At 64.5% G+C, this 55,228-nt stretch carries 55 protein-coding genes and 2 pseudogenes (1 of these 57 cut by a window edge); 24 read left to right on the top strand and 33 right to left on the bottom strand.

From position 1 onward, the window contains the following. Window positions 1-1,016: the 3' portion of a cytosine deaminase gene (gene codA, locus ACGLHT_RS17590; protein WP_274120550.1), read on the top strand. Its footprint begins 226 nt before the window's first position; the window shows 1,016 of its 1,242 coding nt (coding positions 227-1,242); its start codon lies beyond the left edge, outside the window; its stop codon occupies window positions 1,014-1,016. A 227-nt stretch (window positions 1,017-1,243) separates the two neighbouring features. Continuing rightward, window positions 1,244-2,236, top strand: a complete 993-nt coding sequence (locus ACGLHT_RS17585) for a DNA-binding protein (RefSeq protein ID WP_137163896.1) — start codon at window positions 1,244-1,246, stop codon at window positions 2,234-2,236. 161 nt (window positions 2,237-2,397) lie between these two features. Here ACGLHT_RS17585 and ACGLHT_RS17580 read toward each other — a convergent pair whose 3' ends face one another. Then, window positions 2,398-2,649, bottom strand: coding sequence for a hypothetical protein (locus ACGLHT_RS17580; RefSeq protein WP_075045200.1), 252 nt, complete (start codon window positions 2,647-2,649; stop codon window positions 2,398-2,400). A gap of 8 nt (window positions 2,650-2,657) precedes the next feature. Further along, a complete protein-coding gene (locus ACGLHT_RS17575; protein ID WP_075045201.1) occupies window positions 2,658-3,158 on the bottom strand; it encodes a DUF4142 domain-containing protein in 501 nt (166 codons plus the stop codon). Between the two features lie 152 nt (window positions 3,159-3,310). Between ACGLHT_RS17575 and ACGLHT_RS17570 the strand changes: the two genes are divergently transcribed. Continuing rightward, window positions 3,311-4,879 (top strand): sensor domain-containing diguanylate cyclase, encoded by a 1,569-nt coding sequence (locus ACGLHT_RS17570; protein ID WP_137163897.1) that lies wholly within the window; start codon window positions 3,311-3,313, stop codon window positions 4,877-4,879. A gap of 332 nt (window positions 4,880-5,211) precedes the next feature. On the opposite strand, the gene ACGLHT_RS17565 is transcribed toward ACGLHT_RS17570, so the two are convergent. Both ACGLHT_RS17565 and ACGLHT_RS17560 read right to left on the bottom strand, forming a co-directional pair. After that, entirely contained in the window at window positions 5,212-5,721 is a 510-nt protein-coding gene (locus ACGLHT_RS17565) for a GNAT family N-acetyltransferase (RefSeq protein ID WP_025339069.1), read from the bottom strand. A gap of 17 nt (window positions 5,722-5,738) precedes the next feature. Further along, the gene (locus tag ACGLHT_RS17560; RefSeq protein WP_013972648.1) at window positions 5,739-6,452 is read right to left on the bottom strand and encodes an MgtC/SapB family protein; all 714 of its coding nucleotides are present in this window, start codon (window positions 6,450-6,452) and stop codon (window positions 5,739-5,741) included. A 398-nt stretch (window positions 6,453-6,850) separates the two neighbouring features. Here ACGLHT_RS17560 and ACGLHT_RS17555 point away from each other — a divergent pair, with 398 nt between their 5' ends. After that, window positions 6,851-7,318 carry a sterol desaturase family protein gene (locus ACGLHT_RS17555; protein ID WP_274120551.1) on the top strand — a complete coding sequence of 156 codons (468 nt, stop codon included), beginning with the start codon at window positions 6,851-6,853 and terminating at the stop codon, window positions 7,316-7,318. A 168-nt stretch (window positions 7,319-7,486) separates the two neighbouring features. Here the strand turns inward: ACGLHT_RS17555 and ACGLHT_RS17550 are convergent, their stop codons facing one another. Beyond that, complete coding sequence (locus ACGLHT_RS17550) at window positions 7,487-8,380, bottom strand: bile acid:sodium symporter family protein (RefSeq protein ID WP_274120552.1); 894 nt, start codon at window positions 8,378-8,380, stop codon at window positions 7,487-7,489. Between the two features lie 184 nt (window positions 8,381-8,564). On the opposite strand from ACGLHT_RS17550, the gene ACGLHT_RS17545 reads away from it, so the two are divergent. The 12 genes and pseudogenes from ACGLHT_RS17545 to ACGLHT_RS17490 all read left to right on the top strand — a co-directional run bounded on the left by ACGLHT_RS17545 (window position 8,565) and on the right by ACGLHT_RS17490 (window position 19,565). After that, entirely contained in the window at window positions 8,565-9,428 is an 864-nt protein-coding gene (locus tag ACGLHT_RS17545) for a Dyp-type peroxidase (RefSeq protein WP_274120553.1), read from the top strand. 89 nt (window positions 9,429-9,517) lie between these two features. Further along, window positions 9,518-10,426: an aldo/keto reductase gene (locus tag ACGLHT_RS17540; RefSeq protein ID WP_274120554.1), complete on the top strand. Its 909-nt coding sequence runs from the start codon at window positions 9,518-9,520 to the stop codon at window positions 10,424-10,426. A gap of 4 nt (window positions 10,427-10,430) precedes the next feature. Next, entirely contained in the window at window positions 10,431-11,714 is a 1,284-nt protein-coding gene (locus ACGLHT_RS17535) for an NTP/NDP exchange transporter (protein ID WP_274120556.1), read from the top strand. A gap of 205 nt (window positions 11,715-11,919) precedes the next feature. After that, window positions 11,920-12,039: pseudogene (locus ACGLHT_RS17530) on the top strand (general stress protein); the annotation flags it as partial. Between the two features lie 60 nt (window positions 12,040-12,099). Next, entirely contained in the window at window positions 12,100-12,297 is a 198-nt protein-coding gene (locus ACGLHT_RS17525) for a hypothetical protein (protein ID WP_003259932.1), read from the top strand. A gap of 21 nt (window positions 12,298-12,318) precedes the next feature. Then, window positions 12,319-13,653, top strand: coding sequence for an iron-containing redox enzyme family protein (locus ACGLHT_RS17520; protein ID WP_274120557.1), 1,335 nt, complete (start codon window positions 12,319-12,321; stop codon window positions 13,651-13,653). After that, window positions 13,653-14,606 (top strand): class I SAM-dependent methyltransferase, encoded by a 954-nt coding sequence (locus tag ACGLHT_RS17515; protein ID WP_274120558.1) that lies wholly within the window; start codon window positions 13,653-13,655, stop codon window positions 14,604-14,606. Before ACGLHT_RS17520 ends, ACGLHT_RS17515 begins: the two co-directional genes overlap by 1 nt. Before the next feature lie 6 nt (window positions 14,607-14,612). Beyond that, complete coding sequence (locus tag ACGLHT_RS17510) at window positions 14,613-15,719, top strand: carboxylate-amine ligase (RefSeq protein WP_274120559.1); 1,107 nt, start codon at window positions 14,613-14,615, stop codon at window positions 15,717-15,719. Between the two features lie 56 nt (window positions 15,720-15,775). Next, complete coding sequence (locus tag ACGLHT_RS17505; protein ID WP_085615705.1) at window positions 15,776-16,363, top strand: nucleosidase; 588 nt, start codon at window positions 15,776-15,778, stop codon at window positions 16,361-16,363. A 504-nt stretch (window positions 16,364-16,867) separates the two neighbouring features. After that, entirely contained in the window at window positions 16,868-17,314 is a 447-nt protein-coding gene (locus tag ACGLHT_RS17500; RefSeq protein ID WP_274120560.1) for a hypothetical protein, read from the top strand. Window positions 17,315-17,765: 451 nt separating this feature from the next. Next, a complete protein-coding gene (locus ACGLHT_RS17495; RefSeq protein WP_274120561.1) occupies window positions 17,766-18,671 on the top strand; it encodes an SDR family oxidoreductase in 906 nt (301 codons plus the stop codon). A gap of 72 nt (window positions 18,672-18,743) precedes the next feature. Further along, the gene (locus ACGLHT_RS17490; protein ID WP_274120562.1) at window positions 18,744-19,565 is read left to right on the top strand and encodes a Ku protein; all 822 of its coding nucleotides are present in this window, start codon (window positions 18,744-18,746) and stop codon (window positions 19,563-19,565) included. Window positions 19,566-19,632: 67 nt separating this feature from the next. Here the strand turns inward: ACGLHT_RS17490 and ACGLHT_RS17485 are convergent, their stop codons facing one another. The 5 genes from ACGLHT_RS17485 to ligD are packed head-to-tail and all read right to left on the bottom strand — an operon-like array spanning window position 19,633 to window position 25,242. Further along, a complete protein-coding gene (locus ACGLHT_RS17485) occupies window positions 19,633-20,292 on the bottom strand; it encodes a glycosyltransferase family 2 protein (RefSeq protein ID WP_137163908.1) in 660 nt (219 codons plus the stop codon). After that, entirely contained in the window at window positions 20,289-20,888 is a 600-nt protein-coding gene (locus tag ACGLHT_RS17480; RefSeq protein ID WP_137163909.1) for a bifunctional 2-polyprenyl-6-hydroxyphenol methylase/3-demethylubiquinol 3-O-methyltransferase UbiG, read from the bottom strand. The genes ACGLHT_RS17485 and ACGLHT_RS17480 overlap by 4 nt, the downstream gene beginning before the upstream one ends. Before the next feature lie 11 nt (window positions 20,889-20,899). Then, window positions 20,900-21,655: a PIG-L deacetylase family protein gene (locus ACGLHT_RS17475; protein WP_274120563.1), complete on the bottom strand. Its 756-nt coding sequence runs from the start codon at window positions 21,653-21,655 to the stop codon at window positions 20,900-20,902. After that, a complete protein-coding gene (locus ACGLHT_RS17470; protein WP_137163911.1) occupies window positions 21,652-22,695 on the bottom strand; it encodes an acyl-CoA dehydrogenase family protein in 1,044 nt (347 codons plus the stop codon). Before ACGLHT_RS17470 ends, ACGLHT_RS17475 begins: the two co-directional genes overlap by 4 nt. 54 nt (window positions 22,696-22,749) lie before the next feature. Continuing rightward, window positions 22,750-25,242, bottom strand: a complete 2,493-nt coding sequence (ligD, locus tag ACGLHT_RS17465) for a DNA ligase D (protein WP_137163912.1) — start codon at window positions 25,240-25,242, stop codon at window positions 22,750-22,752. A gap of 128 nt (window positions 25,243-25,370) precedes the next feature. Here ligD and ACGLHT_RS17460 point away from each other — a divergent pair, with 128 nt between their 5' ends. Further along, complete coding sequence (locus ACGLHT_RS17460; RefSeq protein ID WP_085589667.1) at window positions 25,371-25,835, top strand: phosphotransferase system, HPr-related protein; 465 nt, start codon at window positions 25,371-25,373, stop codon at window positions 25,833-25,835. After that, window positions 25,832-26,056 carry a metallothionein gene (locus tag ACGLHT_RS17455; RefSeq protein WP_025339091.1) on the top strand — a complete coding sequence of 75 codons (225 nt, stop codon included), beginning with the start codon at window positions 25,832-25,834 and terminating at the stop codon, window positions 26,054-26,056. The genes ACGLHT_RS17460 and ACGLHT_RS17455 overlap by 4 nt, the downstream gene beginning before the upstream one ends. A gap of 192 nt (window positions 26,057-26,248) precedes the next feature. Here the strand turns inward: ACGLHT_RS17455 and ACGLHT_RS17450 are convergent, their stop codons facing one another. From ACGLHT_RS17450 to ACGLHT_RS17430, 5 genes are read right to left on the bottom strand one after another with little or no spacing between them, the layout of a single operon-like run. Then, window positions 26,249-26,677, bottom strand: a complete 429-nt coding sequence (locus ACGLHT_RS17450; RefSeq protein WP_137163914.1) for a hypothetical protein — start codon at window positions 26,675-26,677, stop codon at window positions 26,249-26,251. Between the two features lie 34 nt (window positions 26,678-26,711). After that, a complete protein-coding gene (locus ACGLHT_RS17445; protein WP_137163915.1) occupies window positions 26,712-27,659 on the bottom strand; it encodes a lysylphosphatidylglycerol synthase domain-containing protein in 948 nt (315 codons plus the stop codon). Continuing rightward, on the bottom strand, window positions 27,659-28,861 hold the full coding sequence (gene clsB, locus ACGLHT_RS17440; RefSeq protein WP_085589671.1) for a cardiolipin synthase ClsB: 1,203 nt from the start codon (window positions 28,859-28,861) through the stop codon (window positions 27,659-27,661). Before clsB ends, ACGLHT_RS17445 begins: the two co-directional genes overlap by 1 nt. After that, window positions 28,858-29,643, bottom strand: coding sequence for an endonuclease/exonuclease/phosphatase family protein (locus tag ACGLHT_RS17435; RefSeq protein WP_274079790.1), 786 nt, complete (start codon window positions 29,641-29,643; stop codon window positions 28,858-28,860). Before ACGLHT_RS17435 ends, clsB begins: the two co-directional genes overlap by 4 nt. Next, window positions 29,640-30,557 carry a DUF72 domain-containing protein gene (locus tag ACGLHT_RS17430; protein ID WP_274079789.1) on the bottom strand — a complete coding sequence of 306 codons (918 nt, stop codon included), beginning with the start codon at window positions 30,555-30,557 and terminating at the stop codon, window positions 29,640-29,642. The genes ACGLHT_RS17435 and ACGLHT_RS17430 overlap by 4 nt, the downstream gene beginning before the upstream one ends. A gap of 166 nt (window positions 30,558-30,723) precedes the next feature. Between ACGLHT_RS17430 and ACGLHT_RS17425 the strand changes: the two genes are divergently transcribed. Together ACGLHT_RS17425 and ACGLHT_RS17420 are read left to right on the top strand one after the other, a co-directional pair. Beyond that, window positions 30,724-31,098 carry a low affinity iron permease family protein gene (locus ACGLHT_RS17425; RefSeq protein ID WP_025339097.1) on the top strand — a complete coding sequence of 125 codons (375 nt, stop codon included), beginning with the start codon at window positions 30,724-30,726 and terminating at the stop codon, window positions 31,096-31,098. Window positions 31,099-31,120: 22 nt separating this feature from the next. Beyond that, on the top strand, window positions 31,121-31,672 hold the full coding sequence (locus ACGLHT_RS17420) for an ATP-dependent Clp protease proteolytic subunit (RefSeq protein ID WP_025339098.1): 552 nt from the start codon (window positions 31,121-31,123) through the stop codon (window positions 31,670-31,672). 166 nt (window positions 31,673-31,838) lie between these two features. On the opposite strand, the gene ACGLHT_RS17415 is transcribed toward ACGLHT_RS17420, so the two are convergent. Beyond that, complete coding sequence (locus ACGLHT_RS17415; protein ID WP_196181506.1) at window positions 31,839-32,237, bottom strand: NUDIX hydrolase; 399 nt, start codon at window positions 32,235-32,237, stop codon at window positions 31,839-31,841. 81 nt (window positions 32,238-32,318) lie between these two features. After that, window positions 32,319-36,101 carry a CheR family methyltransferase gene (locus ACGLHT_RS17410; protein ID WP_274121143.1) on the bottom strand — a complete coding sequence of 1,261 codons (3,783 nt, stop codon included), beginning with the start codon at window positions 36,099-36,101 and terminating at the stop codon, window positions 32,319-32,321. 275 nt (window positions 36,102-36,376) lie between these two features. On the opposite strand from ACGLHT_RS17410, the gene ACGLHT_RS17405 reads away from it, so the two are divergent. Both ACGLHT_RS17405 and ACGLHT_RS17400 read left to right on the top strand, forming a co-directional pair. Next, window positions 36,377-36,586, top strand: coding sequence for a general stress protein (locus tag ACGLHT_RS17405; protein ID WP_003259459.1), 210 nt, complete (start codon window positions 36,377-36,379; stop codon window positions 36,584-36,586). Between the two features lie 169 nt (window positions 36,587-36,755). Further along, window positions 36,756-37,013, top strand: coding sequence for a DUF6555 family protein (locus ACGLHT_RS17400; RefSeq protein ID WP_025339101.1), 258 nt, complete (start codon window positions 36,756-36,758; stop codon window positions 37,011-37,013). Window positions 37,014-37,212: 199 nt separating this feature from the next. Here the strand turns inward: ACGLHT_RS17400 and ACGLHT_RS17395 are convergent, their stop codons facing one another. The 16 genes and pseudogenes from ACGLHT_RS17395 to paaF all read right to left on the bottom strand — a co-directional run bounded on the left by ACGLHT_RS17395 (window position 37,213) and on the right by paaF (window position 53,149). Beyond that, a complete protein-coding gene (locus ACGLHT_RS17395; protein ID WP_155951620.1) occupies window positions 37,213-37,383 on the bottom strand; it encodes a hypothetical protein in 171 nt (56 codons plus the stop codon). A 156-nt stretch (window positions 37,384-37,539) separates the two neighbouring features. After that, entirely contained in the window at window positions 37,540-39,591 is a 2,052-nt protein-coding gene (paaZ, locus tag ACGLHT_RS17390; protein ID WP_025339102.1) for a phenylacetic acid degradation bifunctional protein PaaZ, read from the bottom strand. Window positions 39,592-39,620: 29 nt separating this feature from the next. Next, a complete protein-coding gene (locus ACGLHT_RS17385) occupies window positions 39,621-40,853 on the bottom strand; it encodes an OprD family porin (RefSeq protein ID WP_274121142.1) in 1,233 nt (410 codons plus the stop codon). Between the two features lie 40 nt (window positions 40,854-40,893). Next, window positions 40,894-42,462: pseudogene (locus ACGLHT_RS17380) on the bottom strand (cation acetate symporter); the annotation flags it as partial. Then, window positions 42,453-42,761, bottom strand: a complete 309-nt coding sequence (locus ACGLHT_RS17375; RefSeq protein WP_274121141.1) for a DUF485 domain-containing protein — start codon at window positions 42,759-42,761, stop codon at window positions 42,453-42,455. The gene ACGLHT_RS17375 and the pseudogene ACGLHT_RS17380, both read right to left, overlap by 10 nt. A 229-nt stretch (window positions 42,762-42,990) precedes the next feature. Beyond that, window positions 42,991-44,067 carry a 1,2-phenylacetyl-CoA epoxidase subunit PaaE gene (gene paaE / locus ACGLHT_RS17370; protein ID WP_274121140.1) on the bottom strand — a complete coding sequence of 359 codons (1,077 nt, stop codon included), beginning with the start codon at window positions 44,065-44,067 and terminating at the stop codon, window positions 42,991-42,993. Between the two features lie 15 nt (window positions 44,068-44,082). Continuing rightward, the gene (paaD, locus tag ACGLHT_RS17365) at window positions 44,083-44,616 is read right to left on the bottom strand and encodes a 1,2-phenylacetyl-CoA epoxidase subunit PaaD (protein WP_137163928.1); all 534 of its coding nucleotides are present in this window, start codon (window positions 44,614-44,616) and stop codon (window positions 44,083-44,085) included. Continuing rightward, window positions 44,603-45,361, bottom strand: a complete 759-nt coding sequence (gene paaC / locus ACGLHT_RS17360; RefSeq protein WP_137163929.1) for a 1,2-phenylacetyl-CoA epoxidase subunit PaaC — start codon at window positions 45,359-45,361, stop codon at window positions 44,603-44,605. The genes paaD and paaC overlap by 14 nt, the downstream gene beginning before the upstream one ends. Window positions 45,362-45,369: 8 nt before the next feature. Further along, window positions 45,370-45,651, bottom strand: a complete 282-nt coding sequence (gene paaB / locus ACGLHT_RS17355) for a 1,2-phenylacetyl-CoA epoxidase subunit PaaB (protein ID WP_137163930.1) — start codon at window positions 45,649-45,651, stop codon at window positions 45,370-45,372. Window positions 45,652-45,676: 25 nt separating this feature from the next. Then, window positions 45,677-46,666, bottom strand: coding sequence for a 1,2-phenylacetyl-CoA epoxidase subunit PaaA (gene paaA / locus ACGLHT_RS17350; RefSeq protein WP_025339109.1), 990 nt, complete (start codon window positions 46,664-46,666; stop codon window positions 45,677-45,679). Between the two features lie 276 nt (window positions 46,667-46,942). Next, on the bottom strand, window positions 46,943-48,262 hold the full coding sequence (paaK, locus tag ACGLHT_RS17345) for a phenylacetate--CoA ligase PaaK (RefSeq protein WP_274079782.1): 1,320 nt from the start codon (window positions 48,260-48,262) through the stop codon (window positions 46,943-46,945). Window positions 48,263-48,383: 121 nt separating this feature from the next. Then, window positions 48,384-49,604: a 3-oxoadipyl-CoA thiolase gene (gene pcaF, locus ACGLHT_RS17340; RefSeq protein WP_137163933.1), complete on the bottom strand. Its 1,221-nt coding sequence runs from the start codon at window positions 49,602-49,604 to the stop codon at window positions 48,384-48,386. Further along, a complete protein-coding gene (gene paaI / locus ACGLHT_RS17335; RefSeq protein ID WP_137163934.1) occupies window positions 49,597-50,037 on the bottom strand; it encodes a hydroxyphenylacetyl-CoA thioesterase PaaI in 441 nt (146 codons plus the stop codon). Before paaI ends, pcaF begins: the two co-directional genes overlap by 8 nt. Next, window positions 50,030-51,547 carry a 3-hydroxyacyl-CoA dehydrogenase PaaH gene (paaH, locus tag ACGLHT_RS17330; protein WP_137163935.1) on the bottom strand — a complete coding sequence of 506 codons (1,518 nt, stop codon included), beginning with the start codon at window positions 51,545-51,547 and terminating at the stop codon, window positions 50,030-50,032. The genes paaI and paaH overlap by 8 nt, the downstream gene beginning before the upstream one ends. 2 nt (window positions 51,548-51,549) lie before the next feature. Continuing rightward, complete coding sequence (gene paaG / locus ACGLHT_RS17325) at window positions 51,550-52,341, bottom strand: 2-(1,2-epoxy-1,2-dihydrophenyl)acetyl-CoA isomerase PaaG (protein ID WP_013972608.1); 792 nt, start codon at window positions 52,339-52,341, stop codon at window positions 51,550-51,552. Window positions 52,342-52,375: 34 nt separating this feature from the next. Continuing rightward, window positions 52,376-53,149, bottom strand: coding sequence for a 2,3-dehydroadipyl-CoA hydratase PaaF (gene paaF / locus ACGLHT_RS17320; RefSeq protein ID WP_137163936.1), 774 nt, complete (start codon window positions 53,147-53,149; stop codon window positions 52,376-52,378). A gap of 355 nt (window positions 53,150-53,504) precedes the next feature. Here paaF and paaY point away from each other — a divergent pair, with 355 nt between their 5' ends. Further along, entirely contained in the window at window positions 53,505-54,104 is a 600-nt protein-coding gene (gene paaY, locus ACGLHT_RS17315) for a phenylacetic acid degradation protein PaaY (protein ID WP_274079779.1), read from the top strand. 77 nt (window positions 54,105-54,181) lie between these two features. Beyond that, window positions 54,182-55,105: a phenylacetic acid degradation operon negative regulatory protein PaaX gene (gene paaX, locus ACGLHT_RS17310; protein ID WP_075045237.1), complete on the top strand. Its 924-nt coding sequence runs from the start codon at window positions 54,182-54,184 to the stop codon at window positions 55,103-55,105. The last annotated feature ends 123 nt before the right edge of the window (window positions 55,106-55,228 follow it).

Here is a 55,228-nt window from a genome sequence, read left to right as displayed (position 1 = left end):
CCCTGTTCGAAGGCATCGAACGCTGGGCCGAGCGCAAGGCGATCACCACCCACGACGACATCAAGAACCGCGCGAAAAAGACCATCGGCATGCTGGTGGAGCATGGCATCCAGCATGTGCGTACCCATGTCGATGTCACCGACCCCACTCTGACCGCGCTGAAGGCCATGGTCGAAGTGCGTGACGAAGTGCGCCACCTGCTCGACCTGCAGATCGTCGCCTTCCCCCAGGAGGGTATCGAGTCTTATGCCAACGGCCGGGCGCTGATGACCGAAGCGGTTGCCATCGGTGCCGACGTGGTTGGCGGCATCCCGCATTTCGAGAACACCCGCGACCAGGGCGTGTCGTCGGTCAAGTTCCTGATGGACCTGGCCGAGCGCAGCGGCTGCCTGGTGGATGTGCATTGCGACGAGACCGACGACCCGCTGTCGCGCTTTCTCGAAGTTCTGGCCGAAGAGGCGCGGGTGCGCGGCATGGGCGCCCGGGTGACAGCCAGCCATACCGTGGCCATGGGCTCGTACGACAATGCCTACTGCTACAAGCTGTTCCGCCTGCTAAAGCAGTCGGGTATCAATTTCGTGTCCTGCCCGACCGAGAGCATTCACCTGCAAGGGCGTTTCGACAACTACCCCAAACGCCGCGGCGTCACCCGCGTGGCCGAGCTCGACCGGGCCGGGATGAACGTGTGCTTTGGCCAGGATTCCATCGTCGACCCTTGGTACCCGCTGGGCAATGGCAACATCCTGCGTATTCTCGAGGCCGGCCTGCACATCTGCCACATGCTTGGCTACGAAGACCTGCAGCGCTGCCTGGACCTGATCACCGACAACAGCGCCCGCACCCTGAACCTGGGCGAGCGCTACGGCATCGAAGTGGGGCGGCCGGCGAACCTGTTGCTGCTGTCGGCGCCGGACGATTACGAAATGGTGCGCAGCCAGGGGCATGCGCTGGTGTCGGTACGCTACGGCAAGGTGCTGATGCGTAGAACGCCTGCCAGGGTTGAACACTACACCTGACGCTCCCTGCGTCAGCTTTTGCAGCGCCCCGCCGGCTTGAAGCCGAGCGGGGCGTTTTGCTGTCTGGCGTACTGCTTTATTCCCTTGCACGGCCTTCATGAACCACTCACATGCGATAAGCCGTGATTATTCCACCATAGGAAATGTTTGCATGGGCAATGGCATGTCTCCATAATTGGTACGTAATTACATGGTACATAACACGTTACAAAATCGTAGGAGCAAGCATGGCCCGGGGCGGTATCAACAAGGTTGTAGTGCAGCAGGCGCGTCAGGCGCTGATTGCCCGGGGCGAGAACCCCAGCATCGATGCCATACGTATCGAACTGGGCAACACCGGCTCCAAGACCACGATTCACCGCTACCTGAAAGAGTTGAATGGCCAGCAGCCTGTGGCCGCCGAGGGCGGCATTGCGCTGAGCGACGTGCTGAGCCGAATGGTCGGGCAGCTGGCAACCCAGTTGCAGGACGAGGCCGACCTGAAGATCGAGCAGGCCGAAAGCGCCTTCACTCGACAGCGCGAACAACTGGAGGCGCAGCTGGCGATTGCCCAGCAGGCACTGGCTGCGGCGCATCAGCAGCATCAGATCGACGCGGCCGCGCTGGCGGCCGAATCGGAGAAACTGCTCTCCACCCAAAGCACCCTGCAGGCCGAACAGCTGCGCAGTGCCAGCCTCAACCAATCGCTGGGCGAGCTGCAGGTGCGCCTGGCCGACAAGGACGAGCAGGTCAAATCACTGGAAGACAAGCACCGTCATGCCCGCGATGCGCTGGAACACTACCGCAACGCCAGCCGCGAACAGCGTGAACAGGAACAGCGCCGCCACGAAGCGCAACTGCAACAGTTGCAGGTGGAAGTACGCCAACTGCAGCAGGGAATGATCGTCAAGCAGGACGAGCTGACCCGCCTGCACCGCGACAACGAGCGCTTGCTGGGTGAGCATCGCCAGGCTGCCAGCGCCTGCAGGGCGCAGGATGAATTACTGGAACAGCGTGATGCGCAGATCCAGGGCTTGCGCACGATCCTGGCCCAGGCGCAGGGTGCCAGCGAGGAAATGCGTCGGCAGCTGGATGTGCAGGCCCAGAATCTGGAGGCCAGGCGCGACTTGTGCACGGAACAGGCTCGCCAGTTGCAGCAGCTTGAAGAGCAGCTCAAGGCGCGAGACGAGGCGTTGCACCAGTGTCAGTCGCAGTTGTCTGCCGCCAACGCGGCGCAGTAGCTGCGAAGAGGCCCTGTGGGAGCGGGCATGCCCGCGAACACCGGCGTAGCCGGTGCCATACACCGCGCTGCGCCCTTCGCGGGCACGCCCGCTCCCACAGGGAATGTGACACGCTCTCGAACCTTGTTCCCTGTGCGACAAGGTTGGGCGGGAGGGAGCGCTCAGTCTTCGGCTTGTCTGGCTGCCTCCACGCCCGCAGCCGAGAGTTTGATGGGGTAGTTCACGCTGATCTGATGGTCGCTGCTCACCGCCACGCTGCCATCCTGAATCAAACCGGCCTCCTGCAGCGTCTTGAGCATACCGGCCACGGCCTTCTCGCCCCGGTAGTTGTCCAGCACTTCCTTGCCCAGCCCCTGGGGGTGAGCATGCAGCAGGCGAGTCAGCACTTCGGCTTTCAATGCATCGTTACTCATGGCGGCCCTCACTTGGCGTGTTTGGCCTGAAGCGCCTTGGCATGCTCCAGATGCTGTTCTAGCTTGGGCAGGGTTTCGCTGGCAAAGGCCTTCAATTCAGCCTTGTCAGAAGATGCCGCTTCCTTCTTGAACAGCTCCACTGCCTTTTCGTGAGCGTCGACCTGGTTGTTGACGTAGGACTTGTCGAACGACTCCTCCCGCCATTCCAGGATCATTTTCTTGACCTTGTCGGTTATTGCCGCCTCATCGGGTACGGATATATCGAGCTTGCGAGCGATGTCGCCGAGTTTCTGATTGGCCTGGGTGTGGTCGGTGACCATCTGCTGGGCGAAGGTCTTGATTTCGGCATTCTGAGTTTTTTCCAAAGCCAGCTTGCCGGTGACCACTTCGGCAATACCGGCCTCGGTGGCCGCTTCGACGAAGTCATCGGAACTCGCCGCCATCGCGTGTACCGATGCCAGGCCCAACACCATCGAAAAACCGACGCGCTTGATGAAGAGACTGCTCATGCTTCACTCCTTAAACCGTGGCGCGACCTCAGTGTCGCGTACGGTTGAGGGTGAATGGGCGGCAAAGGTTTAATCTTTTTCCTGGCCGGCTGCGCCCAGGTGGTGCTGAACTATAGTGAAGGGCGGCGAACTCGGTGTGGCTAGGGATTTCAATGTGTGCAGCCAGGAAACAGGATGAAGACGGGTTCTTCGCGATAACAGGCGAGGGCCGCGCCGTGGCGCTGTTCCGCCTGGTACTGGCGTTCATGCTGGTGGTGATGCTGGCCTTCGTCGTGGTGGAAGGCTGGCGTATCTGGCGCGACTACCGGCACGCCTTCATCAACGCCGAAAACATGGTCACCAACCTGGCCCGGGCCACGGCGCAGCATGCCGAAGACGCCATCCGCCAGGTCGACGCAATTACCGCGGCGCTGGCCGAGCGCCTGGAAGGCGACGGCTTCGAGCACATCGACCGGCCGCGTCTGCATACCTTGCTGGTGCAGCAGAAAAGCATCATGCCGCAGTTGCACGGGTTGTTCGTGTATGGCCCGGATGGCAGCTGGATCGTGACCGACCAGGCGGTAGTCCCGCCCAATGCCAACAATGCCGACCGCGACTACTTCATCTACCACCGCGACCATACCGACCGTGGGGTACACATCGGTTCGGTGGTGCGCAGCCGTTCCACTGGCGACCTGATCATCCCCATTTCACGGCGCCTGCAATATGCCGATGGCAGCTTCGCCGGGGTGTTGCTGGGCACCATCAAGGTGGAGTGGTTCGTGCGCTACTACGGCGACTTCAAGATCGATGAACGTGGCGCGCTGGTGCTGGCCAAGCGCGACGGCACCATCCTGGTACGGCGGCCGTTCGTCGAGCAGGTGGTGGGCCGCAGCCTGAGCAGCAGCGAGATCTTCCGCAAGCACCTGCCGTATGCAAGCGAAGGGGTGGCCGAGGCGGTCGCCGTGGTGGACGGCACGCCACGGCTGTATGGCTTTCGCGCGCTGGGCAGCTACCCGTTGGTAGTGGAGGCGGGCTTGTCGCGGGAGTCGATCGTTGCGCCCTGGCGACACGATGCAATCAAGTCGGTGGCGGTCTTGCTGCTGTTGCTGGTGGGGCTGGCGGCCTTTGGTGGCGTGGTGTTGCGCCAGTTGCGCGAGCGTATCGTCATCGAGCGGGCGCTGCACCAGGCACACCAGACCCTGAAGGCCCTGGCACTGACCGACAGCCTGACCGGCCTGGGTAACCGCCGGCGGCTGGATGCAGTGTTCGAGCCGGAGCTACGCCGGGCGCGACGCCAGGGCTATCCGCTGGCGCTGGTGATGCTCGACCTGGATTACTTCAAGGCCTACAACGACCGATACGGGCATCCCGCGGGCGACCAGTGTCTGCGGCGCTTTGCCGAGGTGCTGCAGCAGGCACTGAAGCGGCCGGCCGACCTGGCTGTACGCTATGGCGGCGAGGAGTTCACATTGCTGCTGCCTGATACCGATGTTCGCGGGGCGGAACTGCTGGTGCAGGAAGTGCAACAGCTGTTGCGTCGGCAGCCGCTGGAGCATGCGGGCAGCCCACTGGGGCGGGTGTCGTTCAGTGCGGGGATTGCCGTGGGTGACCTGGCGCGGGAGGGAGTGACGGCCGAGCGCCTGATGGCGGCAGCGGATGCGGCGCTGTACCAGGCCAAGCGCCAGGGGCGGGATGGGTATTGTGTGGCAGAAAGTTCGGTGGTGAGTGTAGATGAATGAAGGCCCCGGGTTGCCTGCACCGGCCCCATCGCCGGCAAGCCAGCTCCCACGGGTACAGCGTTGATCTCTAGGTTTTCGCTGTACCTGTGGGAGCGGCCTTGTGTCGCGAAAGGGCCGCAACGCGGCCCCAGGATTGATGCGCAATAGTTGAAATTGCTGGGGCTGCTTTGCAGCCCTTTCGCGATACAAGGCCGCTCCCACAGGGAATCGCGCCAACTTTTAGAATTTGAGCAAGACAGTTGCTCCCACAGGGACCGCGCAGTGCCAAAGAGATGCACATTACCTGTGGGAGCTGGCTTGCCGGCGATGGGCTGCAAAGCAGCCCCGGGGGTCTAGTTATCTACGCCAAGGCGCATCGCACAACGGCCCTCAAGCCCATGGGCACGCTCCTCGGCCAGAATCTGCTGCAAGCGTGCATCCAGCAGCCCCTCATCAATCACCTCGAACCCCAACCGCGCATAGAACGGCGCATTCCACGGCACATCGGCAAAGGTGGTCAAGGTCAGCTCCCGCACCCCCGCCTGGCGCGCCGCATCGGCCACCTGCTGCAGCAGCTTGCGCCCGACGCCTTGCCCCTGGGCCTCCCGACGCACCGAAACTTCATGAAGATGCAGCGCCTGATCCTCGAACCGGGCACAGGCAAACCCCAGAATGCGCCCATCCGGCCCCTCGGCCACCCAGCTCCCGCCAGCTTCGACAAATGCCTGATGGGTGCCGCAGTCCATCACATCTCCTTGCGCCAGCCATGCCAGCGCCGGCCGGGCGGCAAAGGCCTGGGCAGCCGAGCGTTCGACGCCCGGCAGCCATTGAATGTCTTGCTCGAGGGTAGGGCGAATGCGCATGAAGAAGTCCTTTCGTTCTAGTCTGCCGCCAGCACCTGCGGCTGCAATTGCCAGCGCACCGAGCTTACACCTTTCTCCAGGCTGACCCGGCTGACCAACCGCTCCAGTTGTGCTGGTGCCTGCGCGGTGCCGAGCAGTTCGGCGCGTACTTCCAGGCGTGCGGGGTTCGCCAGGTCTTCGCTGTGCAGTGACTGCAGGCGCAGCTGCGGGTCGCCCAGGCTATGCAACATCAGGCTGCGGACCTGGATCTCGTCCTCGGCGCGGCAGACGATGCGCACCTCGAAGTGCTGTTCCACCTCGCTCGCCGGCACCACTTCCTGGCGGTCCAGGCGCTGGGCAATGTCACGCAACAGGATATTGGCACACAGCACCACCAGGCTACCCAGCGTCGCTTCCAGCAGCAGCCCGAGGCTGCACAGCACGCCGACCGCGGCCGTGCACCACAGCGTGGCGGCGGTGTTCAGGCCACGTACGTTGAACCCGTCGCGCATGATCACGCCGCCACCAAGAAAACCGATGCCCGATACCACGTACGCGGCGATACGCGACGCATCGGTGGGCGCCATGCCCGGCACCGCCTGGGTCATCAGCACGAACAGGCAGGCACCGGTGCTGACCAGTGCATTGGTGCGCAGCCCGGTCAGGCGCTGGCGCAGTTGACGTTCGGCGCCGATCAGCGCCCCCAGCAGCAGGGCGATGCTGACACGCAGCAGAAATACTTTCCAATCCATAGCAAACCTCTTCCACGGGCACACGCCCGCAAGAACGCCATCAGCTGGCGCGGTTGAAAAACCAGAAAATGCGCAGGACCACGAAGGGGGAGGAAGAAGAGGGGGATTACAAGAAACCACCGTCTTGCCAGGCCGGCCAGACAGTGCAGAGACACTGCCGGACTAGCGCGCCACGTGGGCCTGTCGCATGCGACTGGGGCTACTGTCCAATGCAGATCTCCTGTTCAGGGATGCAAAATTGCGCCGCGGACCTTACGCCCCGTGGCAGGCCAGGTCAAGGGCAAAAACATGACAATGGCTTCATCCGCAATGGGCCTGCTACCGGTCACGCCTGCATGGAAAAAAATGCGGGCAATCGGTACCCTTGCGCCTTCCCTTGCCATCCCCCGGACCGTTCCATGCTGTTCAATCTCGCCGTGCTGTTCGGCACCCTGGTGGCCATGGAGGGCGTTGGCACGCTGGCTCACAAGTACATCATGCATGGCTGGGGCTGGTGGCTGCACCGCTCGCACCATGAGCCGCAACTGGGCATGCTCGAAACCAATGACCTGTACCTGGTGGCCCTGGGGCTTATCGCCACGCTGCTGGTGGCCCTTGGCAAGGGTGGTTATGCGCCCTTGCAGTGGGTGGGCGGCGGGGTGGCGGGGTATGGCGTGCTGTATGTCGTGGCCCACGACGGGTTCTTTCATCGGCACTGGCCATGCAAGCCACGGCCGGTCAACCGCTACCTAAAGCGTTTGCATCGCGCGCACCGGTTGCATCATGCGGTGAAGGGGCGCACGGGGAGTGTGTCGTTCGGGTTTTTCTATGCACCGCCGTTGAAGGTGCTGAAACAGCAGTTGCGGCGTAAGCGCAGCCAGTTGTGACAGGGACTGGCAGAGCAGCCCACGATGATGCAACTGCACATGACTCATTGAGTCAGCAGGGACCCTGTGGGAGCGGCTTCAGCCGCGAACACCGGCGCAGCCGGTGCCATGCACCGAGTTGGATTCTTCGCGGGTAAACCCGCTCCCACAGGGTACGTGGAAAGGCCCTCAGTTCACTGTTTCACCCTTGGGCTGCGCCGCCACATGCCCGCGGCTCACCCACCAGCCAAACGCCGCCGCGGTGAAGAACATGATCAGGCTGTACAGCGCCGCCGGCACCGCCATGGTGGCGTTGTTCAGCAACGAAGGGCTCAATGCCAGGGCAATCGCCAAGGTGCCGTTGTGGATGCCGATCTCCATGCCGATGGCAATCGCCTGGCGCCTGGGAATGTTCAGCAGGCGGGGCACCCAGTAGCCCACGCTCAGGCTCAGCAGGTTGAACAGCAGCGCAGCCAGGCCCACCACCGGCGCGTACGCAACCACGGTCTGCCAGTCCTTGGCCAGCGCCAGGACGATGGTGAACGCCAGGAACAACGCGGCCACCAGCTTCATCGGCTTCTCCATGCGCGCGGCGAAAGCGGGTGCGAAGCGGCGAACCAGCATGCCCAGCGCCACCGGTAGCAGGACGATGGCGAACACCTGCATCACCTTGGCAAATTGCAGCGGTATGGCCTGGTCCGATGCCATGAACCAGCTCAGGGACAGGTTCACCAGCAGTGGCATGGTCAGGATCGCGATCAGCGAGTTGACCGCCGTCAGGGTGATATTCAACGCCACATCGCCATGGGCCAGGTGGCTGAAAAGGTTCGCCGTGGTGCCTCCAGGCGAGGCGGCCAGCAACATAAGCCCCACCGCCAGGGCCGACTCCAGGCCAAAGCCGTTGGCAATCAGGAAGCACACCAGCGGCAGCAGCAGGATCTGGCAAATCAGGCCTACCACCACCGGCTTGGGGTATTTCACCACGCGGGCGAAGTCGGCCAGGGTCAGCGATAACCCGAGGCCGAGCATGATGATGCCCAGGGCCAGCGGCAGAAAGGCGGTGAGCAAAGGTGAGGCGGTCATGGGCGGTCTCTCGGGCGAAGGATCCCGAGGAGTGTAGGTCGGCCCTGATTCATAGCTAATTGCAAAGCGCCAGCCCTTGGTAACCGTTTGTTACCAAGCGCAGCGGCCAGCGAGGCTGTATGCCGCGTTGCAGTAGGCCTGCAGGCGCAGTAGCATTCCCGTTTTTACCGAGGATTAGCCTGTCATGCCGTTCCAGCAAGGTCTGCTTGCCACCCCGGTGCCGGCCCACGCCCGTCACCTGTTCTTCACCCTGCAGTCGCCAGAGGCCCTGCCTGCCGCCCTGGATGCCTTGCTGCCGCAGGTCGATGGCGAACAGCTGATCTTGGGTGTCGGCGCCCCGCTGGCCAAGGCCCTGGGCCGTGCAGTACCTGGCTTGCGCGCCTTCCCGCAGCTGGATGCTGCAGTGGAGAACCCCAGCACCCAACACGCCCTGTGGCTGTGGCTGCGCGGCAACGAGCGCGGCGACTTGCTGCTGCGGGCCCAGGCCCTGGAGCTGGCATTGGCACCGGCCCTGCGCCTGGCCGACAGCGTCGACGGCTTCCTGCACCGTGGCGGCCATGACCTGACCGGCTACGAGGACGGCACCGAAAACCCGGTGGACGAAGAGGCCGTGCAAGCGGCCATTGGCGCCGATGGCTCCAGCTTTGCCGCGTTCCAGTTGTGGAAGCACGACCTGGAGTACTTCAAGTCGCTGCCCCAGGCCGACCAGGACAACATCATCGGCCGCCGCCTCAGCGACAACGAAGAGCTCGACGACGCCCCCGAGTCCGCCCACGTCAAGCGCACGGCCCAGGAAAGCTTCGAACCAGAGGCGTTCATCGTCCGTCGTTCGGTGGCTTGGGCAGACCAACGTGGCGCTGGCCTGGCGTTCGTGGCCCTGGGCCACAGCTTCGATGCGTTCGAGGTGCAGCTGCGGCGCATGAGCGGCCTGGAGGACGGCATCATCGACGGCCTGTACCGCTTCAGCCGGCCACTGACCGGTGGATACTACTGGTGCCCGCCCATGAGCGAGACGGGTGTCGACCTGAGCCTGCTGCTGCAAGCCTGATCGCTAAACATCCAGATACAGAAACACCGGGCGCAGTGGGGTACAGCGGCTAGCCTTGAAAGTTTCCGCTTCGTGACGGGAGCTTTTCCATGTACGCACGTCGTGATGTCCTACGTGCGGGTGCTACCTTGGGCTTGCTGGCCGCCAGCCCCTGGTTGCACGCCGCTGCCCCGGCGGGCTTGCTGACCCGCAACGTGCCGAGCACCGGTGAAGCGCTGCCGGTGATCGGTGCCGGTACCTCCGGCAGTTTCGAAGTGCAAGCCGGTTCGGCCCAGTACCAGCAGCTGAAAGTTGTACTGAAGGCGTTCTTCGAAGGCGGTGGCCGGGTCATCGACACCTCGCCCAACTACGGCGGCGCCGACAGCATTCTCGGCCAGCTGCTGGAAGAGGGCGGCTGGCACCGGCAGTGCTTCATCGCCACCAAGATCGCCGCCGACAGCCGGGCAGACGCCGAAGCGCAATGGGCCGGCAGCCTCGAGAGCCTGCGCACCGACAAGGTCGACTTGCTGCAGATCCACAACCTGCGCGACTGGCAGGCCCAGCTGCCCTATGCCCGCGAGTTGAAGCAGCAGGGCAAGACCCGCTATGTCGGCATCACCCATTACCTGAACAGTGGCCAGGACGAGGTCGCCCGCATCGTGCGCAGCGAACCGCTGGACTTCATCCAGATCAACTACTCGGTCAATGCCCCCGACGCCGCCCGCGAACTGCTGCCGCTGTGCCAGGACAAGGGCGTCGCCGTGCTGATCAACCGGGCATTCGACGATGGCCGCCTGTTCGCCCGGGTGAAGGACCAGGCCTTGCCCGGCTGGGCCGCAGAGGCAGGTATCGGCAGCTGGGCGCAGCTGTTTCTGAAGTTCGCCATCAGTCACCCGGCGGTGACCACGGTCATCCCCGCGACCAGCCGCCCCGAGCGCCAACTAGACCAGCTCAAGGCCGGGCACGGGCCGTTGCTGACCCAGGCGCAGCAACAGGCGCTGATCAAGCAGTTTGCCTGACACCATGGCAGCCTGGCGGCGGCGCCTGGACCAGGGGCTGAACATCCAGCCCGGCGAAGGGCCGGCGGTGATCGCCGGTTTGCTGCTGTTCTACCTGTTGTTCACTGGCTATTTCATGCTGCGCCCGGTGCGCGAAACCATGGGCGTTGCCGGTGGCGTGGACAACCTGCAATGGCTGTTCACCGGCACCTTCATCGCCACACTGGCGTGCCTGCCGTTGTTTGGCTGTCTGGCCTCCAAGGTGCAGCGCCGGTACATCCTGCCCTGGACCTACGGCTTCTTCGCCAGCAACCTGCTGCTGTTCGCCGTGCTGTTTGCCCGCAATCCGGAAGCTTCGTGGACGGCTCGGGCCTTCTACATCTGGTTGTCGGTGTTCAACCTGCTGAGCATCTCGCTGGCCTGGAGCGTGCTCGCCGACCTGTTTTCCACCGCGCAAGGCAAGCGCCTGTTCGGCCTGCTGGCGGCCGGGGCCAGCCTGGGTGGGCTCAGTGGCCCCATCCTGGGCACGCTGCTGGTGGCGCCGCTGGGCCATGCCGGGTTGCTGGTGTTGGCCGCAGCGTTGCTGCTGGGCAGCATCGGCGCCACGTTGTACCTGCAACGCTGGCGCACGCGGCATCCACTGCCGGCGCAAGCCGAGCGGGCAGGTTCCCGGCCACTGGGCGGCAATCCGTTTGCCGGTGCCACTGCCGTACTGCGCTCGCCCTACCTGCTGGGCATTGCCCTGTTCGTGGTGTTGCTCGCCAGTGTCAGCACCTTCCTGTATTTCGAACAGGCACGCATCGTCAGTGAAACCTTCACCGACCGTACCCGGCAAACCCAAGTGTTCGGCCTGATCGACACCGTGGTACAGGCCTTGGCCATCCTCACCCAGGTGTTCCTCACCGGGCGCCTGGCTCGCCGCCTGGGGGTGGGCGTGCTGCTGGTGGCGGTGCCGCTGGTGATGGCTGCGGGCTTCCTGTGGCTGGCACTGGCCCCGGTGTTCGCCGTGTTCGTGGTGGTGATGGTGGTGCGCCGGGCCGGTGAGTACGCGCTGGTGCGGCCGGGGCGGGAGATGCTGTTCACCGTGCTGCCCGCCGAGGACAAGTACAAGGCCAAGAACTTCATCGACACCGTGGTCTACCGCGGCGGCGATGCGCTCAGCGGCTGGGTCAAGCGGGGGCTGGATGTGATGGGCGAATACCCGCAACTGGCGATGTTGATCGGTACGCTGATTGCCTTGGGCTGGGCGATGACCGGAGGTTTGCTGGGAAGGCGACAGGCACGCCTGGAAACCACATCGCGCGACTGACAGGCGCGCCAAATATGCTGATGCCGCTTATTTAATGCCGTTGGTCCGAACGCTTCGCATTAAACCGAATCCGCCGAAATGGCCGAACTCCCAACTGGTGTACGGCAGGTAATGCCGTGCATTCCGAAGTCATACGAGGTTTAAGACCATGGCCAACAAAGAGAACAGCCGCACCGGCAACCAGCAGGGCAGCCAAGGTGGCAACAAGAACCCGGGCAACTTTGCCAATGACCGCGAAAAAGCCTCCGAAGCTGGGCGCAAGGGCGGCCAGCAATCCGGTGGTGGCCGTACCAGCGAATCGGGCCGCAAGGGCGGCCGTTCGTAAGTGAGGCTACGCAGTGCCCGGGTGATCGGGCACTGCGATTCTGCACATGAGGAGAACCCCATGCGATTGATCCCTCTGATAGCGCTGGTGGGCACGCTTGGCTTGCTGGGTGGCTGTTTCGACCGGGACAACGACCACCCGGCAAAGGATGCCGACCAGAGCAAACCTTCGCTGCAGATGCAGCAACCCGGCGACAAACCTGCTCCCCAACCTGCGCCGGACCCTGAGCCGATGCCTGGCCAGAAACCCAGCCAATAAAACGCGGACAAGGACTACGGCATGACGGTAATGACCCGCAAGACCGCCGCGGTGATACCAGCTTCGGCAAATGGGCCAAGCCTGAAGGAGCGTTACAACAAGTTGCTCGTGGCCCACGACACCACGAGCGCGGCGTGGCTGAGCGAACAATTGGTACGCGCGCAGCATTTGCCGGATGACTTGCCTGCCGATCCTGCTCAGCTGGAAGCCTGGAGCGCTAGCCATGCAAACCAGGTGGCCGAGGCCTATGCCAGTTACCTCGAGCAACGCCGCCAAGGCGCGCCGCGGCGCTATTTTGCCAACCGCGCCCAGGCGTTGTGGTTCCTGCAACAAGTGGCGCCCACCAAGGCAGTGGACGGGGCATGGCTGCACAGTACCTTGCGACAGTGGGGCGATCCGCGCTATCACGGCCTGATTCGCACCTACCTGGAAGAACTGGGCGGCGGTGATCCGCGCTGCAACCATGTGCTGATCTACCAACGGCTGTTGAGCCGGCTGGGTTGCCTGGGTTTGCCTGAACTGGACGACCAGCGTTACCTGCAGGGCGCCTTGCAGTTGGTATTGGGGCGCCACGGCGATGATTTTCTTCCCGAGGTTATCGGCTACAACCTGGGCTATGAACAACCACCGTTGCATCTGCTGATCACCACCTACGAACTGGCGGAACTGGGCATCGATGGCCATTATTTCCAGCTTCACGTAACCATCGACAACGCGGCCAGCGGGCATGCGCATCTGTCCATCCAGGCGCTACGCCAACTCTGCCCGGTCGACGACGCTGGCCAATTCTACCAGCGGGTACGCAGTGGCTACCGCTTGAACGACCTGGGGCTTGATACACCCAGCCTGATCAGCAGCTTCGATCTTGAATCCGAATTGCTGTCGGCACTGGAGCACAAGCGCAATTTTGGCCAGTTCATGCATTCCGACCATTGCCGCCTGCAAAAGCGCACCGTCAACCAATGGCTGGCCGAACCTGGCGCCATGCCCGCGTTTCTGCAGGCCTTGCAGGCGCAGGGCTGGATCCGCCGTGGTGAAGCACCCGCCAATAGCCGCTGGTGGGGGCTCATCGACGGCCCCTCGGCACCGATGTGTGGCGTGTTCACGGCGTATGAAAAACAACTATGGCACGACTGGATCGCGGCAGGCTGGCAAGCCCGGGGGCGCCGCGTGCTGCCTGGCAGCTGGGAGGTGCAAGTGCAATCGGATGATGCGCTTGCGACTGCTGCCCCGGACGCCGATATCGAGACGTTGATCGACACGATGTCCGGTAACCGCCATGCAACACCGGAAGGCTTGCTGGCCACTCGGCGCTACATGCGTGCTACCGGCCTTGTTCAGGAGATGACCCGCTGATGCTGCTCGATCCGCAACAGATCCAGGCTGACCAGGCAATGCTGCAATTGGGCAGGCGCCTGCGCGCCGACGGCTACCGCTTCACCTGCGTCACCCCGGCAACCCATGCTCGCGTGAATGCGCGCCCGGAAGCCGGGCAGGCCAGGACAGTGCGCGATGTGTTCGGCTGGAACCGTCCGTTCCGATCGTCACTGGTTTCTGCCGATGAGCTGGACCAGATGCGGCAGGCCCAGGTACTCGAGGAGCACGGTGATTTGCTGATCAGCAGGGTGCGCTGGTCCACGCTCGACGACCTGCTGCTGGTGCACTCCGCGTACCCCACCCAACAATCCGACGCGGTGTTTTTCGGCCCCGACAGTTATCGTTTCGCCCAGGTCATCCAAGATCACCTGCAACGCACGCCGAAGCGTGTCGAGCATGCCGTGGATATCGGTTGCGGCACGGGTGTCGGCGCCTTGCTGATTGCCCGGGCGGCTCCCCATGCCCAGGTCAGCGCCGTGGATATCAACCCGCTCGCGCTGCGTTACACCGCGATCAACGCGGCATTGGCGGGCGTCAGCAATGTGTCCGTGGAGCCAAGTGACCTGCTCGGCGGCATTACCGGGCTGTTCGACCTTATCGTTGCCAACCCGCCGTACATGCTCGATGCCAGCGAACGTACCTATCGGCATGGCGGCGGTTCGCTCGGCGCGCAGCTTTCGCTGCGAATCGTCGAACAAGCCTGCGAGCGGCTCGGCTCGGGGGGCTCGCTACTGTTGTATACCGGCGTGGCGATCGTCGAAGGCCGGGACGCCTTGCTCGAAGCCATTCGCCTGCGCCTGGCAGGCCCGGAATGGTCCTGGGTGTATCGGGAAATCGACCCGGACGTATTCGGCGAGCAACTGAACGAACCCGGTTACGAGCAGGTCGAGCGCATCGCCGCGGTGGTGCTCACAGTTACCCGCAACAGCTGAGGCAGCATGGCCCGACCCTGCACGTTCGGCATCGAGGAAGAATACCTGCTGGTGAACCTGGACACAGGGCAGGTGCCAGCTACACCTTCGCCGGCCGTGCTGGAGCGTTGCAAGGAGACCTTGGGCCAGCATTTTGCCCAGGAAATGTTCCGCAGCCAGATCGAGGTGGCCTCGCCGGTGTTCGCCAACCTGTTCGAGGCACGCGAGTTCTTCCAGCACAGCCGCCAGCAGCTGAACACAGCGCTGGCCGAAGAGGGCATGGGCCTGTACGGTGCGGCGAGCCACCCCAATGCCGCCTGGCTGCGGCAGAAGCCCGCTACCCCGGCGCACTACCAGCAACTGTTCGCTGACTACCGGCATGTGGCGCGGCGCAGCCTGCTCAACGGCCTGCATGTTCACGTGGGCGTACCGCCAGGTTGCGACCGCATCCAATTGATCAACCGTGCTCTGGGCTGGCTGCCTCTGTTGCTGGTGCTGAGCACGTCATCCCCGCTGTGGGCAGGCCAGTGCACCGGCTACATGAGCTACCGGCGGGTGATTTGCGGGGAGTGGCCGCACATGGGCTTGCCCGAGCCTTTGCCGGATTGGGCCGCCTACGAGCGCTACCGTGCATTGCTGCAACGCACAGGGTCGCTGGCCGCGGATGGCGACTTCTGGTGGGCGATCCGGCCTTCGCGGCGCTTCCCGACGGTCGAGCTGCGCATCTGCGATGGCTGCCCGCGGCTGGAGGACGCGCTGTGCATCGCTGCGCTGTTTCGTCACCTGGTGGAGCACAGCATCGTGTACCGGCATGACCCGGCGGCCTGCAACCGCGAACAGCGCTGGATCACCCAGGAAAACTACTGGCGCGCCATGCGTCATGGGCGCCAGGGCGAGTTCATTGGCCTGCATGAGCAACAGCCGGTCACGGCTGAAGGTTGGTTGGCCCAATTGCAGGAGCAGTTGCCGATCGACACCGCAGACGCCGAGCGCGCCTTCCACCATGCACAACGCCTGCTGCGCGACGGCACCCATGCCGATCAGCAACTGCAATGCCTGGCTCAGGCCAGCGCTGCCGGCCTGGGCAGGGCGCAGGCGTTACGGGCCGTGGTGGCCGCCGGGGCTTGCAATTAACCGGGGTTTGCCGAAAATGGCCGCGCCTTTCGCAGCCACTCGGAACCACCTGCGCCATGATGCTGATCAAGCAATTCCCCGACATTTCCCTGGACGACACGTTGTTTGTCTTTGCCCTCGAAGCCGAGGCCGGCGATGTATTCGCTGACGTCAACACCGTGTTCACCGGCATCGGCAAGGTCAATGCCGCCATCGCCCTGACCAAGGCCATTGCCGCGCGCCGGCCCAGGCTGATCGTCAACCTCGGCTCGGCCGGCAGCCAGCGCCATGGCAAGGGCGAGGTGGTGTGCTGCACCCGCTTCGTGCAGCGCGACATGGACGTGACCCCGCTGGGCTTCGCCCGCTACCAGACGCCTCTGTCGGACATCCCGGTGGTGCTGGAGCATGGGGCGCAAATCCCCGGCCTGGCCTTGGAAACCTGCGGCAGTGGTGACAGCTTCGAGATCAACCATGGCGATGCACCTTATGACGTGGTCGACATGGAAGCCTACGTGCTGGCGCTGATCGCACGCGGCGAAGGCATCCCGTTCGTGTGCCTGAAATACATTTCCGATGATGCCGGCAGTGACGCGGCGCAGGACTGGGCGGTGCAGGTTCACCTGGCTGCTGAGGCTTTCAGGCAGGTGCTGTTCAGCCAGGCGTGACTGCTAGCTTGATTGGGGCTGCTTTGCAGCCCTTCGCGGCGGTTCGGCGTCCCGACTTGCCCGCTCCCACAGGTTTGGTGCCATGCTCAGGATATGCGCGGTTCCTGTGGGAGCGGGCACGCCCGCGAAAGGCCGCAAAGCGGCCCCAACAGTCCTGAAACGTACCTTGGCCTGATATTCGGTCCTTTGAACTCAGGGAGACAGTACTAGTCTGAATATGTGGGAATATTTCCCACGCAAAGATGCTGACTGGCTCTGAAGGATCGTGCGAAACCGAAGCTGCTCGCTGACACTGCAGATCTATGGCCGCGCCGGTTGGCTGTCCGCTCCATGGGCGGTTGCGAACTCATTGGTCATTGCGTTCGATACGGAGATGACGACGCAACTCCAAGCGGAGGTGCATCATGTTGCTCAAGAAATGTTTGTTGGCATTGGCAATAGGTGGCGTCCTGTCGGCCTCGACCGTCCTGGTGCCCGACTACATCGGTAGTTTCTCCAGCGTGTATGCCAAAGACGGTGGCAGCGGCGGCGGTGGTGGTGGCCACGGCGGCAGCGGCGGTGGCGGTGGCGGTGGCCACGGTGGTGGCAGCGGTGGCTCTGGAGGCGGTGGCGGTCACGGTGGTGGCAGCGGTGGCGGAGGCAGTGGTCACGGCGGTGACGGCGGTGGCGGTCATGGCGGCCATGGTGGCCCGGGGGCCGGCGATGGTGACCATGGTGGCATGGCCGGCAGAGGCCCAGGCGATGCGCATGACAACGACAACGACAACGACAACGATGCGGCAGATGCCGCCAGGGACGCAGCCCGAGACGATGCTGATGCAGCCAGAGACGCTGCAAGGGCTGAGGCAGATGCCGCCCGGGATGCGGCAAAAGCTACTGCAGATGCCGCCAGAGACGCTGCCAGAGCCGAGGCGGATGCAGCCCGCGACGCCGCAAAAGCTGCTGGCGTAGCCGGCGCAGATGAAGCCAGAGACGCTGCCAGGGCCGCGGCAGATGCTGCCCGCGACGCAGCCAGAGACGAAGCTGATGCCGCCAGAGATGCTGCCAGGGCTACGGCAGATGCCGCCAGGGACGAAGCCAAAGTCGCTGCCAATGCAGCCAGAGACGCTGCAAGGGCGGATGTGGACGACGCGCCAGATGCTCCAGACGCGCCAGATGCACCGGATGCGCCCGATGTCGACGCAGCTGAGGTACGGAACTAGTCACTTTGAGTGACCTATCGACCGCTGGTCAGTGTTTGGGCCAGTCGGAAAAAACCATCGATGGCGGTTTACCTCGAAATCGGTAGAACGGCCTTCGCGGGCTTGCCCGCTCCCACAGGACTACCACCAGTTTCAATACCTGTGGGAGCGGGCAAGCCCGCGAATGGGCCAACACCGGTTTCACCAGAGGAGTGGCCCCCATGCCCAGCAAACCGCACGACCAGTTCAGCATGCAGAACCCGCTGACCCAGTACCCGCACCCTCCATTCCCGGCCCAAGGCCAGCCAGCACCAGGGCTGGACGCCAACATGCAGCCCGAACCAGACCACGGCGAAACCACCTACAAGGGCTTTGGCCGCCTGGCGGGGCGCAAGGCGCTGATCACCGGCGCGGACTCGGGCATCGGCAGGGCCGTGGCCATTGCCTTCGCCCGCGAAGGTGCCGACATTGCCCTCAATTACCTGCCCATCGAACAACCCGATGCCCGCGAAGTCATCAAGCTGATCGAAGCCGAAGGCCGCAAGGTGGTGGCCCTTGCCGGTGACCTGAAGGACGAGCAGTTCTGCAAGGAACTGGCCGACCAGGCCCACGAGCAGCTCGGCGGCCTGGACATCCTGGTCAACGTCGCCGGCAAGCAGGAGGCGCGCAAGGACATCAGCCAGGTCAGCCACGAGCAGTTCGACCACACCCTGAAAACCAACGTCTACGCGCTGTTCTGGCTGTGCCAGGCGGCCGTGCCGCTGATGCCGGCGGGGGCGACCATCATCAACACCGCCTCGATCCAGTCCTACCAGCCTTCGGCCACCTTGCTCGACTATGCCACCACCAAGGCCGCGATCGTTGCCTTCACCAAGGCCTTGGCCAAGCAGGTGATCGAGCGCGGTATCCGGGTCAACGCCGTTGCCCCAGGCCCCATCTGGACCGTGCTGCAGCCCAGCGGTGGCCAACCACCGGAGAAAATCCCCGACTTCGGCGCACATACACCGATGAAGCGACCGGGGCAGCCCGCCGAATGTGCGCCGGTGTATGTGTTGCTGGCCAGCCAGGAGTCCAGCTACATCACCGGCGAGGTGTTCGGCGTGACCGGCGGCAACCCGCTGCCGTAGGGCGGGGCGGCTAAACCTTCGCCGCCCGTTGCAGTCGATTCAGGTATTGGCAGGCAACCTGGGAGCACCTCCATGGCTAGGGCAATCTGGAAAGGCGCCATCAGTTTCGGCCTCGTGCACATCCCCGTGGCCCTCAACACCGCGGTGCGCACCGAGCGGGTCGATTTCGACTGGCTAGACAAGCGCAGCATGGAACCGGTCGGCTACAAGCGGGTGAACAAGGTCACCGGCAAGGAAATCGACAAGGACAACATCGTCAAGGGCGTCGAGTTCGAGAAGGGCCGCTACGTGGTGATCAGCGAGGAGGAAATCCGCAAGGCCCGGCCCGAGGCGACCCAGACGATCGATATCTTTTCCTTCGTGGAGGCCGGCGAGATCCCGCTGCAGCACTTCGACACGCCGTACTACCTTACCCCCGACCGCCGTGGCGGCAAGGTGTACGCCTTGCTGCGGGAAACCCTGGCAAAAACCGGCAAGGTGGCGCTGGCCACGGTGGTGCTGCACACCCGACAGCACCTGGCGCTGTTACGCCCGCTGGATGATGCGCTGGTGATGATCACCCTGCGCTGGCCCGAAGAAGTGCGCGGGCTGGAAACGCTGGAACTGGACAGCAGCGTCACCGAGGCCAAGGTGGACAAGCGCGAACTGGACATGGCCAAGCGGTTGGTGGAAGACATGAGCGGGCCCTGGAAGCCCGCGGATTACCACGATGCCTTCCGCCAGACCATCCTGGACCTGGTGGAAGAGAAGGCCAGCAAGGGCAAGATCGAGACCGTGGAGAAGGGCGAGGCGACGGAAGCAGGGGAAAGCGCCGACATCCTCGACCTCACCGAACTGCTCAAGCGCAGCCTCGGTGGCAAGAAGCCGGCGAAGAAGACACGCAAGGCGTCGTGAACCATGTTTGTCGGCTTGATTGGGGCCGCTTTGCGGCCCCAAAATGCGTACGCGAACACAAGCCTCATCAAACCTGCGTCTGCAACCCCGTTAGATAATCGCCAAACCCTTCGCGGGCGCGGCTGTCGCGCCGGCTGCTGGTGGCCACGCTGTGCCTGGCGGTCCATACGATCTGCGCCCCACTGGCCTGCAGGTCGCTGACCAGTTGCACATCCTCATGCGCCGCCAGGGGCTGGAAGCCGCCCACCCGATCATAGGCGTCGGCACACACACCCAGATTGGCCCCATGCACATGCCGATGCCCCTCACGTGCCTGGTAACGGCTTTGGTACAGCTTGCGCAAGGCCGCTGTCTGCCAGGGTTGCCAGTACTCGACGTGCACCGTTCCGCACACCACCTCGGCCCCGCAGGCCAGTTGCGACAGCAGCCAGTGCGCTGGCACCCGGCTGTCGGCATCGGTGCAGGCCAGCCACTGCGCGCCGCGCTCGACCATGTATGCCGCCCCCACCCGGCGGGCCATGCCGACGTTGCCGGCATCCACCGTCAGTACCTGTACACCGAAACGCCTTGCCACGGCGGCGCTGCCATCGCTGCAGCGGTCCAGCACCACCAGCACCTCCACCTGGTGCCCCGCCTGCTGCGCCTGCAGGGCGGCAGCCAGTACTGCCCGCAGGCAGCGCCCAAGGCGCCGGGCCTCGTTGTGGGCCGGGATCACCACGGCAATCATGGGCAGGTCTCGTCGAGGTCGACCACGCTGGGCTGAGAGGCCCAGTACTCCAGCACGAAGTCCGCCTCGTCATGCTGGAACTGCAGATACAGCGGAAGGTGCCGGGCCAGCATGCGGTGCACTTCACGCCCGTCCTGCGGGCAACCGGCTATGGGATGCTTCCAGTGGCAGGCCAGCAGCCCGCCGTCGTAGGTCAGGCTGGCCACCGACTGTTCGATCACCTGCAACCAGTCAGTCGGGTCGAGGTAGTAACCCACCTCGCTCAGCACGATCAGGTCGAAATGCCCACGCGGCCAGTCCGAGGGCAGCCGCGCCAGTTCCACCGAGACATTGCTCAGTCCAGCCAAGCGTTCACCGGCCAGCGCTACCGCAGTAGGGTCCAGGTCCTGGCACAACAGGTTGGCACAACGCTCGGCCAGCAAGGCGCTGAGCTCGCCATTGGCGCAAGCGGGCTCGAACACGCGCTGGTAGCACTGGCGCGGCAGGCTGGCCATGACCAGCTCGCGCTTGCGCTTTTCGTACCAGCGGGTGCGAAAGGCCCAAGGGTCTTCACTGGTGGCGTACAGGTCGGCGAAATACTGTGGGTCGAGGCTCATGACAACTCCATTTACAGGAACACCAGTTCGAAAGGTTGCAGCAGACAATCCAGCAAGTTCGGCGGCAGTACGGGCGGGCGCGAGCCATCCGGCTCCAGCTGGCTGACATGGGCGGCCAGGGCCTTGCGCTTGCGGGCCACGCTGGCCTCGTCCAGCTGGATGCGGTGGGCCCGCGGCCAAGGCAGGCGCGGGTCGTCCGGTTGCGCCCAGTGCCAGGCCCACACGGGTACCTCCAGGCACTGCACCTTGCGCATCCGCGCCGCCTGCGCCGCAGCCCGGCCCACTGCCTCGTGGTCACAGTGGCCATCGCCGCTCCAGGTGGCCATCAGCAGGTCGTCAGGCCTGAGCAACTGGCTCAGGTGGTTGAGCAGAAACGCCTCGTCACGTGGCAACGCGCCGTCCTTGAGGTGGAGCCGCCGCCAGTCCAGGCGGCCGAGGTCGAGATCAAGCTGTTGCAGCGCATGGCGGCTTTCCAGCGGCCTTTGCCGGCGCAGGCGGTGTTCGCTCCAGTGGGTAGAGCCGGGGTGGCTGGCTTCACCATCGGTGGCGGAGATCAGCACCAGGTCGTCTTCCCGGCCTTGAAAGCCCGCCAGCAGCCCGCCGGCCATGAGAATTTCATCATCGGGGTGCGGAGCCAGCAGTACCAGGCGGCGGCCTGGCGGGCACAGCTGCTGCGGGGTGATCCAGGTGGCCCTGGCCAGGTGCGCGGCCTGCTGCCAGGCCGCCCACGGCGTACCGCTGTTCGCCTGGATCAGGTTCTGCCTCATAGCTGCCAGACTCCCGCCGGCCGTTGTGCCAACTGCTCGCCGAGCGCCGCCAGGTCGCGCTCGGCATGGCTCTGGCGCAGGAACACCGGCAAGTCGGCGCTCAGCCGGGCAAAGTGGTTGTCGCGGCAGAAAGGCGTGGCGCCCAGCGCCCGGCCAACGTGGTGGATCACCTGCTCCACGGCCTGTTCCACCTGGGCGCGGGTGCGGCGTACTTCGAAGCTGGCGTCCGCGCCTGGCTGGCAGTCGATCCACGCCGCGCATTCGCGCAGTGCCGCCCTGGCGCCGTACAAGGCTGCATCGACCGCGCCCAGGTGAGCATCGGCATGTGGGTCGGGGCGGGGGTTGCGGCAGTGTTCGCGCAGGTAGTCTGCCAGGGCTTCGGCGGCGCCGTACCAGCAGGCCGCAATGCCAGCGCCGCCATGCCAGAACCCGGGGCGTGACAGGTATTGCCCGGGGCGGCCGATGGCGATGCCAGGGGTATGGTTGAATTCGACTTCGACACTGGCGGTGGTGGCCATGCCGATGGCCTGCCAGCGGTCTATGGCAAGGCCCTGGCTGGGATGGGACAGTTCGATGGCCACCAGCTGGGGCTGGTCGTGCTGGTCCCAGGCCGTGACCAGCGCCCGGTCGATCTGCAGTGCGCCTGAGCACCAGGCCTTGCGACCCTCCAGGCGGACCTGGTCGCCATCTCGGGCGACGATGCAGGCGCGGGCATCCGGCGGTTCGGCGGCCCACACGCCCCATATACCCTCGGCAGCGTGGTGTGCCGCAGCGCATTCGGCTAGGATCGCCAACGCGTCGGTGTGGCCCTCGTACAGCTTGGCCAAGGCCAGGTCACAGCCTGCCACCCGGGCCAGGGTTTGCCAGCGGCGTAGCGTATTGCCCTGGCCGGGCAGGGGCAGCAGGTCGAGGTGGTCGGCTTGCAGTGCCTGGATCAGCTGCGGCAATTGGGTATCCAGGTTGAGCGGTTGCTGCCGCTCGCTGAAGGCTCGCAGCAGGCGATCGAGGTTGGTCAGGTCAAAATCCTGGACGATGCTCATGGGCTCGGCTCCTTGGTGAGGCACTGCGGGCGTAGCGCTGCAGGCAAGCCGTCATCAGGCCAGTCCCAGCTGCTTGCGCATGCCCACGGTGATCGATTGCCTTGTCTTGCCATACTCCGCCCAGGGGTCGTCCACCTCGCCCAGGCGTTCAAGCACGTTGCCGATGTTCCACTGGTTGGCGCCCTTGAGTTGCGGCAGTTCCTCGCGCCAGATCGGCACGGATACCGGCAGGCCTTCGCGGGCGCGCAGGGTATAGGCGCAGGCGGTGGTCGCGCCTTTGCCGTTGCGCAGGTAGTCGATGAAGATGCGCCCGATGCGATTCTTGGGCCCGGACACGGCACTGAGCCTGTCGGGGAACAGCCTGGCCAGGTAATCGACGATGCCGTGGCTGAACGCCTTGACTTCATCCCAGCTGGCCCGCCGGGTCAGGGGCACGACCAGGTGCATGCCTTTGCCGCCACTGGTCTTGAGGAACACCTTCAAGCCCAGTTCATCCAGCAGCGTCAGGGCCAGTTGAGTGGCTTCGAGCATGGCCTTCCACGGCAGCGCCGGGTCCGGGTCGAGGTCGAGGACGAAGCGGTCGGGCTTGTCGAAGTCCTTGTCGGTGGCGTTCCAGGTGTGCAGCTCGATCATGTTCATCTGCACGGCACCCAGCAAGGTGTCGGCGCGGTTGATGACCATCGCCGCCTGGCCGGCCTCGGCCTTGTCGTAGCTGAGCACGTTGGGCAGATGCAGTTGGCCGGCGTTCTTCTGGAAGAACAGCTCCCCGGCCAGGCCATCTGGCGCGCGCACCAGCGCCACCGGGCGGTGCTCGAGCTGGGGCAGTATCCACTGGCTGACGGCGGCGTAGTACTCGGCGACCTCGCGCTTGGTAACGCCGCTGGTGGCGTCGACCACCCGCTCGGGGTGGGTCAGGCGCAGCTCGCCCAAGGCCTCGGGGGCCTTGGCCTGCTTGCGCTTGGGCAGGGTCTTGGCGGGCATGCTGCGCTCCAGGTCGATGGCGGTAGCCGGTTTGTCATCACGCAGGCCGTGAAACACCGAGTGGCGCACGATGCCGTCACGGGTCATCTGGGCGTAGGCGACTTCGGCCAGCAGTTGCGGTTTCAGCCAGTGCACGCCCCGCGCTTCGGCCCCGGTGGGCGGGTTGGGCAGGGCCGGCCTGGCGATTTCCAACGGTTTCAGCCGGGCATGGATGCTGGCCAGTGTGGTGGCACTGAAGCCGGTGCCGACCTTGCCGGCATAGCGCAACTCGCCGCTGTCGTTGTCGTGCAAGGCCAGCAGCAGGGCGCCGAAACCGCTGCGGCTGCCTTTGGGGTCGGTGTAGCCGACGATCACGAACTCTTGGCGCTGCTTGCACTTGAGCTTGATCCAGTCGGGGCTGCGGCGGCCGCTGTAGGGGCTGTCGACGCGCTTGCCGATCAGGCCTTCGAGTTGCAGCCGGCAGGCACTGTCGAGCAGGGAATCGACGGGCTGGTCAAAGTCGGCGGAGTACTTGAGTACGTCCGATTCGTTGTGTTCCAGCAACTGCTGCAAAGTGTTGCGCCGGTCCTGCAGCGGTAACTGACGCAAGTCCTGGCCGCCCAGGAAGGGCAGGTCGAACAGGTAATAGGTAATGTGCTCGTCATGCTCGGTGTCGAAAGCGTTCTGCAGCGCCTGGAAGTCCGCCGCGCCGTCTTCGCCGGCCACCACCACCTCGCCATCGAGCCAGGCCGAATCGAGGCCCAGCGCACGCAAGGCGGCAACCTGCCTGGGCATCTTGCCGCTCCAGTCATGGCCATTGCGGGTGAACAGACGCACGTCATCACCGTCGATGCGGGCAAGGATGCGGTAACCGTCGAACTTGACCTCGTAGCGCCAGTCGCCACTGGGCGGGGAGTCGACCAAGGTCGCCAGTTGTGGTTGCAGCTGTGCCGGCAACGGCACCTTCCGGCCTTTGCTGGTGGTTTTGCGACGTGGCGCGGCGGCCTTTTTTGCTGCCGGCTTGCGCGGCACCAGCGTGCGGTCGCTGAGCACGCTGTCGGGCTGGGCGTCGACGATGCTGTAGTCGGCTTCGCTGCGCGCCTGGCTGTCGTGCGACTTGACCAGCATCCACTGCTCCTTCTTGCCGGCCAGGTGGGTGCGGAACAGGTTCCATACACCGCCGAGCTTTTCGCCTTGCAGGCGAAAACGCAGTTTGCCCTTGGCATAGGCCTCATGCGCATCACCTTCGGGCTCCCAGATGCCCCGGTCCCACACGATCACGTCGCCCGCGCCGTAATGGCCTTCGGGGATATGGCCTTCGAAGTCGGCGTAGTCCAGCGGGTGGTCCTCCACGTGCACGGCCAGGCGGCGCACCTTGGGGTCCAGCGACGGCCCTTTGGGGATGGCCCAGCTTTTCAGCGTGCCATCGAGCTCCAGGCGGAAGTCGTAGTGCAGGTGGCTGGCATCGTGCTTCTGGATGCAGAACTGCAGCGCATGGGCCCGCTTGCCACGGCTGCGCTTGCCGCTGGGCTCGGGCGTGGCATTGAAGTCGCGCTTGCGCGCATATTCCTGCAGGGGCTTGGCCATGGCGGGCTCCGGGCGGTTCGCAGTCTCTAATCTGGGAGGCAGCGGCCCGGGCGGTAGTTCAAAAAAACTCTGAATCTTCCAGCAGCTCGTGCAGTCGACCGAATGAAGCCACCTGACGGAGAACGCACATGGCCCGAGCAGATGAACCGAAGCCGTATACCCCCACTGAAATCGACGACACCGAAGACCGCATGGGCAGCGTGCATGAACTGGACTTCGACGAGCGCCTGGATGAACGCGAGGGGCGTGTGGGTGACGAGCGACCGGCCGCGGACGTGGCCCGCGAGTTCCCACCGCGGCGCGTGGCCGAAAGCGGCATGACCGGCGGCGAGGCGTTGAGCGACAGCCTGCACGAGGACAACGTCACTTACGACGACCTGAGCCCGGACACCTTGCTGGATGAAACCGGTGCCCGCGACCCGCATGAACCGGGCGGCAGCGGCGGCCCTGCAGACAAGACCCTGCGGCGGGTTGAGGCCAACGAAATTGGCGGCGGCATAGGCCTGGACGAAGCCGAACTGGCCCGCTCCGCGCCGCTGGATGGAGAGCCCTGGGCCGATGATGTGATCGATGACGAGGAGAGCAAGCCATGAACGAGGTACGTTGTGCCTGTGCGCATTGTTCCTGCACCGTGGATGCCAATGCCTTGCAGCTCGAAGGCAAGGTGTATTGCTGCGAGGCCTGTGCCAGCGGGCATCGCAATGGCGAGCCGTGCCGGATGCCTGATTGCCACTGTGGTGAAAAGACCGGGGAAAGCGCGGTGGACAATGCGCTGGACGAGACCTTCCCGGCGAGTGACCCGATTTCGCCCTGAACATCGCCGTCTCATAGGTTCTGCATAGGTCTATGGGGCTGTGATGATCCTGTAGGAGCGGCCTTGCGTCGCGAAAGGGCCGCAAAGCGGCCCCGGCAATTTTCCGTGCGAAGCTGAAATCCTGGGGCCGCGTTGCGGCCCTTTCGCGACACAAGGCCGCTCCTACACAAAGCAGCGCGCAGGCCCGCAGAATCAGTGAGTCTGCCAGATGCCGTTGCTACGCTCGCAATCGGTGCGGGCCTGGCCCAGGCTGGGGGTGTCGTAGTAGTAGGTGATCACCCGTGCATCCTTGGGCAACGCCGGCTTGTCACCGCCAGCTGCCTTGGGGTTGGCCAATGCCTCCTGGGTCAACGGCGCGATGCAACTGCCAACGCTGCCATCCGCACAACGCGCGACCTTGTGCTTTTCGCTGTTGAGCATGTCCTTGCTCTCGTTGCTGCATGACCAGTTGATCGCTTCGGCGGGCAGGTTGCTGTAGCTGTAGCAGCTGTGCCGCTCCACCGGCGTTACCGCCTCGCTGGAGGAGCGGGTGAGCACATTGCAGGCTTCGGCCAGGACTTGGCCGCTGACCAGGCTCGCCACCATCAGTATCAACATCGGCTTCAAGACAGCGCCACGCATTTGCCACCTCCCGGGCCAGTGGCCCTCGATAGGTCTAGGCAGGCTTGTCGCGCCGGCGCATGGCCTTGGCGCGTTTCTCCAGGATCAGGTAGGTAAGCACCGCCAGCAACAGCGGCACCAGGTAGTACAGCGTGCGGTAACCCAGCAGGGCCGCCACCAGTGTGCCTTGGGCAAGCTGCCCATGCAGCAGGGCCAGGAACACCGTTTCCAGCACACCCAGCCCGGCCGGGATATGCGCGACCACACCAGCCACGCAACTGATCAGCAGGATGCCAAGTATCGACGGGTAGAAGGCTTCGCCAGGCAGCAACCAGAAGATCAGCAGTGCCATCAGCGCCCAGTTGCTGGCACCCAGTACCACCTGGCACAGCGCCAGGCGCAGCGACGGCAGCGTTACCTCATGGTCACGCCAGCGCCAAGTGCGCTTTTTGGCGAAGCCACAGGCCAGCAGGTAGCCTGAGGCAATCGCCAGCAATACCACGCCGATCAGTTGCAGGCCGCTGGCGCCGACCGCCCAGCTGGCGGGCAGCTCGACCAGGCGCAAGGCGAACACCGTGCCTGCCAGCAGCATGTAGCCCATCCAGTTGGTCAGCAGGCCCAGGGTGAGGATGCGCGTGATGGTTGCCGTATCCAGGCCCAGGCGGCTATAGAGCCGGTAGCGCAAGGCAACGCCACCCACCCAGGTGGTGAAATTGAGGTTGAAGGCGTAGCACACGAAGGCAACCGGCAGAACCTGGCGGGCCGGCAGGTGGTGGCCAGTGTAGGCCCGGGCCAGCAGGTCGTAGCTGGCGAACGTCAGGTAGCTGCACCCGGCCAGCACCAGGCCGATGGCCAGGGTGCCAGGCTTGTAGGCCAGCAACGACTGGCGCACTTCGTTCCAGTCCAGGTTGCGCGCCAGCAGGTACAACAGCGTAGGGATCAGGATCAGGAATGCCAGGGTAAACAGCCGCTTGCCCCAGATTTGCCAGTGTTTTCGCGCCATCAGGTCTTGCCCTCGTGATAGTCAACCTGTGCCTCGGCCTCCGGCTGCACCGAGCGCAGGTGCTGACGGTGCGCCGGGAACCAACCGGCAATCCGCGGGAAATGGCGGATCACGTGGAAACACACGAAAATCAGCGGCGCCCGCCACCAGTAGCCGCGAACCATGCGTTCCAGGGTGACCGGCTTGCATTGTTCGCGGGCCAGCGCCTGCAGGTGCTGGTTGAGCTGCTGGTTGAAGGCGCGGTCACGGATGAACAGGTTGGCTTCAAGGTTGAACGACAGGCTGAGCGGGTCCAGGTTGCTGGAGCCGACCGTGGCCCACTCATCATCCACCAGCGCCACCTTGCCGTGCAGCGGCCGTTGGCAATACTCGTGAATGGCCACACCGTCGCGCAGCAGGTAGTTGTACAGCAGTCGCGACAGCGCCCGTACCCAGCGCATGTCTGGCTGGCCCTGCAGGATCAGCCGGACCTCCACGCCGCGCCGGGACGCATTGCGCAATTCACGCATCAGCCGGTAGCCCGGGAAGAAATACGCATTGGCCACCACGATGCGCCGCCGGGCACTGCGAAACGCCTGCAGGTAGTGGGCCTCGATATCGGTGCTGCGCACCTTGTTGTCGCGCTCGACCAGCACGGCGGTGCAGGTACCGGCAGGCTCGGTCAATGGCCTTACCGCGCTGGGCGGCTGCAGCACCGGTGACATCAGGCGCTTGCTGGCGGCATGAACCTGTGCCACCACAGGGCCGACGACCTCCACCGCATAGTCCTGCTTGGCCATGGGGCCAAAGTCGCCCAAATGGTCGGCGCTGTAGTTGATGCCACCAATGAAGGCCCGCTCGCCATCGACCACCACGATCTTGCGGTGCAGGCGCCGGAACAGGTTGGTGCGCATGCCCACCAGCCGCGGCTGCGGGTCGAAGGCGTGGAAACTGACCCCGGCATCGGTCATGGCCGCAATGAAAGAGTCGGGCAGGTCGGCCGTGCCGTACCCATCCACGGCCACTTCGACACGCACGCCGCGGCGGGCGGCATCGATCAGCACCTGCTGCAATTGCTGGCCAACCTTGTCATCGAAGATGATGAAGGTCTCCAGCAGGATTTCCTCCCGTGCCTGGCTCATGGCCTCGAACACGCGGGGGTAGTATTGCTCGCCATTGATCAGCAACTGCACGCTGTTGCCGTCTACCCAGGGTCGGTTCACAGTTTGATCTCCGAAGCCAGAGGGGCGTGGTCGGAAAGGTGCGACCACGGGTACTTGGACAGCACCTGGGCAGTGCCGGGCATGGCGTTGCGCAGGTAGATGCGGTCCAGGCGCAACAGCGGCAGGCGCGCCGGGAAACTGCGTGCCGGGGTGCCGAAATGCTCGCCGAACGCTTCCACCAGATGTTCGCATAGCACCGCATCGGCCTTCAGCCGCCAATCGTTGAAATCGCCGGCAATGATCACCGGGGCCTTGGGCGGCAGGCTGCCTAGCAGGTCCAGCAGCAGCTTCACCTGGCGTTGCCGGTGGGCCTCGCGCAAGCCCAGGTGCACGCACACCGCATGCACCTGGTCATGGCCAGGCACTTCAAGCTGGCAATGCAACAGGCCGCGCTGCTCGTTGCCCTGCACCGAGATGTCCAGGTTGTCGAAGCGGCTGATGGGGAATTTCGACAGCAGCGCGTTGCCGTGGTCGCCATGGGGGTATACGGCATTGCGGCCGTAGGCGAACTGCGGCCACATGCTGTCGGCCAGGAACTCGTACTGTGGCGTATCCGGCCAGGCCGGGTGGCGCAGGGCATGCTGCTGGTGGCTGCCGTGCACTTCCTGCAGGAACACCAGGTCGGCGCCGGTGGCGCGCACGGCTTCGCGCAACTCGGGCAGGATGAAGCGCCGGTTGAAGAAGGTGAAGCCCTTGTGCACGTTCAACGTCAGTACATTCAGACTACGTACGGCGGTGATCTTGTCGATGATGCAGTGCGGGGCAGGCAGGGTCCTGTTCACAGGGTCACCTCCGGCACCACGCCAGGCTCGGTCATCAGCTCATGGTCCAGCGACAGCTTCTGCAACAGACGCCGGGCGTCATAAGGCGCATGGACTTTCTGGTCGTTGTCGAAATAGCAGTAGACGTCACGGGCGGCGCGCCGCGGTGGCGGCCCTGGCACCACCAGCTGGGCATCGTCGGCCTGGCGGCCCTGGCTCCAGAGCTGGATGCGCTGCTTCCAGCGCCGCAGCGCCTGGGCGGTATAGCCACTGCTGTACAGCTCGACATCGCCATGCAGGCGCATGTACACGAAGTCGGCGGTAAGGTCCTCGACATAGGGCCATTTACCGGCACTGTCGGCCACTACCAGCGCTACCCGGTGCTTGCGCAGCAGCTTGATGAAGGCTTCGCACAAAAAGCTTTCGTTGCGGATTTCCACCGCGTGGCGCAGCCGTGCGTTGCCCTTGATATCGGTGCCGCCGTTGTCCTTCAGGCGTTGCGCACACCCCTGTGCGCATTCGCGGGCCTCCTTGCGGCTGTGCGGCAGCAGTTCGAGAAAACGGGCGAAGCGGGCCTCGTCGAACTTCATGTTCGGCGGAAACTGCCACAGGAACGGGCCCAGCTTCTTGCCGAGCAGCAGCGGCCCGGAGGCGAAGAAATTGGCCATGGCCTCTTCGATATCCTTCAGCCGCCGTACATGGGTGATGTAGCGCGGGGCTTTTACCGCGAATACGAAGCCAGGCGGCGTTTCGTCATGCCAGCCCTGGTAGCGTTCGGGTGTTTGCAGGCTGTAGAACGAGCCGTTGATTTCAATGCTGTTGACCGCTCGCGAAGCGAACGCCAGTTCGTCGTCCTGGGGCAGGCCCTTCGGGTAGAAATCCTTGCGCCACGGGCCGTAGCGCCAGCCGGAGATGCCGATGCGGATATCGCTCACGCTGCCTTCCTCATTGCCGGGTCCTTGTTCGGTCACTCTGAAAGTGCGACCGGTCAACAGCGGCCAGGGTTCAGCACGGTTGACCAACGGAAAAGGCTGATGCCGCGCGGAACTTTGCGGCCCGCGGCGTTTCCACCGCATACCTGCTACGAGGAAGGGCGCCAGGATGAAATTCGACCGTTTCGCCCAATGGCTGGCCAATTGGGCCGGCCGCCCGCTGACTTTTGGCATCGCCTGCCTGCTGATCCTGATCTGGGCAGTGACCGGGCCGCTGTTCGGCTTTAACGACACCTGGCAACTGGTGATCAACACCTCGACCACCATCATCACCTTCCTCATGGTGTTCCTGATCCAGAACACCCAGAACCGCGACAACGACGAACTGCACATCAAGATCGATGAGCTGTTGCGCACCACCCAACAGGCGCACAAGGCGCTGCTGGATCTGGAAGACATGGACCCGGCCGAGCTGCATGCCCTGCGCAAGCAGTACCGGCAGATGGCCGGGCAGGGTGACGATGCGCAGAAACCCAAGGAATGACCTGCCAACCCTGGAGGCAAGCATGGCCAGACATATCGTCCACTTCACCGGGCCTATCAATTCATCCACCTGCGGCAACCTGATCAACACCTGTTCGCGGGCGTTGCAGCAGGGGGCCGAAGTCCTGCAACTGAACATCGCCACCATGGGCGGCGAGTGCAGCTACGGGTTTACCTTGTACAACTTCCTGCGGGCGTTACCGGTCGAGGTGCATACCCACAACCTCGGCACGGTGGAATCCATGGGCAACATCCTGTTCCTGGCCGGGGATCGGCGCACGGCATGCAGTTACAGCAAGTTCCTGTTTCATCCGTTCCACTGGACCTTGCATGGCTCGGTCGACCACTCCCGCATGGCCGAGTATGCGATGAGCCTGGACTATGACCTGCGGCTGTATGCACAGATCGTCGCCGAGCGGACCGAAGGGGCGGACGAGGTGCTGGATGTACCGCGGTATCTGATGGCCTACCCGCGGATACTCGGGCCCCGGGAGGCATTGGCGAACGGGATGATCCATGCCATAGACGAAATGCCGATCGAGGCCGAGGCGTGTCAGTGGAGCGTGCATGCCTAGCGGATTCCTGTACCGGCCTCTTCGCGGGCATGCCCGCTCCCACAGGTTCAGCACATGCCTCAGAAGCGGTGGAGCACCTGTGGGGGCTTGCCCGCTCCCACAGGCATTCCACCGAACCTGTGGGAGCGGGCAAGCCCGCGAATGGGCCGGCACAGGTGAAGAAGGTCTACCTCACTGAAGCCGCCGTAGCCCGGTCACAGGCCAGCAACGAGCGGATCAGCAGCTTGATCTCGTCCTTGAGCATGGGCACCTGGTCCGGGTGAGCGAACCGGCAATCGGCAATTTCATGCAGCGCCTTGGGGTGCGGGGCGTCGGCGAACTCCGCCTCGAACACATAATGCATGCGCTCTGCCGCTTCATGACGCATCAACAGGGTCAGCGATTCTGCCTGCAACCCGGTTTCCTCAAGCAATTCACGCTCCGCTGCCTGCACCGGCGTCTCGCCGGGCTCTATCTTGCCGCCGGGCAGGGTCCAGGCGGCGTTGGGCTTTCTCACCCACAACCATTTATGGGTTTGTTTGCCATGCCGGCAGATGATGGTGGCGCGATGCTTGACTGGCTTCATTCAGGCTCCTGGGCGAATCCCTCATTCCATGTAGATTCGGCCCCCGGCAGCAATGAACGTTGCGTTTAAAGCGACCAACGGTCAGTAAGGCACCGAGCCGCTCAGTGCCTCGATGACCTCCACCAGCTCGTCATAGCCCACCGGCTTGCTCAGATGCCGGTCGAAGCCCGACTGACGTGACTTGTACTGGTCAGCGCTGGCGCCATAGCCGGTCAGGGCGATGGCCGGGGTATGGCGCAGGTGCGCGTAGCCACGCAGAGCCTTGATCAATGCATGGCCGTCCATCACCGGCATGCCGATATCGGACAGGATGATGTCGTATTCCTCACCCGCAGCGGCGTCCAGGGCCTCACGTGGCTTGCTGAAGGCATTGACAGTGGCGCTCTCCATTTCCAGCAGCTCCTGCATTACCGCCAGCACCTCTACGGAGTCATCCACCAGCAATACGCGAATTCCGTTCAGACGGCCCTCGCTCGGCGGCTCCGAGCCCTGCGTACGCTGCTGGGGCTGCGTTTCGCAAAGGGGCAGGGTGACCGTGAAGGTGCAGCCCAGGCCAAGCCCCGCTGATGTGGCGCGGACGGTACCGCCATGTGCCTCGACCAGTTGCCTTACCAGCGACAGGCCGATGCCCAGGCCTTCGCGGCTGTGGCTGGCCTGTTGCGACGTAGCCTGGCTGAACAGGTCGAAGATATGCTCGAGGCTGTCGTGGCTCAGGCCCACGCCATGGTCGATCACCTGCAGGCGGGCGTGGTCCTCGTCGTGGCTCAGCACCAGGCGTATCTCATTGCCCGCCGGGCTGAACTTCAGCGCGTTGTTGAGCAGGTTCCAGATGATCTGCTCCAGGCGGGTAACGTCACCTTCGATCATCACCGGCAGGGTGTCGGCGGGCAGCTCCAGGCGAACCGGGCAGGGGTGTTGCTCGCTCACCACCACATCATGGATGCCCTGCAGGAGGGCGAGCAGATCCACAGGTTGGGTCTTGAGCTTAAGCTTGCCGGTCCGAATGCGCGCCACATCCAGCAGGTCGTCGATGATCCGCGCCTGGCTGGTTACCGCATCGCAAATGGTACCAACGGCCTTGCTCGCTGCACTGATGTTGCGCAGCGACGGCAGGCGGCGCAGGATTTCGGCATTGAGCTGGATCAGGTTGAGCGGGTGCTTGAGCTCATGGGACATGACGGCGAAGAACTCGTCCTTCATGTGGTTGTTGCTCTGCGTCTCGGCCAACTGCTTGCTCAGGCGCTCTTCGCCCAGGCGCACGCGCTCTTCGGCGGCATGGCTGCTGCTGATGTCGATGAAGGTCAGCACCGTGCCGTCGATTTTCTGCTCGCTGGAGCGGTAGGGCAGCAGGCGCGCCAGGTACCAGTGATCGCCCTGGCCGCCGATTTCACGCTCGATGATGGCCTCGCCCTGAGCCACGGCGCGGGCATCGTCGGCCAGCGCCGGGTAATCCAGGCGGTGGGTGATGTCGAGCAGGGAACGGCCGGTATCGACCGGCAGCATATTGAACAGGTCGGTGGCGCGCGGCGTGAACCAGCGGATATGCAGGTTGCGGTCGACGAACACCGTGGCGATCTCGGTGCAGGCGATCAGGTTGCTGAGGTAGTCGTTGACCTTGTCGGTTTCCTCGACCTTGTTCTTCAGCTCGTAGTTGACCGTGAGCAGTTCCTCGTTGATTGACTGCAGCTCTTCCTTGCTGGTTTCCAGTTCTTCGCTGGCCGAACGCAACTCCTCGTTGATGGCCTGCATCTCTTCGTTGGAGGCCGTCAGTTCCTCGCTGGAGACCTCTGACTGCTCGATGGTTTCCTGCAGTTGCAGGCGAGTGCGCTGCAGTTCGCGTTCGAGGTTGTGCAGCACCATGCTGTCGGTCTGGCGGATGACGCCGGGTAACGGCAGGGACGGGTCGGGCGCGCGTTCCTCGAATACCACCAGCAGGCAATCGCTGGCGCTGAGGTCGTCCTTGTACGGCTGCACGGTGATCTCCACCTGCAGTTTGCCCATGGTTTCCGCCAGGTCGACAGGGCGCGAGGTCACCGCCTCGGTCCCCTGACGCGCCTGGAACAAGGTGCTGCGCAGGGCCAGGCGCAGGGGCGGCAGTACCAGGTTGAGCAGGCTGCGGCTCGGTTCGCCACCGGCCACTTGCAGAAAACGCCCCACGCCTTCGCTCATGTGCAGGATATTGCCGTCGATATCGACGATCAGGCTGGGCGGCATGCGGCGCGCCAGGGCGCGGTAGTGCAGGTCGGCGAAGGATGGCTTGCGCCCCGGCTTGGCCTTGGCCAGTGCACCCTGGGGCAGGCTGGCGGCCGAAGTGCCGGGCAGCTGACGGCCGGAACGGCGGCCGGTATTGCTGGCATCGAGCGCGCGGAAAATGCGATTGCGCTTGTCCACTGGGGCGAACAGTTCACTGGCCATGTCGGCCGACTCGGACGACCCGAGGAACAGGTAGCCACCCGGGCGCAGGGCGAAGTGGAACATCTGCAGGATGTCACGCTGCACCTCGCGGTCCAAGTAGATCAGCAGGTTGCGGCAGACAATCAGGTCGATCTGCGAGAACGGTGGGTCCGACAGCAGGTTATGCCGGGCGAACAGCACCTTCTCGCGCACCTCTTTGCGCACCCGGTAATGCTGGTCTTCCTTGAGGAAGAACTGGCGCAGCCGGCTGGGCGGCACGTCGGTAACGATCGCTTCGGGGTAGGAGCCACTGCGGGCGATGCCGATGGCGCGTTCGTCCAGGTCGGTAGCGAACACCTGTACCTTGTGCGAGCGCTGCTCCAGTGCCAGCTGCTCGCAAACCAGCATGGCCAGGCTGTACGCCTCTTCGCCGGTGGAGCAGCCGGCCGACCACACGCGTATCTCGTCGGCGCCCTCGGCCGGGTCGCGTTCGCAGGTCAGCTGCGGCAGCACATGGCGCTCCAGGGCTTCGAAGGCTTCGCGGTCGCGGAAGAAATTGGTCACGCCAATCAGCATGTCGGCCAGCAACGCCCGGGATTCCGCGGGGTGCTGTTCCAGGTAATGCAGGTAGGCCGCCAGGTCTGCCTGGCCGGTCACATGCAGGCGGCGCTCGATGCGCCGCAGCACCGTGGCGCGCTTGTAGTGCTGGAAGTCGTGGCCGGTATTGCTGCGCAACTGCAGCAGGATCTCCTCGAGCATCGGCTCGCTGGCCTGGGCATCGCCGGCACGGGTGCCCAAGGCCGGTGGCAGGGTGTCGTCCTCAATTTCCGGGAGCCTTACCTGACGGGCGTTGCGCCACAGCTCCAGCAGCTTCTGCGGCATTTCTGCCGCCGGCAGCACCAGGTCGACCATGCCGGTCTCGATGGCGGCGCGGGGCATGCTGTCGTACTGGGCGTCGTCCGGGTTTTGCGCCAAGGTCACGCCGCCTTGCTCCTTGATCCGTGAAAGGCCCACGGCGCCGTCGGCACCGGTACCGGACAACACCACGCAGAAGGCGTGGTCCTTGTGCACGTCAGCCAGGTCACGGAAGAACAGGTCGATGGCCACGTGGTCGCCACGGCGCCGGTTGGCCGGGGTCACGCGGAGGTAGCCATCGTTGGTGGACAGGCGATTGGCCGGTGAAATCACGTAGATGTGGTTGCGCTCGATGGGCACCGGCTCGGTCACCTGGCGCACCGGCATTTGCGTGGTCTCCTGGATGATGCGGTCGGCGACGCTCTGGTGGTCGGGGGACAGGTGCAGGACCACGACGAAGGCCATGCCGCAATCGCTGGGCATTTGCCGGAACAGCGTACAGATCGCTTCCAGGCCGCCTGCCGATGCACCGATGCCCACCACCGGGAAATCCAGGTGGCTGGGGCTGAGCGCCGGGTTCTGGGGCGAGGCAGGTTGCTTGGGGGACGACTTCATGGACGGAGCCTTGTGCAGACCGGAACGTTCCGCCCTTAGCAGCATCATCGGGCGTGTGTGTGGCGGGATTATAGGCCGTCGCCATGTTATTGAGACCTCTGCTTGCGAAGGAAAGTGCGACCCGCTTGCTTCCGCCACGCAAACCTTTTGCCGACCTATGTTTGGTGCCACTGGTCAGTTGCCGGCAAAACCATTGAGCAGACTGTGTGATCGGCGGCTCGGAAGCAAGGCATGGCAAACATCCATGCGACCCATTCATCGCAAGGAGAAACCACATGGCGCAGGATCAAGAGCGCACCAGCCAGCGCGGCGGCACCAAGGAAACCAACCCAGGCAATTTCGCCAACGACCGGGAACGGGCCTCCCGCGCGGGGCACAAAGGCGGGCAGGCTTCTGGCGGCAACTTCGCCAACGACCGCCAACGGGCATCGGAGGCCGGTCGCAAGGGCGGCCAGAACAGCCACGGCGGGGGCCGCCAGCAGTAAGTTGAAGGGTTGCTGGACACCCGGTATCCGCAGGTACCGGGTGCCGGCCAGGTACTGCGTAACGAGGCTGCAATAGCCTCTGGTACCTGTTGTTCGACAATTTTTTGAATCTTCTGGCCGTGGCCCGATCAATCAGGGTGTCATCCATGGAGAAGAGGAGGCCCCTGCGATGCCAAGCCCACAGCTGTACATCATCGATTACCAACTGCATGGCCAGCCGCGCAGTTTCATCATCCGTCTGGAGACGCTGGACAATGCCGAGGCCTGGCATTGGGCAAGTTGCGATGCGGGCATCGGCATCATTCCCAAGTTCGGCCGGGAGAAGATCAGGAAAGTCAGCAGGCCGATGGCCGAGCGCTATGGCATTACCGCGGTGAGCTGGCGGGTATCCGGCGGCAAGCCGAACCAGTCTGCGGCGACAATGTGATTCCCGATTGCCAGACCTTGCGCAATCCTTGTATGAACAACTGTCTTGCTCAAAGCACCGCGTCGCCTGCTTCGCGGGCATGCCCGCTCCCACAGGGACACCACCAGCTAAAGGAGTGCGCCATACCTGTGGGAGCGGGCGCGCCCGCGAACACCGGCGCAGCCGGTGCCATGCACAGCGTTAGGTACGCGCAGGCCGTCTAGGCACCGGACTCGGGGTCGCTGGCCGGTACGCCCGGGCGGTTTTCTTCGTCATCTGTCACATTGGGGTCGGCATCCGGGTCATCTGCCCGGTCATTGCGCCGGTCCGGCTCGAGCTCTGGCCAGTCATCCTGTGCGCTGCCGCCACCCATGCCAAGCATGTCTTTCATCTCGCAACCCTCGCTCTCGATGAAAAAAAGGCCCGCGATCAGGCGGGCCCAATACAGGAGTGAGAGGCGAAGCCATTGACCACCCCTCATTGAATGAGAGCGGCAACAGCCAGGGGAGGTCGGTTGGATATCCACCGCCCCTGACCAACGGCACTGTCAGGGCTGTTTCAGCACCAGGGTGAGAATGTCGTAGCTGGCGACCAGCTCGCCCAGCTGGTTAGTCACCTCCACATCCCACGCCACCACGCCCTGGGGCTGGCCCAGCGGGCTGGTCTTGCCCTGGTCGATCTTGCGCTTGCAGGTCAGGCGCGCCTGGATGGTGTCGCCGATGCCCACCGGGTTGATGAAGCGCAGGGTATCCAGGCCGTAGTTGGCCAGTACCGGGCCTGCACCCGGGGAGACGAACAGCCCGGCCGCTGCCGACAACACGAAATAGCCGTGGGCGATGCGCTTGCCGAACTGCGATTGCTTGGCGGCGATCTCGTCGAAGTGCATGTAGAAATGGTCACCCGACAGGCAGCCGAAGTTGACCAGGTCGGCTTCGGTCACGGTGCGCCGGTGGGTGAGCAGCGACTCGCCGATGCGCAACTGCTCGAAATAGCGGCGGAACGGGTGCACTTCGGTTTCGATCACTTCGCCACCGCGCACGTATTCGCCGGTTACCGCCGTGAGCATGCTCGGCGAGCCCTGTACTGCGGCACGTTGCAGGTAGTGCTTGACGGCACGCAGGCCACCCAGCTCTTCACCACCACCAGCGCGGCCCGGGCCGCCGTGCTTGAGCTGCGGCAATGGCGAGCCATGGCCGGTGGATTCCTTGGCTGCCTCGCTGTCGAGTACCAGCAGGCGGCCATGCCAGGCGGCAGCCACCGGGATGGCCTTGGCTGCCACGCTGCGGTCGGCGGTGACCAGGGTCGCCACCAGGCTGCCTTTGCCCCGCGCGGCCAGCGCCAGGGCTTCATCGAGGTCGTCATAGGCCATCAGCGTGCTGACCGGGCCGAACGCTTCGATATCGTGGGCACCGCCTTCGGCATGCGGGTCACGGGCCTGCAGCAGGGTCGGGGCAAAGAACGCGCCCTCGGCCACACCCTCGCCACGCGGTGCAAAGCCATCGCTGGCGCCGAACAGCTGGTCGCAGCTCTGCAACAGGCTGCGCACCCGCTCGGCCACATCGTGCTGCTGGTCGTGGGAGGCCAGGGCGCCCATGCGCACACCCTCCAGCGACGGGTCACCGACCACTACCTTGGCCAGCCGCTCGCGCAGGCGCGTGGCAACGGCGTCGATGTGCCGGGCCGGTACGATGGCGCGGCGGATGGCGGTGCATTTCTGGCCGGCCTTGGTGGTCATTTCGCGGACCACCTCCTTGATGTACAGGTCGAACTCTTCGCTGTCCGGGGTCACATCCGGGCCGAGGATGGCGCAGTTCAGCGAATCGGCTTCGGCGGTGAACGGCACCGAGTTGCGTACCAGGTTCGGCGTGACGCGCAATTTGGCGGCGGTGTCGGCGGAACCGGTGAAGGTCACCACGTCCTGGCCTTGCAGGCGGTCGAGCAGGTCGCCGGTGCTGCCGATCACCAGTTGCAGGCTGCCTTCGGGCAACAGGCCGGATGCATTCATCAGGCGCACCACGGCCTCGGTCAGGTAGCTGGTCGAGGTCGCCGGCTTGACGATGCATGGCATGCCGGCCAGGAAGGTCGGGGCGAACTTCTCCAGCATGCCCCAGATGGGGAAGTTGAAGGCGTTGATGTGCACCGCCACGCCGGCGCGCGGCACCAGGATGTGGCTGCCGGCGAAATGGCCTTGCTTGCCAAGCGGGATGGCCGGGCCTTCGTGCACCAGGTTGCCCGACGGCAGCTCACGGCTGCCGATGCCCGCATAGGAGAACAGCGTGGCGTTGCCGCCTTCGATGTCGATCCAGCTGTCGGCACGGGTGGCACCGCTGTGGTGGGACAGGGCGTAGAGCTGCTCCTTGCGCTCGGCCAGGTACAGGGCCAGTGCCTTAAGGCGGGCAGCGCGTTGCTGGAAGTCCATCGCCATCAGCGCGGCCAGGCCACGGGCGCGGGCAAAGTCCACGGCTTCGGCGAAATCCGGGCGTTCTTCGTGGCTGTAGGCCAAAACGTGGCCGTCCAGGGCGCTACGCAGGGCCTGGGCGCCGTGCTGGCCAAGCCAGCGGCCGGCGATGAAGCTTTGCAGGGTAGGGGCGGCAGACATGCTGTTCTCCAATGTAGAGGGGGGCGCTGTTACCACAGCGCCACGGTGTAGCCGATGATCAGGCGGTTTTCGTCCACGGCGTTGGTCAGGCCATTGCCGGAACGGAAGGTGACGTTGCGCCAGCGCAGGCTGACGTCCTTGAACGGGCCGCTCTGGATGACATAGGTGATGTCGGTGTCGCGCTCACGCTCACGGCCATTGCTGACAGTGGCGGTTTCGGCGTGGCGGCCATCGGTGTAGCGGGTCATGAAGCTCAGGCCGGGGATACCCATGGCGACGAAGTCGTAGTCGTAGCGCACCTGCCACGAGTCCAGCCCGGCGCGGGTGAAGGTGTTGTAGGTGACCAGGTTGACGGTGAACGGGTCGCCGCCGTTCACGAACGGGAAGGCACTGTCGCCGGACATCTGCTGCCAGGCGGCGGTGAACTTGTGAGCCCGTACGCCGAGGGTGAACATGGCGTTGAAGTTGCGGTTGTCGATGTTGCCGGCGCGTTCGGCACCGTCGTTGCGGCTATCGAAGTAGCGCAGGTCGGTGCGCAGGCTCAGGCCTTCGCCCAGCGGGCGGGTATCGATCAGGCCGACGAACTGCTGGCGGTAGATGTCCTCGACCTTGGCGTAGTAGTAGCTGACGCTGGTTTGCGGGGTGATGGCGTAGCTGCCGCCGCCGAAGTCCAGGTGGTCGCTGCTGGCGGCGCCGTAGCCGATGTCGTCGCGGCCCGAGGAATCACGCAGGTTGGCCTTGGTCAGGCGGCCGGCGTTAAAGGTCAGGCCGGCCAGGTCCTGGCTGGTGAGCAGGCCACCCTGGAAGGTGGAAGCCAGCAGGCGAGTGTCGTTGTACACCACCACCGGCAGGATCGGTTGCAAGGTCCCCAGGCGCAGGGTGCTCTTGGCCACCCGCACCTTGCCGGTCAGGCCCAGTTCGCTGTAGTCATCGACCGGTTCATGGCTGTTCGGGCCGAAAGGCAGCAGGCCGGTATTGCGGCGGTCGCGGCTGGAGTCGAGCTTGATGCCCAGTTGGCCCAGGGCGTCGACACCAAAGCCGACCGGGCCTTCGGTGAAGCCCGACTCCAGCTTGGCGGTAAAGCCCTGGCCCCATTCCTCGGCCTTGGCCTGCGGTGCGTTGCTCTGGCGGAAGTCGCGGTTCAGGTAGTGGTTGCGCAGCTCCAGCCGGGCGTGGCTGTCGCCGATGAAGTCTGCCATCGCCGGCATCGGCAGGGCGAGGGTCGCCAGCCAGGCGGCCGAAATGAAGTGCGTGCGGTTCATTGTTGTTGTTTTACCCGACATGGTTGTTCTTCCCTGAGAGTCAATGCTTGCTGGCGCCGGCAGCGCCGATTCCGGTCATGGAACGGATGAACTGGGCCAGGTAGCGGCCACGTTCCTGGCTGGCCCGTTCGGAGCTGTCAGTGACCGAGAACACCCAGGCGCCGAGGAAGGCCAGGCTCATGGAGAACAGCGCCGGGTTGCTGTAGGGGAACAGCGCCTTTTCGTGATGCAGCACGTTGACCCACACCGCCGGGCCCAGCACCACCAGCAGCACCGCCGAAACCAGGCCGGCCATGCTGCCGCACACCGCGCCGCGGGTGGTCAGGCCTTTCCAGAACATCGAAAGCAGCAGCACCGGGAAGTTGACCGAGGCGGCCACCGCCAGCACCAGGCCGGAGAGGAAGGCGATGTTCTGCGATTCGAACATCAGGCCAAGGATTACCGCCAGCAGGCCGATCAGCAGGGTGGCGATACGCGACACGCGCATTTCCTCCTGCTCGCTGGCCTTGCCCTGGCGCACCACGCAGGCATACAGGTCGTGGGAAACGGCCGATGCACCGGACAGCGCCAGGCCGGCGACCACCGCCAGGATGGTGGCGAAGGCCACGGCGGAGATGAAGCCGAGGAACAGATTGCCACCCACGGCCTGGGCCAGGTGCACGGCGACCATGTTGCCGCCGCCGATGATCGCGCCGGTGGCGTCACGGTAGGACGGCTCGGTGCCGACCATGACGATCGCACCAAAGCCGATGACGATCAGCAGCAGGTAGAAGTAACCGATGAACCCCGTGGCATAGAACACGCTCTTGCGCGCTTCCTTGGCATCGCTGACGGTGAAGAAGCGCATCAGGATATGCGGCAGGCCGGCGGTACCGAACATCATGCCCAGGCCCAGGGAAATGGCGTCCACCGGGTTGGACAGCAGGCCGCCCGGGGCCATGATCGCCTGGCCCTTGGCATGCACGGCCACGGCGCTGGCAAACATCGCCTCGGTGCTGAAGCCGAAATGCTTGAGCACCATGAAGGCCATGAAGCTGGTGCCCGACAGCAGCATCACTGCCTTGATGATCTGCACCCAGGTGGTGGCGAGCATGCCGCCGAAGGTGACGTAGGCGACCATCAGCACGCCGACCAGCATCACCGCGTACAGGTAGCTGATGCCGAACAGCAGTTCGATCAGCTTGCCGGCACCGACCATCTGCGCCACCAGGTACATCAGCGCCACCACCAGGGTGCCGAAGGCCGAGGTCAGGCGCACCGGGGTTTGTGCCAGGCGGTAGCTGACCACGTCGGCGAAGGTGTACTTGCCCAGGTTGCGCAGGCGTTCGGCGATCAGGAACAGGATGATCGGCCAGCCGGCCAGTACGCCCAGGGCATACAGCAGGCCGTCGTAGCCGTTCATGAACATCATTGCCGAAATGCCCAGGAACGACGCGGCGCTGATCATGTCGCCGGCGATCGCCAGGCCGTTCTGCATGCCGGTCAGGCCCCCGCCGGCGGTGTAGAAATCGCTGGCCGAGCGGGTGCGCATGGCAGCCCAGCGGGTGACCAGCAGGGTGAAGCAGACGAACACCATGAACATCGAGATGGCGGTCCAGTTCATTGTACGCACTCCTGCTTGACCTTGTCGTTGAGCGGGTCGAGCACGTTGTTGGCGCGGTGCACGTAGATGCCGGTCAAGGCGAAGGACAGCAGCACCATCAGCACGCCCACCAGCATGCCAACGGTGGTGACGCCACCACTGAGGGACTGGCCGAGGGTGCTGGGGGAGAACGCCACCAGCAGGACGAAGCCGTAGTAGATCACCAGCATGGACAGGGTCAGGCTGCCGTTGAGGCGGCGTTTGCGCTGCACCAGGTGCTGGAAGTCGGGGTGGTTGGCGATGCTTTCGATGCGTTCGGGGGTCATGGGTTGCGATCTCTGGGTGTTGTAATTGTTTTGTTGAGGTCACGCGGGTGTTGCATTGCAATGCTGTTGGTGCGGCCTTTGTAGGAGCGGCCTTGTGTCGCGAAAGGGCTGCGCAGCAGCCCCGGCAATCCATGATCAGGGCCAGGATCCTGGGGCCGCGTTGCGGCCCTTTCGCGACACAAGGCCGCTCCTACAGAGACCGCGTCAGCAGCCCGAGAGGGGCTTGGGCCTACAGCTGGTCGAAGTCGAGCACTACCTTGTCGCTCACCGGGTAGGTCTGGCACGACAGCACGTACCCGGCCGCCACTTCGTAGTCCTCCAGGGCATGGTTGCTGTCCATCTCCACTTCGCCCTCGATTACCCGGCACTTGCAGGTCGAGCACACGCCGGCCTTGCACGAGTACGGCAGCTCGGCGCCGATGGCATTGCCGGCGTCCAGTACGTTCTGGGTGTTGCGTGGCAGGTCGAAGGTGAGGGCGCGGCCGTCGCTGATCACGGTGATGTGGCTGAGCGCCGAGTCCACCTGGCGCGCCGCCTCGCGGGCTTCACGACGAGCTTCGCTGCCGGCTGCAGCGAACAGCTCGAAATGGATACGGTCCTTGGCCAGGCCATTGGCCCGCAGGCTGTCGCGCACCGTCTCGGTCATCGCCTGCGGGCCGCAGATGAATGCGGCATCCAGGCTGGCAACGTCCATCCAGCGCGAGAACAGCTGGCCGCACTTGTCGGCATCGATGCGGCCGTTGTACAGGTCGACATCCTGCTGCTCGCGGCTGAACACGAAAATCAGGTTCAGGCGATCGAGATAACGGTTCTTCAGGTCTTCCAGCTTGTCGCGGAACAGTGCGCCAGAGCTGGAGCGGTTGCCGTACAGCAGGGTGAAGCGGCTGTGTGGCTCGCTGGCCAGGGTAGTGGCGATGATCGACAGGATCGGGGTGATGCCGCTGCCGGCAGCCACGCCCAGGTAGTTGCCCTGGCGGGCCGGCTCCAGTGGCACGAAGAAGCTGCCCGACGGCGGCATCACTTCCAGTTGCTGGCCGGCCTTGAGCACGTCATTGGCAAATGCCGAGAAGCGCCCGCCAGGCACGCGCTTTACCGCCACACGCAGTTCGCCGTCCTGCACGGCACTGCAGATGGAGTAGGAACGGCGGACTTCTTCGTCGTCCAGCTGGGTACGCATGACCAGGTACTGGCCCTGGGTGAAACGGAACTGCGCCTGCAGGTGCTCGGGCACGTCGAAGGCGATCGACACCGCATCGCGGGTCTCGTTGCGCACTTGCTTGATGGTCAGGCTGTGAAACTGGCTCATGGCGTTCTCCACGGCTCAAATGCATTTGAAATAGTCGAACGGCTCCAGGCACTCGCGGCAGCGGTAAAGCGCCTTGCAAGCCGTGGAACCGAACTGGCTGAGCAATTCGGTATGGGCGCTGCCGCACTGCGGGCAGCACACCTGCGGCGCTTCGCCGAGCAGGCTGCGTTTGCTGGCGCTGCCCTGTGGCGGGGCGATGCCGTAGGCGCGCAGGCGCTCGCGGCCCAGTTCGCTGATCCAGTCGGTGCTCCAGGCCGGGGTCAGCCGGCGCTCCAGAGCCGGGGCGGGGAAGCCGGCCTGTTCCAGCGCCTGGCGGATATCCCCTTCGATCACCTCGGTGGCCGGGCAGCCGGAGTAGGTCGGCGTGACGACCAGGTGCAGGTGCCCGGCGCGCCAGCCGAGGTCGCGCACGATGCCCAGGTCGACCACGCTGACCACGGGCACTTCCGGGTCCATGACCTGGGCCAGTACCGCCCAGGCCCGGGCCAGGTCGTCGCCGCGTGGCGCGCGGGCGCCACGGTCGCCGGCAATCAGCTCACCAGGTTGCATCGGGGTACGCCCTTGGCAGGAACTGCATCTCGGCCAGCAGCAGGCCGAGGTGCTCGGTGTGCAGGCCTTTGCGACCGTCCAGGTAGAAGTGGCTGGCGGCCTTGGGCAGCGGCAGCTCGACCGAAGCGAAGGTCTCGCCAACCTGCTTGAGCCAGGCCGCGCCGACGGCAGCGGGGTCGGCGGCGATACCCGCCTGTGCCAGGTGCACTTCATTGTCGCTACCGGCAGCCAGCTCGACGGTGAAGCGCCACAGTGCCGGGATGGCCGCGAGCATGCGTTGGCGGCTTTCTTCGGTGCCACCGCCCAGGCGTTGCACCCACTCGCTGGAGCGGCGCAGGTGGTAGGTGACTTCCTTCAGGGCCTTGGCGGCGATACCGGCGACACGCTCGTCGTTCGAGCCGACCAGGCCCTGAAGCACGGCGAAATGCCAGGCGTCATAGAAGAACTGTTTGGTCATGGTCACGGCGAAATCGCCGTTGGGCTGCTCGACCAGCAACAGGTTGCGATAGGCCCGCTCGTCACGGCGGAAGGCCAGGGCGTCGGCGTCACGGCCATCATTGAGCAGCTCGGCGGCGTACTCCAGCCAGTTGCGCGCCTGGCCTACCAGGTCGAGACCGACGTTCATCAGGGCCAGTTCTTCTTCGATGGCCGGGGCGCGGCCACACCATTCGCAGAGGCGCTGGCCCTGCACCAGGGCACTGTCGCCGAGCAGCAGCAGGTAGGGGACAAGGGTTTCGTTGTGCATGGCCAACCTCACATGTGTCCGACTTCGTCGGGCAGTTCGTAGAAGCTGGCATGGCGGTAGACCTTGTCGTCCGCCGGGGCGAACAGCGGGTCTTTCTCGTCCGGGGAAGAGGCGGTGATCAGTGCCGAGGGCACCACCCACAGGCTCACGCCTTCGCTGCGGCGGGTGTATAGCTCGCGGGCGTTTTCGATGGCCATGGTGGCATCGGCGGCGTGCACGCTGCCGACATGCTTGTGGTTAAGGCCGTGCTTGCTGCGCACGAACACTTCGTAGAGGGTCCAGACAGACATTTTCGATCTCCGCATCAATCGCCGCTCAGGCGGCGTTCTTGTTCTGTTGCTTGCGCGCGTAGGCCACGGCGGCCTCGCGTACCCAGGCACCGTCCTCGATGGCCTTGCGCCGGGTGGCGACACGTTCCTGGTTGCACGGGCCATTGCCCTTGATCACTTCGTAGAACTCGTCCCACTGGATTTCGCCGAAGTCGTAGTGGCCGCGCTCGGCGTTCCACTTCAGCTCGGGGTCGGGGGCGGTGCAGCCGAGCAGTTCGAGCTGCGGCACGGTCTGGTCGATGAAGCGCTGGCGCAGTTCATCGTTGGTCTGGCGCTTGATCTTCCAGGCCATGGACTGGGCGCTGTTGGGGGAGTGCTCGTCGCTGGGGCCGAACATCATCAGTGCCGGCCACCACAGGCGGTCGATCGCGTCCTGGACCATGTCGCGCTGGGCCTGGGTGCCGTGGCGCATCATGGTCAGGAGGATTTCGTAGCCCTGGCGCTGGTGGAAGCTCTCTTCCTTGCAGATGCGGATCATCGCGCGCGAATACGGGCCGTAGGAGGTGCGCTGCAGCACCACCTGGTTGACGATGGCGGCGCCGTCCACCAGCCAGCCCACTGCGCCCATGTCGGCCCAGCTGAGGGTGGGGTAGTTGAAGATGCTCGAGTACTTGGCCTTGCCACTGTGCAGCTTGGCGATTTCTTCGTCACGGTCGGCGCCCAGGGTTTCCATGGCGCTGTACAGGTACAGGCCGTGGCCGGCTTCGTCCTGGATCTTGGCCATCAGCTGCAGCTTGCGCTTGAGGCTGGGGGCACGGGTGACCCAGTTGCCTTCGGGCAGCATGCCGACGATTTCCGAGTGGGCGTGCTGGGAGATCTGCCGGATCAGGGTCTGGCGATAGGCCTCGGGCATCCAGTTCTTGGCTTCGATCTTGATTTCGGCGTCGATCTTTTCCTGGAAGTTGCGCTCCTCGGGCGACATCTCTTCCAGCGACTTGACGCGCTTGACTCCGGTTTCCACTAGCTGTGCGTACATGTGTTCCGACTCCTGCTAAGGCATGAGTCATTTGTAAGCGATACAAAACATAACGTCAAACAGTTTTATGTGTATCGAATGAGATTTGTGTATCGCTTTGCTAGCCAAGGGGGCTGCTGTGCAGCCCTTTCGCGACACAAGGCCGCTCCTACAGAAGATTGCGTTCCCCTGTAGGAGCGGCCTTGCGTCGCGAAAGGGGCGCAAAGCGCCCCCAGCAATCTCCCAGGCAAAAAAAAGCCCCGGACGATGCCGGGGCCGAAAAGGCAGCCGAATGAATCAGCTGGCCAACCGTTTGTCGAACACGTGGCAGGCCTTGCCCTCGGAACGCTTGAGCGTGCCGCAGGGCTGCAGGCGCACCTGGGTGCTGATGCCGATGTAGGTCTTGATCTGCTTGGTCAGCTCCCCGGTCAACAGCTTGCGCTGGCCTTCATCGAGGTGCTGGCATTCCCCACGCAGTTCCACATGCACCTCGACGCTGTCCAGGTTGCCATTGCGATACAGATGAATCTCATAAAGCTCGGAAAGCTGTTTTATTTTTAGCACCTGCTCCTCGATCTGGGTCGGGAACACGTTGACCCCGCGAATGATCAGCATGTCATCGCTGCGGCCGGTGATCTTGCCGATCCGCCGCATCGGCCTGGCGGTACCGGGCAGCAGGCGAGTGAGGTCGCGGGTGCGGTAGCGCACCATGGGCAACGCTTCCTTGCTCAGCGAGGTGAACACCAGTTCGCCCAGTTGGCCGTCCGGTAGCACCGCACCGGTGACCGGGTCGATGATCTCGGGGTAGAAATGGTCCTCCCAGATGGTCGGGCCATCCTTGGTTTCAATGCACTCCATCGCCACCCCAGGCCCCATGATTTCCGACAGGCCATAAATGTCGAGGGCATCGATGCCCAGCCTTTGCTCGATCGAGCGGCGCAGCTCATCGGTCCACGGCTCGGCGCCGAATATGCCCAGGCGCAGCTTGAGGTCTTGCGGGGCGATGCCCTGGCGCTCGATCTCGTCGGCCAGGTTGAGCATGTAGGAGGGGGTGACCATGATGATGTCGGGCTGGAAGTCGCGAATCAGCTGCACCTGCTTTTCGGTCTGGCCACCGGACATGGGGATCACCGTGCAGCCCAGGCGCTCGGCACCGTAATGCGCGCCAAGCCCGCCGGTGAACAGGCCGTAGCCGTAGGAGACATGCACCTTGTCCCCCTTGCGCCCACCCGCGGCACGGATCGAGCGGGCGACCACGTTGGCCCAGGTGTCGATGTCGTTCTGGGTGTAGCCCACCACCGTCGGCTTGCCGGTGGTGCCACTGGAGGCGTGCAGGCGCACCACCTCTTGCTGGGGCACGGCGAACATGCCGTAGGGGTAGTTGTCGCGCAGGTCGTTCTTGCCGGTGAAGGGGAACTTCGCCAGGTCTTCCAGGCACTTGAGGTCGTCGGGGTGGGCGCCGCACTCGGCAAAGCGCTGGCGGTACAGCGGCACGTTGTCGTAGGCGTGCTTCAGGCTCCAGCGCAGGCGCTCCAGCTGGTGCTGGCGCAGGGCGTCGACACTGGCGGTTTCCATCGGGTCCAACAGGGCACGATCGGCATCATGGTACATGTTCATGGCTTCACTCGAATTGTTCTTGTACGCCGCGCGGTACCGGTTGCAGGCCGCGCGGTGAGTGTCATGGAAGCAGCATATACGGCTGCGTTCGGTTCGGTAACAAGCCGATGGTCTGAGCCGCTCAGAGGCGTTCGATGACCATCGCGATGCCTTGGCCAACGCCGATGCACATGGTGCACAGGGCGTAGCGTCCGGCGGTTTCTTCCAGCTCGTGCAACGCGGTGGTGACCAGGCGTGCACCGCTCATGCCCAACGGGTGGCCGAGGGCGATGGCACCGCCGTTGCGGTTGACCCGCTCGTCGTCGTCAGCCAGGCCGAGCTCGCGCAGTACCGCGAGGCCCTGGGCGGCAAAGGCCTCGTTGAGCTCGATGACGTCCATGTCGGCCAGCGACAGCCCGACAAGCTCTAGCACCTTGCGGGTCGCCGGCACCGGGCCGATGCCCATCAGCCGTGGTTCGACCCCGGCCACCGCCATGCCGACGATTCGGCCGCGAGCCTTCAGGCCATGACGGCGGGCGGCGGTGCTGCTGGCGAGCAGCAGGGCGCAGGCACCATCGTTGACCCCGGAAGCATTGCCAGCGGTGACGCTACCGCCCTCACGGAACGGGGTACCCAGCCTGGCCAGTTGCTCCGGGGTGGTGTCGCCGCGGGGATGTTCGTCGTGCTCGACCACTTTGGCCGGGCCTTTGCGCTGCGGGATCTCGACCGGCACGATTTCCCGTGCCAGGCGCCCGCGTGCCTGGGCGGCGGCGGCCTTGTGCTGGCTGCGCAGGGCAAAGGCGTCCTGGTCGGCGCGGGAAATAGCAAATTGCTGCGCAACGTTCTCGGCCGTTTCCGGCATCGAATCGGTGCCGAAGGCTGCCTTCATCAGCGGGTTGACGAAACGCCAGCCGATGGTGGTGTCGAACAGTTCGGCCGCACGGCCGAACGCCTGCTCCGACTTGCCCATGACGAACGGTGCGCGTGACATCGACTCCACGCCGCCGGCCAGCATCAGCCCGGCTTCGCCGCAGCGCAGGGCGCGGGCTGCATTGCCGATGGCGTCCAGGCCGGAGCCACACAGGCGGTTGATGGTGGTGCCCGGCACTTCGATCGGCAGCCCGGCCAGCAAGCTGGCCATGTGCGCGACGTTGCGGTTGTCCTCGCCAGCCTGGTTGGCACAGCCGAGGATGACGTCGTCAATGGCTTTCCAGTCCAGTTCGGGGTGGCGCTGGATCAGGGCCTTGAGCGGGATGGCGGCCAGGTCATCGGCGCGCACGCCGCTCAAGGCGCCGGCATAACGGCCGATGGGGGTGCGCACGGCGTCGATGATCAAGGCATCGGCCAGGGTGTGTTCAGTCATCTTGTGTCTCCTGCGCCAGCACGGTGCCGCGCACTTTGTAGGATTTGCCATGGAACATCGCCACCAGCTCACCGCGCTGGTTCTCGATGCGGACGTGGTACAGGCCGGTGCGGCCCTTGCGGCTGACCTCGCTGGCGCGGGCGGTAAGCACGTCATCACGCAGCGCCGGGGCCAGGTAGTCGATGCTGCAGCCCAGGGCGACGGTGGCCTGGTCGTGACTGTTGCAGGCGAAGGCAAACGCCGAGTCGGCCAGGGCGAACAGGAAGCCGCCATGGCAGGTGCCATGCCCCTGGATCATGTCGGCGCGTACCGGCATGCGCAGGCGTGCCTGGCCCGGGCCGGCCTCCAGCAGGCGGATGCCCAGGCCCTGGGTGGCCTGGTCGCGGGCGTACATGGCCTCGGCACAGGCTTGTGCCAGTTCGACTTCAGTCATGCAGGGTGCCTCCTTTGGCTTCGCAGCGGCGTAACAGCAGGGAAGGGCGGTAACGGCTCTCGCCGTAGCTGCGCTGCAGGTTGTCGAGCACGCGCAGGGTGTGGGGGATGCCGATGTTCGCGGCCCAGGCCAGCGGGCCGCAGGGGTAGTTGACGCCGGCGCGCATGGCCAGGTCGATGTCGGCGGCGCTGCCGACACCTTGCAACACGGCATCGGCGGCCTCGTTGGCGAGCATCGCCACGGTGCGCAGCACCACCAGGCCGGGCAGGTCGGCGACCGCCGTTACCTTCAGGCCGGCACGCCGCAGCAAGGCCACCGCCTGGTCACGAGCGTTGTCGCTGGTGTCGGCCGACCAGCTGATGGCGAGGCGGGTGGCGGTGGTGTAGTCCAGGGCCAGGTCGAGCAGCACCAGGTTGCGCAGGCCGTCTTCCCGGGCGCGCTGGCTGGCCAGGCGGCCATCGGACAGCGCCAAGGTGGCATCGCCCACCTGGATCAGGCCGCTGCCGGCGCGCTGGGTCACGGCGACGCCGCTTTGGCGCAGGCGTTCGATTAGCGGCTGCATCACCCCCAGGTCGCCTTCGACGACGCAGGCATCGACGATGGCGGGGCTGTGCAATTCGGCTGGCTGCGGGCGTTCGGCGCCTTCGGCATAGCTATAGAAGCCTTGGCCGGTCTTGCGCCCGAGGCGGCCTGCGTCCACCAGTTCTTTTTGCACCAGCGAAGGCTGGAAGCGGAAGTCGCCGTAGAACGCATCGAAGACCGAACAGGTAACGGCGTAATTGACATCGTGGCCGATCAGGTCGGTGAGTTCGAACGCGCCCATGCGGAAACCGCCGGCATCACGCAGTAGCGCATCGAGGCTGGCGCAATCGGCTGCGCCTTCCTGCAGCAGGCGCAAGCTTTCGGCGTAGAACGGCCGCGCCACACGGTTGACGATGAAGCCCGGCGTGGAGCGCGTGTGCACCGGCTGCTTGCCCCAGGCCTGGGCGGTGGCATGAATGCACGCGGCAACGGCCGGGGCGGTGGCCAGGCCCGAGACCACTTCAACCAGGGCCATCAGTGGCGCCGGGTTGAAGAAGTGCATGCCAACCACCTGGTGCGGGCGTTGCAGCCCGGCGGCGAGGCTGGTGATAGACAGCGACGAGGTGTTGCTGGCGAGGATGCAGTCGTTGGCGCACAAGGCTTCCAGCTGGCTGAACAGCGCCTGCTTGACCTGGAGGTTCTCGACGATGGCCTCGATCACCAGGCGGGCATCGGCCAAGGATTCGAGGTCGTCTACCGGGCACAGCCGGGCGCTGATGGCTTCCCGCTCGGCAGCCTGCAACTTGCCTTTTTCCACCAGGCGGGCAAGTTGCCGGTCTATGCCGGCCACCGCCTGGGCTGCAGCGCCCGGGCGGTTGTCGTAGAGCTTTACCGGGTGGCCGGCCTGGGCCGCAACCTGGGCGATGCCTGCGCCCATGGCGCCCGCACCGATCACCGCCACCTGGGCATTGCTTGCGAGTGCGCTCATGATCAACGCCCCTTGAATGCCGGCGTGCGCTTGTTCATGAAGGCACTCACGCCTTCGCGATAGTCCTCGCTGCGCCCGGCCAGGCGCTGCAGGTCGCGCTCCAGCTCCAGCTGTTCATCGAAACCGTTGTCGAAACTGGCGTTCAGGCTGCGCTTGATCAGGGCCAGGCCGTAAGTGGGCTGGGTGGCGAGCTGGCGGGCGAGGGTGAGGGCTTCGTCGCGCAGCGCGGCATCGTCCACCACGCGGTGGATCAGCCCCCATTGCTGGGCCTGTTCGGCGCCCAGGCGCTCGCCCAGCATGGCCAGGGCCTTGGCCCGCGCCATGCCGACCAGGCGCGGCAGCAGCCAGGTGCCGCCGGAGTCGGGTACCAGGCCGATCTTGCAGAAGGCCTGGATGAAGCTGGCCGAGCGGGCGGCCAGTACCAGGTCGCAGGCCAGCGGGATGTTGGCACCGGCGCCGGCAGCCACGCCGTTCACCGCGCAGACCACCGGCAGCGGCAGGTCGCGCAGGGTGCGCACCAGCGGGTTGTAGAACTTGTCGATCGATTCGCCCAGGTCCGGCATCTCGGCGCCCGGGGCGACGTTGCGGTCGGACAGGTCCTGGCCGGCGCAGAATCCACGGCCTTCGGCAGTCAGCAACAACACCCGTGCTTCGCTGCTCTGGCGTACTTGCTTGAGTGCCTCGCGCACTTCCAGGTGCATGGCGGTATTGAAGCTGTTCAGCTGCTCGGGGCGATTCAACGAGAGGAGGGCGACGCCGTCCTCGATGGAAAACAGGATGTGCTGGAAAGTCATGACAGACTCGCTCCGTCAGTCGAGGGAAAGATGATCAGCGGCCCTGGAAGCGGGCCTGGCGTTTTTCCTGGAAGGCATGGATGCCTTCGTCGCGGTCGGCGGTGCCGGCCAGCAAGGTGAAGGCATGGCGTTCGAAGCGCAGGCCGCTGGCCAGGTCGGTATCGCCGGCCTTGAGCAGCGCTTCCTTGGCCAGGCGCACCGCCAGCGGGGCCTTGGCGGCGATGCTGCGGGCGATGTGCAGGGCGCGTTCCACGGTGAGTTCCGGCTGGGTGATTTCGCTGACCAGCCCGGCCTGCAAGGCATGACGGGCGGTGATGGCTTCGCCGGTCAGCACCATTTGCATGGCCAGCGGCTTGCCTACTGCCCGCAGCAGGCGCTGGGTGCCACCGGCGCCGGGGATGATGCCGAGGTTGATTTCCGGCTGGCCGAAACGGGCGTCGCTGCCGGCGATGACGATGTCGGCACACATCACCAGTTCGCAGCCGCCACCCAGGGCGTAGCCGTTGACGGCGGCGATCAGTGGCTTGGCGAAGGCGGCGATGCTTTGCCAGTGGGCCACCCGCGGGTCGTTGAGGATGCCGACCAGGTCGCGCTCGGCCATCTCGCGGATATCGGCGCCTGCGGCGAATGCCTTGCGGCTGCCGGTGAGCACCACCGCGCGGATCTGTTCGTCTTGCCCGGCCGCTTCCAGCGCAGCGGCCAGCTCTGCCAGTAGCTCGGTGCACAGGGCGTTGAGCGCCTCGGGCCGTTGCAGGGTAATGAGCTGGACGCCGTGTTCGGGCGCCTGCACATCGAGATATCGCGGCATGTCGGGTTCCTCTGGCTGCACGCACGGCACATCGTGGGGCCGGCATTTCTTGGAATTGTTTGCAGGGGCGTGATCCGGGGATCACGTCCAGGTGGAACCAGTATATGCATTACGCGATACAATTATGCAACATCCAAAATTGTTTCATGTATCTCTTTTTGCGTGAATGACAACTGCATCAGCAAAGGGTTTCATGATGTTGAATCGCTTCATCACCTCGCATTCAATGCATAATGCTGAATTTATGGGAGCGCGATGACCCCAGCAAAAGCGATACACGACCATGCTGATTGACGCATCACAATATTGTGATACAAGATCAGGGCGCATTTGAAATCATTTCAGGAGCTTTGCCATGCCTTGCTATCGACTGGACGGCCTGACGCCCGTGGTTCATCCGACAGCCTACGTGCACCCCAGCGCCGTGCTGATTGGTGATGTCATCGTCGGCCCTCGTTGCTACGTCGGCCCGCTGGCATCACTAAGAGGAGATTTCGGCCGAATCGTGCTGGAGGAGGGCGCCAACCTGCAGGACACCTGCGTGATGCATGGCTTCCCGGGTGGCGATACGGTGGTCGAACGCAACGGGCATGTTGGGCATGGCGCCGTGCTGCACGGCTGTCGCGTGGGCGAAGACGCCTTGATCGGCATGAACGCGGTGGTAATGGATGGTGCCTATGTGGCACCACGCTGTATCGTCGCGGCCACGGCATTCGTCAAGGCGGGCTTCGAATGTGCGGCACAAAGCCTGGTAATGGGCTCGCCAGCCCAGGTCAAGCGCCCACTGACCGAACAGGAACTGGCCTGGAAGCATCGTGGCACGGCGGAGTACCAGCACCTGGCGCAACGCTGCATGAACAGCATGGTCGAATGCCCGCCACTGACCGAGGTCGAACCCGAGCGCCCACGCATGGAAGACACCGGCGTCAGGCCCAAAGGCCAGGCATCGGCATGAGCCTGGCAGCGTCACGCAATGGTCAGGCGGCCCGCCGCGCAGGTATAGTCGGTGCTTTAACCGCGCACAGTTCGCCCATGAGCAATCTCGCCCCACTGAACAACCTGATCACCCGCTTCCAGGAACAGACGCCGATCCGCGCCAGTTCCCTGATCATCACTTTGTACGGCGACGCCATCGAGCCCCACGGCGGAACCGTCTGGCTGGGTAGCCTGATCAACCTGCTGGAGCCGATCGGCATCAACGAGCGCCTGATCCGCACATCGATCTTCCGCCTTACCAAGGAAGGCTGGCTCACCGCCGAAAAGGTTGGCCGCCGCAGTTACTACAGCCTGACAGGGACTGGCCGCCGGCGGTTCGAGAAGGCCTTCAAGCGGGTCTACAGCCCCAGCCAACCAGCCTGGGACGGTGCCTGGACACTGGTTTTGCTCTCGCAACTGGAGGCCGGCAAGCGCAAGGCTTTGCGTGAAGAGTTGGAGTGGCAGGGCTTCGGGGCCATGGCGCCGAACCTGCTGGGCTGCCCACGGGCAGACCGCGCCGACCTGGCCGCCACCTTGCGTGACCTGGAGGCGAGCGACGACAGCATCGTCTTCGAAACCCACACCCAGGAAGTGCTGGCATCCAAGGCCATGCGCGCCCAGGTGCGGGAAAGCTGGCGTATCGACGAACTGGGGCAGCAATACAGCGAGTTCATCCAGCTGTTCAGGCCGCTATGGCAAGGTTTGAAAGAGCAGCAACAGCTCGATGCGCAGGATTGCTTCCTGGCACGTACGCTGCTGATTCACGAATACCGCCGGCTGCTGCTGCGCGACCCGCAGCTGCCGGACGAGCTGCTGCCTGGGGATTGGGAGGGACGGGCCGCGCGACAGTTGTGCCGTAACCTCTATCGGCTGGTGTTTGCCAAGGCGGAAGAATGGCTGAATGCAGCACTGGAGACGGCTGATGGGCCGTTGCCGGATGTGAATGAAGGCTTTTACAGGCGTTTTGGCGGGCTTGTTTGAGGATTGGGTGCAGAGGCGGGTTTTATATAACTACGCTAAATGTCATCAGATAGGATCACATACTGTACTAAGATGATCATGGGCCAGTAACCATGGGGGCTACAGCCGCGAGGGATGGCTAGT

Origin of the sequence: Pseudomonas sp. PsB, assembly GCF_043658375.1 — a bacterium.
Classification (GTDB): Bacteria; Pseudomonadota; Gammaproteobacteria; order Pseudomonadales; family Pseudomonadaceae; genus Aquipseudomonas; species Aquipseudomonas putida_Z.
This window is presented reverse-complemented; position numbering and strand designations above follow the sequence as displayed.

Coding starts and splice junctions, on each gene's coding strand:
- ACGLHT_RS17585 (WP_137163896.1), top strand. CDS start 1,244: ATGGCCCGGGGCGGTATCAACAAGGTTGTAGTGCAGCAGGCGCGTCAG.
- ACGLHT_RS17580 (WP_075045200.1), bottom strand. CDS start 2,649: ATGAGTAACGATGCATTGAAAGCCGAAGTGCTGACTCGCCTGCTGCAT.
- ACGLHT_RS17575 (WP_075045201.1), bottom strand. CDS start 3,158: ATGAGCAGTCTCTTCATCAAGCGCGTCGGTTTTTCGATGGTGTTGGGC.
- ACGLHT_RS17570 (WP_137163897.1), top strand. CDS start 3,311: ATGTGTGCAGCCAGGAAACAGGATGAAGACGGGTTCTTCGCGATAACA.
- ACGLHT_RS17565 (WP_025339069.1), bottom strand. CDS start 5,721: ATGCGCATTCGCCCTACCCTCGAGCAAGACATTCAATGGCTGCCGGGC.
- ACGLHT_RS17560 (WP_013972648.1), bottom strand. CDS start 6,452: ATGGATTGGAAAGTATTTCTGCTGCGTGTCAGCATCGCCCTGCTGCTG.
- ACGLHT_RS17555 (WP_274120551.1), top strand. CDS start 6,851: ATGCTGTTCAATCTCGCCGTGCTGTTCGGCACCCTGGTGGCCATGGAG.
- ACGLHT_RS17550 (WP_274120552.1), bottom strand. CDS start 8,380: ATGACCGCCTCACCTTTGCTCACCGCCTTTCTGCCGCTGGCCCTGGGC.
- ACGLHT_RS17545 (WP_274120553.1), top strand. CDS start 8,565: ATGCCGTTCCAGCAAGGTCTGCTTGCCACCCCGGTGCCGGCCCACGCC.
- ACGLHT_RS17540 (WP_274120554.1), top strand. CDS start 9,518: ATGTACGCACGTCGTGATGTCCTACGTGCGGGTGCTACCTTGGGCTTG.
- ACGLHT_RS17535 (WP_274120556.1), top strand. CDS start 10,431: ATGGCAGCCTGGCGGCGGCGCCTGGACCAGGGGCTGAACATCCAGCCC.
- ACGLHT_RS17525 (WP_003259932.1), top strand. CDS start 12,100: ATGCGATTGATCCCTCTGATAGCGCTGGTGGGCACGCTTGGCTTGCTG.
- ACGLHT_RS17520 (WP_274120557.1), top strand. CDS start 12,319: ATGACGGTAATGACCCGCAAGACCGCCGCGGTGATACCAGCTTCGGCA.
- ACGLHT_RS17515 (WP_274120558.1), top strand. CDS start 13,653: ATGCTGCTCGATCCGCAACAGATCCAGGCTGACCAGGCAATGCTGCAA.
- ACGLHT_RS17510 (WP_274120559.1), top strand. CDS start 14,613: ATGGCCCGACCCTGCACGTTCGGCATCGAGGAAGAATACCTGCTGGTG.
- ACGLHT_RS17505 (WP_085615705.1), top strand. CDS start 15,776: ATGATGCTGATCAAGCAATTCCCCGACATTTCCCTGGACGACACGTTG.
- ACGLHT_RS17500 (WP_274120560.1), top strand. CDS start 16,868: ATGCCAAAGACGGTGGCAGCGGCGGCGGTGGTGGTGGCCACGGCGGCA.
- ACGLHT_RS17495 (WP_274120561.1), top strand. CDS start 17,766: ATGCCCAGCAAACCGCACGACCAGTTCAGCATGCAGAACCCGCTGACC.
- ACGLHT_RS17490 (WP_274120562.1), top strand. CDS start 18,744: ATGGCTAGGGCAATCTGGAAAGGCGCCATCAGTTTCGGCCTCGTGCAC.
- ACGLHT_RS17485 (WP_137163908.1), bottom strand. CDS start 20,292: ATGATTGCCGTGGTGATCCCGGCCCACAACGAGGCCCGGCGCCTTGGG.
- ACGLHT_RS17480 (WP_137163909.1), bottom strand. CDS start 20,888: ATGAGCCTCGACCCACAGTATTTCGCCGACCTGTACGCCACCAGTGAA.
- ACGLHT_RS17475 (WP_274120563.1), bottom strand. CDS start 21,655: ATGAGGCAGAACCTGATCCAGGCGAACAGCGGTACGCCGTGGGCGGCC.
- ACGLHT_RS17470 (WP_137163911.1), bottom strand. CDS start 22,695: ATGAGCATCGTCCAGGATTTTGACCTGACCAACCTCGATCGCCTGCTG.
- ligD (WP_137163912.1), bottom strand. CDS start 25,242: ATGGCCAAGCCCCTGCAGGAATATGCGCGCAAGCGCGACTTCAATGCC.
- ACGLHT_RS17460 (WP_085589667.1), top strand. CDS start 25,371: ATGGCCCGAGCAGATGAACCGAAGCCGTATACCCCCACTGAAATCGAC.
- ACGLHT_RS17455 (WP_025339091.1), top strand. CDS start 25,832: ATGAACGAGGTACGTTGTGCCTGTGCGCATTGTTCCTGCACCGTGGAT.
- ACGLHT_RS17450 (WP_137163914.1), bottom strand. CDS start 26,677: ATGCGTGGCGCTGTCTTGAAGCCGATGTTGATACTGATGGTGGCGAGC.
- ACGLHT_RS17445 (WP_137163915.1), bottom strand. CDS start 27,659: ATGGCGCGAAAACACTGGCAAATCTGGGGCAAGCGGCTGTTTACCCTG.
- ACGLHT_RS17425 (WP_025339097.1), top strand. CDS start 30,724: ATGAAATTCGACCGTTTCGCCCAATGGCTGGCCAATTGGGCCGGCCGC.
- ACGLHT_RS17420 (WP_025339098.1), top strand. CDS start 31,121: ATGGCCAGACATATCGTCCACTTCACCGGGCCTATCAATTCATCCACC.
- ACGLHT_RS17415 (WP_196181506.1), bottom strand. CDS start 32,237: ATGAAGCCAGTCAAGCATCGCGCCACCATCATCTGCCGGCATGGCAAA.
- ACGLHT_RS17410 (WP_274121143.1), bottom strand. CDS start 36,101: ATGAAGTCGTCCCCCAAGCAACCTGCCTCGCCCCAGAACCCGGCGCTC.
- ACGLHT_RS17405 (WP_003259459.1), top strand. CDS start 36,377: ATGGCGCAGGATCAAGAGCGCACCAGCCAGCGCGGCGGCACCAAGGAA.
- ACGLHT_RS17400 (WP_025339101.1), top strand. CDS start 36,756: ATGCCAAGCCCACAGCTGTACATCATCGATTACCAACTGCATGGCCAG.
- ACGLHT_RS17395 (WP_155951620.1), bottom strand. CDS start 37,383: ATGAAAGACATGCTTGGCATGGGTGGCGGCAGCGCACAGGATGACTGG.
- paaZ (WP_025339102.1), bottom strand. CDS start 39,591: ATGTCTGCCGCCCCTACCCTGCAAAGCTTCATCGCCGGCCGCTGGCTT.
- ACGLHT_RS17385 (WP_274121142.1), bottom strand. CDS start 40,853: ATGAACCGCACGCACTTCATTTCGGCCGCCTGGCTGGCGACCCTCGCC.
- ACGLHT_RS17375 (WP_274121141.1), bottom strand. CDS start 42,761: ATGACCCCCGAACGCATCGAAAGCATCGCCAACCACCCCGACTTCCAG.
- paaE (WP_274121140.1), bottom strand. CDS start 44,067: ATGAGCCAGTTTCACAGCCTGACCATCAAGCAAGTGCGCAACGAGACC.
- paaD (WP_137163928.1), bottom strand. CDS start 44,616: ATGCAACCTGGTGAGCTGATTGCCGGCGACCGTGGCGCCCGCGCGCCA.
- paaC (WP_137163929.1), bottom strand. CDS start 45,361: ATGCACAACGAAACCCTTGTCCCCTACCTGCTGCTGCTCGGCGACAGT.
- paaB (WP_137163930.1), bottom strand. CDS start 45,651: ATGTCTGTCTGGACCCTCTACGAAGTGTTCGTGCGCAGCAAGCACGGC.
- paaA (WP_025339109.1), bottom strand. CDS start 46,666: ATGTACGCACAGCTAGTGGAAACCGGAGTCAAGCGCGTCAAGTCGCTG.
- paaK (WP_274079782.1), bottom strand. CDS start 48,262: ATGAACATGTACCATGATGCCGATCGTGCCCTGTTGGACCCGATGGAA.
- pcaF (WP_137163933.1), bottom strand. CDS start 49,604: ATGACTGAACACACCCTGGCCGATGCCTTGATCATCGACGCCGTGCGC.
- paaI (WP_137163934.1), bottom strand. CDS start 50,037: ATGACTGAAGTCGAACTGGCACAAGCCTGTGCCGAGGCCATGTACGCC.
- paaH (WP_137163935.1), bottom strand. CDS start 51,547: ATGAGCGCACTCGCAAGCAATGCCCAGGTGGCGGTGATCGGTGCGGGC.
- paaG (WP_013972608.1), bottom strand. CDS start 52,341: ATGACTTTCCAGCACATCCTGTTTTCCATCGAGGACGGCGTCGCCCTC.
- paaF (WP_137163936.1), bottom strand. CDS start 53,149: ATGCCGCGATATCTCGATGTGCAGGCGCCCGAACACGGCGTCCAGCTC.
- paaY (WP_274079779.1), top strand. CDS start 53,505: ATGCCTTGCTATCGACTGGACGGCCTGACGCCCGTGGTTCATCCGACA.
- paaX (WP_075045237.1), top strand. CDS start 54,182: ATGAGCAATCTCGCCCCACTGAACAACCTGATCACCCGCTTCCAGGAA.